This window comes from Tannerella forsythia, assembly GCF_003860135.1.
Classification (GTDB): Bacteria; Bacteroidota; Bacteroidia; order Bacteroidales; family Tannerellaceae; genus Tannerella; species Tannerella forsythia_A.
This window is the reverse complement of the sequence record NZ_RQYN01000042.1, coordinates 1-41,555: the sequence shown is the minus strand read 5'-3', so window position 1 is coordinate 41,555 and position 41,555 is coordinate 1. Positions and strand designations below refer to the sequence as shown.

At 47.1% G+C, this 41,555-nt stretch carries 37 protein-coding genes and 1 pseudogene; 4 read left to right on the top strand and 34 right to left on the bottom strand.

Annotation, left to right across the window (positions count from 1 at the left end):
* Positions 1-384: 384 nt before the first annotated feature.
* From EII41_RS10330 to EII41_RS10310, 5 genes and pseudogenes are all read right to left on the bottom strand, one after another.
* A pseudogene (locus tag EII41_RS10330) lies at positions 385-645 on the bottom strand (T9SS type A sorting domain-containing protein); the annotation flags it as partial.
* Between the two features lie 921 nt (positions 646-1,566).
* The gene (locus EII41_RS10325; RefSeq protein ID WP_124790534.1) at positions 1,567-1,773 is read right to left on the bottom strand and encodes a hypothetical protein; all 207 of its coding nucleotides are present in this window, start codon (positions 1,771-1,773) and stop codon (positions 1,567-1,569) included.
* Positions 1,774-1,778: 5 nt separating this feature from the next.
* On the bottom strand, positions 1,779-2,567 hold the full coding sequence (locus EII41_RS10320) for a hypothetical protein (protein WP_124790533.1): 789 nt from the start codon (positions 2,565-2,567) through the stop codon (positions 1,779-1,781).
* Entirely contained in the window at positions 2,564-3,163 is a 600-nt protein-coding gene (locus tag EII41_RS10315) for a hypothetical protein (RefSeq protein ID WP_124790532.1), read from the bottom strand. Before EII41_RS10315 ends, EII41_RS10320 begins: the two co-directional genes overlap by 4 nt.
* 797 nt (positions 3,164-3,960) lie before the next feature.
* On the bottom strand, positions 3,961-6,717 hold the full coding sequence (locus EII41_RS10310; protein WP_124790531.1) for a transglutaminase domain-containing protein: 2,757 nt from the start codon (positions 6,715-6,717) through the stop codon (positions 3,961-3,963).
* 355 nt (positions 6,718-7,072) lie between these two features.
* Here EII41_RS10310 and EII41_RS10305 point away from each other — a divergent pair, with 355 nt between their 5' ends.
* From EII41_RS10305 to EII41_RS10290, 4 genes are all read left to right on the top strand, one after another.
* Positions 7,073-8,290 (top strand): S-adenosylmethionine:tRNA ribosyltransferase-isomerase, encoded by a 1,218-nt coding sequence (locus tag EII41_RS10305; protein ID WP_411292598.1) that lies wholly within the window; start codon positions 7,073-7,075, stop codon positions 8,288-8,290.
* Positions 8,291-8,326: 36 nt separating this feature from the next.
* A complete protein-coding gene (locus tag EII41_RS10300; protein ID WP_124790537.1) occupies positions 8,327-10,318 on the top strand; it encodes an OmpA family protein in 1,992 nt (663 codons plus the stop codon).
* 257 nt (positions 10,319-10,575) lie between these two features.
* Complete coding sequence (locus EII41_RS10295) at positions 10,576-10,986, top strand: DoxX family protein (RefSeq protein ID WP_124751570.1); 411 nt, start codon at positions 10,576-10,578, stop codon at positions 10,984-10,986.
* Positions 10,987-11,217: 231 nt separating this feature from the next.
* Positions 11,218-15,165, top strand: a complete 3,948-nt coding sequence (locus EII41_RS10290; protein ID WP_260425555.1) for an ATP-binding protein — start codon at positions 11,218-11,220, stop codon at positions 15,163-15,165.
* Between the two features lie 83 nt (positions 15,166-15,248).
* Here the strand turns inward: EII41_RS10290 and EII41_RS10285 are convergent, their stop codons facing one another.
* The 29 genes from EII41_RS10285 to EII41_RS10145 form a co-directional block, all read right to left on the bottom strand.
* A complete protein-coding gene (locus EII41_RS10285) occupies positions 15,249-15,797 on the bottom strand; it encodes a hypothetical protein (RefSeq protein ID WP_124790528.1) in 549 nt (182 codons plus the stop codon).
* 386 nt (positions 15,798-16,183) lie between these two features.
* A complete protein-coding gene (locus EII41_RS10280) occupies positions 16,184-16,519 on the bottom strand; it encodes a TfoX/Sxy family protein (RefSeq protein ID WP_124790527.1) in 336 nt (111 codons plus the stop codon).
* A gap of 36 nt (positions 16,520-16,555) precedes the next feature.
* Positions 16,556-16,882: a nuclear transport factor 2 family protein gene (locus EII41_RS10275; RefSeq protein ID WP_124790526.1), complete on the bottom strand. Its 327-nt coding sequence runs from the start codon at positions 16,880-16,882 to the stop codon at positions 16,556-16,558.
* A 73-nt stretch (positions 16,883-16,955) separates the two neighbouring features.
* A complete protein-coding gene (locus EII41_RS10270; protein ID WP_124790525.1) occupies positions 16,956-17,534 on the bottom strand; it encodes a Crp/Fnr family transcriptional regulator in 579 nt (192 codons plus the stop codon).
* Positions 17,535-17,668: 134 nt separating this feature from the next.
* A complete protein-coding gene (locus tag EII41_RS10265; RefSeq protein WP_124790524.1) occupies positions 17,669-18,199 on the bottom strand; it encodes a VOC family protein in 531 nt (176 codons plus the stop codon).
* 71 nt (positions 18,200-18,270) lie between these two features.
* The gene (locus EII41_RS14765; protein WP_400089611.1) at positions 18,271-18,378 is read right to left on the bottom strand and encodes an AraC family transcriptional regulator; all 108 of its coding nucleotides are present in this window, start codon (positions 18,376-18,378) and stop codon (positions 18,271-18,273) included.
* Between the two features lie 102 nt (positions 18,379-18,480).
* Entirely contained in the window at positions 18,481-18,969 is a 489-nt protein-coding gene (locus EII41_RS10255; protein WP_124790523.1) for a VOC family protein, read from the bottom strand.
* A 152-nt stretch (positions 18,970-19,121) separates the two neighbouring features.
* Positions 19,122-19,892 carry a helix-turn-helix domain-containing protein gene (locus EII41_RS10250; protein ID WP_124790522.1) on the bottom strand — a complete coding sequence of 257 codons (771 nt, stop codon included), beginning with the start codon at positions 19,890-19,892 and terminating at the stop codon, positions 19,122-19,124.
* A 130-nt stretch (positions 19,893-20,022) separates the two neighbouring features.
* The gene (locus tag EII41_RS10245; RefSeq protein ID WP_124790521.1) at positions 20,023-20,403 is read right to left on the bottom strand and encodes a VOC family protein; all 381 of its coding nucleotides are present in this window, start codon (positions 20,401-20,403) and stop codon (positions 20,023-20,025) included.
* Positions 20,404-20,472: 69 nt separating this feature from the next.
* The gene (locus EII41_RS10240; protein WP_317615873.1) at positions 20,473-21,213 is read right to left on the bottom strand and encodes a helix-turn-helix domain-containing protein; all 741 of its coding nucleotides are present in this window, start codon (positions 21,211-21,213) and stop codon (positions 20,473-20,475) included.
* Between the two features lie 305 nt (positions 21,214-21,518).
* Positions 21,519-22,499 (bottom strand): alpha/beta hydrolase, encoded by a 981-nt coding sequence (locus EII41_RS10235; RefSeq protein ID WP_124790519.1) that lies wholly within the window; start codon positions 22,497-22,499, stop codon positions 21,519-21,521.
* A gap of 39 nt (positions 22,500-22,538) precedes the next feature.
* The gene (locus EII41_RS10230; protein ID WP_124790518.1) at positions 22,539-23,369 is read right to left on the bottom strand and encodes a CPBP family intramembrane glutamic endopeptidase; all 831 of its coding nucleotides are present in this window, start codon (positions 23,367-23,369) and stop codon (positions 22,539-22,541) included.
* 1 nt (position 23,370) lies between these two features.
* A complete protein-coding gene (locus EII41_RS10225; protein WP_124790517.1) occupies positions 23,371-24,189 on the bottom strand; it encodes an alpha/beta fold hydrolase in 819 nt (272 codons plus the stop codon).
* A gap of 11 nt (positions 24,190-24,200) precedes the next feature.
* Complete coding sequence (locus EII41_RS10220; RefSeq protein WP_124790516.1) at positions 24,201-24,728, bottom strand: TetR/AcrR family transcriptional regulator; 528 nt, start codon at positions 24,726-24,728, stop codon at positions 24,201-24,203.
* Positions 24,729-24,939: 211 nt separating this feature from the next.
* Entirely contained in the window at positions 24,940-25,143 is a 204-nt protein-coding gene (locus EII41_RS10215; protein ID WP_124790515.1) for a hypothetical protein, read from the bottom strand.
* Between the two features lie 142 nt (positions 25,144-25,285).
* Positions 25,286-25,588, bottom strand: coding sequence for a hypothetical protein (locus tag EII41_RS10210; protein ID WP_124790514.1), 303 nt, complete (start codon positions 25,586-25,588; stop codon positions 25,286-25,288).
* 11 nt (positions 25,589-25,599) lie between these two features.
* Complete coding sequence (locus EII41_RS10205) at positions 25,600-26,049, bottom strand: DUF2262 domain-containing protein (RefSeq protein WP_124790513.1); 450 nt, start codon at positions 26,047-26,049, stop codon at positions 25,600-25,602.
* Positions 26,050-26,302: 253 nt separating this feature from the next.
* On the bottom strand, positions 26,303-27,154 hold the full coding sequence (locus EII41_RS10200; protein WP_124790512.1) for a CbrC family protein: 852 nt from the start codon (positions 27,152-27,154) through the stop codon (positions 26,303-26,305).
* A gap of 21 nt (positions 27,155-27,175) precedes the next feature.
* Complete coding sequence (locus EII41_RS10195; protein ID WP_124790511.1) at positions 27,176-27,355, bottom strand: hypothetical protein; 180 nt, start codon at positions 27,353-27,355, stop codon at positions 27,176-27,178.
* Between the two features lie 3 nt (positions 27,356-27,358).
* The gene (locus EII41_RS10190) at positions 27,359-27,721 is read right to left on the bottom strand and encodes a hypothetical protein (RefSeq protein ID WP_124790510.1); all 363 of its coding nucleotides are present in this window, start codon (positions 27,719-27,721) and stop codon (positions 27,359-27,361) included.
* A gap of 24 nt (positions 27,722-27,745) precedes the next feature.
* Complete coding sequence (locus EII41_RS10185; RefSeq protein ID WP_221620719.1) at positions 27,746-28,168, bottom strand: hypothetical protein; 423 nt, start codon at positions 28,166-28,168, stop codon at positions 27,746-27,748.
* 14 nt (positions 28,169-28,182) lie between these two features.
* Positions 28,183-28,635: a DUF2004 domain-containing protein gene (locus EII41_RS10180; RefSeq protein WP_124790509.1), complete on the bottom strand. Its 453-nt coding sequence runs from the start codon at positions 28,633-28,635 to the stop codon at positions 28,183-28,185.
* Positions 28,636-28,794: 159 nt separating this feature from the next.
* On the bottom strand, positions 28,795-29,418 hold the full coding sequence (locus EII41_RS10175) for a hypothetical protein (RefSeq protein WP_124790508.1): 624 nt from the start codon (positions 29,416-29,418) through the stop codon (positions 28,795-28,797).
* Between the two features lie 451 nt (positions 29,419-29,869).
* Positions 29,870-31,801, bottom strand: a complete 1,932-nt coding sequence (locus EII41_RS10170) for an alpha-galactosidase (protein ID WP_221620718.1) — start codon at positions 31,799-31,801, stop codon at positions 29,870-29,872.
* Positions 31,802-31,803: 2 nt separating this feature from the next.
* Complete coding sequence (locus EII41_RS10165) at positions 31,804-33,063, bottom strand: purple acid phosphatase family protein (RefSeq protein ID WP_124790507.1); 1,260 nt, start codon at positions 33,061-33,063, stop codon at positions 31,804-31,806.
* Positions 33,064-33,135: 72 nt separating this feature from the next.
* Positions 33,136-34,683 (bottom strand): hypothetical protein, encoded by a 1,548-nt coding sequence (locus EII41_RS10160; RefSeq protein ID WP_124790506.1) that lies wholly within the window; start codon positions 34,681-34,683, stop codon positions 33,136-33,138.
* Positions 34,684-34,720: 37 nt separating this feature from the next.
* Positions 34,721-36,322 carry a hypothetical protein gene (locus tag EII41_RS10155; RefSeq protein ID WP_260425554.1) on the bottom strand — a complete coding sequence of 534 codons (1,602 nt, stop codon included), beginning with the start codon at positions 36,320-36,322 and terminating at the stop codon, positions 34,721-34,723.
* Positions 36,323-36,363: 41 nt separating this feature from the next.
* Positions 36,364-39,192: a TonB-dependent receptor gene (locus EII41_RS10150; protein ID WP_124790504.1), complete on the bottom strand. Its 2,829-nt coding sequence runs from the start codon at positions 39,190-39,192 to the stop codon at positions 36,364-36,366.
* Between the two features lie 227 nt (positions 39,193-39,419).
* The coding region (locus EII41_RS10145) for a glycoside hydrolase family 2 TIM barrel-domain containing protein (protein WP_124790503.1) at positions 39,420-41,555 on the bottom strand (2,136 nt) is incomplete at its 5' end.

Genomic DNA, 41,555 nt, shown 5'->3' with positions numbered 1-41,555 from the left:
ACCCGTTAAGTATTTCCGAAATACCTGCCGACAAGCTCGGAACTACTCACCGACGACCTCGGAACTACTTTTGGAGCATACTATCAACCGGTTAGCAATCAGTAGTCAGTGGTCAGCCATCAGATTTAACCACAAGTTGCACAAGTTATGACAAGTATGGTTTGTTAGCGTTCGGCAGTCAGCTTTCAGCGGTCAGTCCTTCGGACGTTGATTCGTTTAGGTGTTTGTTGTTTGGCGGTCAGTTGTCAGCTCAACAACTCCACAATTCAACACCCCGCAGGGCATCGTAATTTGTCATTCGTAATTGTTCTATTCAACATCTCAACGTCCGAAAGGCATCACTTTTCGTTTTTCACTCTTCACTTTTCGTTTTTCACTTTTCACTCACTTTTTAATCAACTTCTGCGTATACGTCTGTCCGTCTTTGATCACGCGCACGAAGTACAGTCCTGCCGGCAGTCCGGCCATCGGGATTTGGAATGTCGGCTCATCGGTCCGGAACGAGCGCAGCATCGTCATACCGCTCCAGAGCTGGATTTCGTAGGTACTTCTGTCGGTCGAGAGCACGCTTAATCCGCTGACCTCGTCCGTCTCCATCAACTGCAAGGTCACTACGTCCGTGGTAGGGTTGGGCGAGAGAGAGAAAGACCTCCGCATGTTGGCAATGATACATCCATTGGTTCCGGAAACAGACTGCGAATTTGGATTCCGGGGAGTAAAAAGAATCTTTAACTCCAGTTCTCCGGAAGAGATGAAATCAGGCGGATAATCCTGCAATGCCAGGTAAAAGTCTGAACGGATTTCGGACGAGCTCAAATCCACCGTCATCCCATTTTCGTAGCCGACCGCCGGATGTCCGTTTACCATGTAACGGTATTGTCCCGGAGGGCAAATATCATGAGATGCTCCGGAAATCGTTACATGTAATAATTGCGGATTTACGTAATTACCACTCATATAGGTTGCATTTACGGAGAATAAAATCTTTTCAGGCATCGTGGAGATGCTTTTGGTTAATTTAATCTCCGGTGTGCCCGGATATTCAATAGCAGCCTGAATCACTATGGGGGCACCATAGATGGCCGTTTGCACAGAAGCAGACAAAACGCCTTGAGGCGATATTGAAAATCCTCTGTTAAGCCCTTCTTTTATACTCCACCGTACCGTAGCTCCTGCCGGCAGATTGTTTATCGTATAGGCGGTCTGGTCGCAGACCGACGTGGGACCGGAGATAGAAGGTGTCCGAATATAATATTTCAAATTTGAATGATCATAAGGAGAATTATTCTTATAATGTTTTACTAAAGCACCACATCCCATTTTAGATATAAAAACATTGGGATCGGTAGTCGTAACAGCTGAATGATCATTTCCAAAATAGGTTGAACCATAAAAAACTTTTAAATTTGCAACTCCGGATAGAAAAGGAACTTCAAAATAGCTGTTATCCAACCAGTAATTGTCCACATTATGAGCTTCGTTATTCATATTATTAATCCAAACCTTATCACCTCCTTCGCTTACATGCCAAGCATAGGCATGACAGTTATAACTATCTGTTCCTCACTACAATACTTCTATAGCATATGTTCGTGATTGAATATCGGCCTGTTGTATTTCAAAGGGTGAGTGTCCTCCTCCTTCGCATGCCTTTACATTCGTACCATTAGGAGTTGGCCTATAAAAATCAAAACACTGTTGGGCTTGAATAACTACTTTACCGTTAAAAATCAGGAATAAAACTTGTAGTATAATTATATATATCTTTTTCATTTTCTTTAGCTGTTTAATTGTTTGTAAAACTTCATCATGCAATTTTCGATCAATCCGATTAATTCTTTGTCCAATGGAATAACCCCATCCATATACAGGCGGACTTTTTTATTCGATTGCATAAGTTCCATGAATGGCGGATATTCGTATTTGATCATGATATTTCCATGTCCAATCATTTCAAAGTCATAAGATGAAAGAGTTTGCCAGTTCGGATCCGTAAAAGACAATTCAGCGATCTCTGTTATTATCTGTGATACGGTATTGATATAATTCAATGTCTGAGATTTATTCATTTTTCCGATGACTTCCTTTTGTGCCGACAGCATCCGCAAACAAAGATAATGAAAATGACATTCGTTGTTCTTCACTTCTTTGATATTCACCTCTTGAAGTTTCCGGATAAAATAATCGGGTGTGTCATCCCGTTTGTATAACTCCTGCAACATGTTATATAGATCAATGATTCTACGGAATCCTTGTTGATTCGTATTAAACAAAAGAGCATCTTTAGCCATATCCATGTGAATAAACTGAACAAACAGCTCGTGCGTATTCATTTTCTTCAAAAAATCATCGGGTATCTGCCTTCTCCGAATCAGTTCGTTATGATCTGTTTTCTTCCATTCTTCCGCTGTGAATGGATTGAATGTATACAATGTTAGTCCTTTCGTACCGAAAGCCGCTGTGCAGTCTTTTTTCTCAATGTCAATTTTATCCTTATTGATTTCATCTTTATTGCACGAGAAGCAAAAGACAGACATTAAAAAGAATAGAATAACAGTCTTTTTCATCGTAATAAAAAGTTTTGGACAGATACAATGATTTCTCTATCCAATGAATTATTAATGAATCTTTCGTTATTTGTTAAGGATTTAACTTTCTCCGGATTCTTTCTTATCCCTTTGGGTTCGCTTGGAAGCACTCTATAAAGTGCCGACAATGACGAATTATAAGCAAATCCTACATACTCATCAGGATACTTTCTTTTTTCAAGATGTACATTCAGAATAATGCGCATCAGATTTTTCTTGTCAGAGATTGAAAGATTATCGATAAAAGATGTTTCCGCAACGACTTTTTCCAAAAAATATAATTGAAACCTTTCACTGTTTCGAATATTTTCATTTGTAATTTTAGCAATATCATCCAATGATTTTCTGGTATAGAATTTGCTAAATACGGCAAAAGCATCCTTTCTTGAAATAAATTCTTTCCAAACAGCCGAATTGTTAAAGACGTCTAAGAACCTTTCATTTGGATTATTGAAAAGCAATATATCCCTATTAAAAGGATATTCCAGACAGCAGTCAAGAAGTTCTTTTGTATTCATATTTTTCAGAATTTCACTTGAAGGCTGGGAACGTTGCACTTTTTCCTGATAATCCATCTTCTTCCACTCTTCCGTTCCCGGTTTAACGGGATAGTCCCATGTTTGTCCGAAAATACCTATCGGGCAAAATACCATCAACAATAAAATAATTTTCTTTTCATGTTTTTCTGTTTTTTTTAAGTTCGTAATTGTTTTTCGCGTTCCGGATATTTCTTTTACGCTGCGCCTCCGGTGCGGTTTGCGAGGCGCATCGGCTTGTGGGGTGGGGTATCGGTTGTTTTTTCATAGTCTTATATTTTTTTGTTATGGTACGACAAAGGTATAAATGTTTTTTTGATAAGATGCAACTATTTCGCCTGTTTTTTTGCGCCCTTTGCGTCATCCATTGCGAACTTGGTGGTAAAATAACGGCAAGGAACGCAAAAGTTACGGAAAGTACGCACGTTTGTTTAAGCAAAACATCTCAACGATTCAACAAATCGACATTTTATATCAGGCTTACAGCCCTCCGTGGGTATTCTTTTTCCCCAACGCTTCGCTTCGCTACACATGGGGCTGAATTAACGCACCCCTGCGGGGCTGTTTTTCAATGATTATTTTCCGGGTACATGGTTCGGCCTGTACCACGCTTTCCCCCTTTAAAGGGATGACATCCCCCTTCGCTCCGCTCTCCCCCCTTTGAAGGGGGGGGGGAGGGGGGGGTTCATATCCACGCCATCGCGGGCGAACACAAGGTTTGCCCGCTACGCGGCATACCGAACGCTGACTGCTGACTGACAACTCAACAATTAAACAACTCAACACCCGAAGGGGCTGACCGCTGACGGCTAAACAATAAAACGTCCGAAGCACTTTTACAATTGATGAATCACCTTCATCATCTGTTCGCCCAGCCCGATGGTATATCCCTGTGAGACGAAAACGACCCGTCCGAACGTATCGGCAATGATAAAGATCGGCAGGCTGTCCGGGTTCGACAGTTTCATCGCGTCGGTGATCATGCGCGAAATCTCACCGCTCTCATCGGTTCCGAGCGTGATCGTCGAAGGTAACTCGCCGAACTCATTCCGATCGAAGAGATTGAAATTCTGCTCATTCTTGAATAACAAGATCATGCTGCGGTTCCATTGTTCGAAATCGGCTTTGAGCTTCGCGATATCGCGCATGGCGTGATTCGTCGGCTCCTGGCGTGCACCAAGAATACCGATGACGAAGTAACCGCGTCCCGTGGTGTTGAGAATCGTTGTTTCTTCGCCCTTCTCGGTACGATACTTCGCTTCGGCGTTGATGTTTCCGATCACTTGGATATCGGCATCGTCGTGACGCATCACAAGGTCGACCGTCGTTTTCTTATCCGCTTCGACAGGGAAGAAGTTCAGACGCGCCAGCACCTTCCCGCTGGCCATACGCGTCCCGCTGACAAGCAGGTAATTTCCTTCGTCCAACCGCAACGAGCGAGGCGATTGCAACAGATCTTTCCACGTATCGCCCGCCCCCATGTCGGCTTCCGTTTCAAAATTGAGCGTCTGCAACCGGGCGTCGTCCTTCAGCCGGGCAATCGTGAAATGACTATAATACTTCGGATTGTCGAGTGCCTTGATCGGGCGGTAACCGGCCGAGAGTTCCCCTTGCGGGACATTCGCCTGACCGGTGGCCGTCTCGAAATCGACGTCGAACCACCCGCGACAGAAATATTGCACCTTACCGGTGACCGGTTCGATACGCGCGGGAATCCCCAGACTACGTGCCACAGCGACAAAGAAGATATCGCGCGAATGTGCATCGGCTATGCGCGCTTTCCAGACCCCCATCGGCATCATCGGGATACGTTGCGGGTTCAGATCGTTGCGCACGGTAATATGTTGCTTCACCCATTCGACTAACGCTTGCGGGTTTTCCTGTGCCGCCTTCGCCAACGACGCGTCAATCTGTTTGGCGAAGAATTTCTTGTAAGGGGTCAGATATTCATTCCATATACGCGGATTCATAACGAAGAAATAGAAGAGACTCTCAAGTTCCGACGGAGCCTTAGAGATAGTCTTCTCTATCTCGTAAAGATTCTCCGGAATCTTCGGCGTATTGTCTAAATGATCGAGCAGGACGTCGGCGGGAGTATCGCGTAAATCTTTCTCGGAAATTCTATGTAGCAGGAAGATCGCCTCAATCGGCACGCTTCCGGGTTCGGCTCCGGCCATCTCGGAATAGAGACCTTTGTGGTTAACCGACTCGCGGAGGAATCTCTCTATCTCTGCATAATTCCCGCGACTTTTCCGCATGATTTCCTTCAGTCCCTCGGGAGCCGAGAGTTCTTTCGCCAATGCAACAGCCATCGTGTCCGTAAAGAAAGTCGCAACATAGCGATTGCGAATCTCGTCTTCCTCGTGCATACGGCGGGCGTTTTCTTCTTTTTGCTGGTCGGTCACCTCGCTCTCGGGAGCGATCGTGCCTTCTACCGGCGGTACGATATCGAGTTCGACAGTTGCCGTGTCGCCCGGTGTCTTATCGAGCGTAATCGTCACCTCATCATCTTTCCCGAACGATACCTTATGATACCCAAACCGTCCGTCTTTCGTGGCCCATACAAGCATATCGCCTTTTCCGGCAGAGAGCGAGCATCGACCTTTCTCATCGGTCTTCTTGCGTGCCACGGAATAGAACTCGGCATAGTTATACAACTTAAATTCCACCAGCGCATCTTCCACCGGTTTACCATCGCTGTCCGTCACCGTCACAACCGTCTTACCGGTCGGAGCATAATGATCGATGACATTGATCTCCGTATAACAGGCCGTCTGCTCCATCACTTCTTCCGGCCCGTTATACGCCCCGAAAGCTTTGGTGTGCATCAGCATGCCGCGATATGCCGGAGCGTTGAACCATCCGAGGTTAAGCACAGGCTCCGGCTCGCAAGCACCGAGAAAGTACCATTTGCCGTCGACCCATGCCTCGACCCACGCGTGATTATCGTCCGTATGAGCCCAGCGAGGCGTATATACCTGACGGGCAGGTATGCCGACCGAACGCAGAGCAGCTACCGTAAACGTAGACTCTTCACCGCAACGGCCATACGCCGTACGTACTGACGCAAGCGGCGAGCTGGTGCGCGCATCCGACGGCGTGTAAACGACTTTCTCGTGGCACCAGTGATTGACCTCCAACACGGCATCGCGCAACGATAAGCCTTTCACACGATCTTTCAACTCTTCGTAAAACACCATCCTGCTCTCGTCCAAATTTTCGTTATTGACTCGCACGGGAAGCACGAAATGACGGAAAATCATTTCGGGAATATTTTTGCCCCAAGGCATCTCCTTGCGTGCAGCAAACGACGAACGAACGTTCTTCAGATAAAATTGGCCGTCGTAGTCGGCAATGTCGCCCATCGGCATATAGGCATACAGAAACTGCATGGCCTCGCGTTCGGGCACAGTCATCTCCGTATCAAAAACGGCAAACAGAGACGAGTCGGCAAATAACTCGGCCTTCGCATCGAAATCTTTCGACACTTGGTCTCGGTAGGCGGAATCAGTGATAAAATGTTCGGGCTTCTTACATCCGAAAGCCACACACATCATCATAATTGCTCCGGCAATCATTCGGTTTGTTTTCATAGTGAATAGTTATTTATTTATGCTCCGGCTACGCCGGAAACGTTATTAAATCGGACAAAGGTACGAATATTTTCAGCATAATGCCATAAATGTACCGATGATTCTCAGGGCAACCGCATTAAAGCGAGCCTATCTTCAGTATAATTATGAAAGCCCACACCTATACTCTCATCGTACGATCGGTTCGTCTGCTCTGTGTACGCGCAGTACAAAATACCTTTACCTGTCAGCGGAAAAATTTACAATCCGGAACGATATGATGAATTCTTGCCGGAATTCAAAAAGATTATTCAAACCATACGTTTCAAAAATAAATAAAGACGCAAAGAATTTCGTACTTTTGCCTCCCGGAATGATGACACCTCAACACATACATATCGACGACTATGCCTATCCGCTCCCCGACGAGCGGATTGCCCGATACCCGTTGCCGCAACGCGACCGGTCGAAATTACTCGTCTACCGCGGCGGACAGATCGGCGAAACGGCTTTCAACCGCTTACCTGACGAGCTGCCGCCCGATGCCCTGCTTGTCTTCAACAATACGCGTGTCATACGGGCAAGACTGCTCTTTCATAAAACGACAGGCGCACAGATCGAAATCTTTTGCCTCGAACCTGCCCAGCCGGCAGACTATGCGCAAATATTTCAACAAACGGAGCAGTGTAGCTGGCATTGCCTCATCGGGAATCTGAAGAAGTGGAAAGACGGTGTGCTGACTCACACGGTACACCTCGGCGAGGAGTCCGTCCAGCTGACGGCCGAGCGGAAAGAGACACACGGCACAAGTTACCTCGTGACGTTTCGGTGGGACGATTCGCGCTATACGTTTGCCGAAGTGCTCGAAGCGGCCGGTGTACTGCCCATCCCTCCCTACCTGCGGCGCGAAACGGAGCCGACTGACCTGCAAACATACCAGACGGTCTATTCGCGTATCAAAGGCTCGGTGGCGGCTCCTACGGCGGGACTTCATTTCACGCCCGAAGTGCTGGCCGAACTGGATGCTCGAGGCATCGGACGCGAAGAGGTCACGCTCCATGTAGGAGCCGGTACGTTCAAGCCCGTCAAGAGCGAGACGATCGGATCGCACGAGATGCACACGGAGCATTTCGCCGTCAGTCGCGAGACAATCGAACGACTCATGACCGTGTCAGGACCTGTCATTGCCGTCGGAACGACTTCGGTACGCACCCTCGAAAGCCTCTACTACCTCGGCGCCCGGCTCTCGACAGCAGGAGCGACCGACCAGGCCATCCTTCCGACCGTCGGACAATGGACTCCCTACACGGATGAGGTGCCCAGCCTCTCCGTCCGCGAAGCGCTACAACATCTTCTGGATCATCTTGATCGCCAGGGCGTCGACCGGCTCGTCGCCGCTACCCAGATTATCCTTGCGCCCGGCTATGAGTTTAAAATCGTGCGTGGTATGATTACGAATTTCCACCAGCCGCAAAGCACGTTGCTGCTGCTCGTCTCGGCCTTCGTCAAAGGAGACTGGAAAGCGATCTACGACTACGCGCTCGACCACGACTTCCGTTTCCTCAGCTATGGCGACAGTTCGCTACTGCTATAACACAATAAGATGCACGCTGATCCGTTACCCATTAAGATGATTTGCTTTTTCAGAAGATACAACGTACCGCTCGTGCTGAGCTGCCTGCTTCTCGGGCTGCTTGCCGGGTGCAAAACGGTCAAGCTCAAAGATGCCGAAGAGAAACAGCGCCTCGGCGAATATCACAGTGCAGCCGAAATGTATCGCAAACTCTACACGAAATCGAAGCCCGAACAGAAAGATTTGCGTGCCTACATCGCCTTCCGCATGGGATACTGCAATCAGCGCATCAGCAATACGGCACGCGCCATCAGCGCCTACCAGAACGCGCTGCGCTACGACTATCCGGACAGCATGCTCTTCCTTTACCTCGGACAAGTATATCAGAAAGAAGGACGATACAGCGATGCCATCAAATACTACCAAGAGTATTTGGCTCTCGACTCGTCCGACACACGCGCCGCCAACGGCATCGCAGGATGCGAAATGGCAATCGGATGGCGTGACCGACCGACACTCTATCAGGTGGCACGGATGGACATCTTCAACTCACGCCGCAGCGAATTCAGCCCGATGCTCTACGGCGAAAAGTACGATCAGCTTTATTTCTGTTCATCGCGCGGAATCGTACACAAAGACTCCATCAACGGCATCACCGGACTGAAGAACAACACCCTCTTCGTTTCGGGCAAGGACGAAAACGGCGCGTGGCAGAAACCCGTTGAGGTAACAGACCCCGTTACGACGGCGTACGACCAGGGTACGCCCTCGTTCTCGAAAGACGGATCGACGATGTACTATACCTACTGTGCCGAAGATGCCGTTGACCCGCGTACCTCCGAGATTTACGTCTCTTCGCGCAGCGGAGCGGCCTGGGGAAAGGGACAGCGCGCCAATATTGTCAAAGATTCGATCACGTTGCTGGCGCATCCGGCCGTCTCGCCCGACGGTAAATTCCTCTATTTCGTAGCCGACGCGGTGGGTGGATACGGAGGGAAAGATCTGTTTCGCACCCGGATCGTCGGAGAGAGCGACTTCGGCGGAATGGAAAACCTCGGCCCTGCCATCAATACCGAGGGCAACGAGCTATTCCCCTACGTGCGCGATTCGGCAACGATCTATTTCGCTTCCGACGGTCATCCCGGGATGGGCGGACTCGATCTGTTCAAGGCCACGCTCGACAGCGCAGGACAGTGGCATGTTGTCAATATGGGTGTCCCGGTCAACTCGGCGGCCGACGATTTCGGCATTACGTTCGAAGGAGAGAAAGAACGCGGATTCTTCTCCTCAAACCGGGGCGACGCGCGCGGATGGGATCATATCTACTCGTTCGAATATCCGACGATTACGATACAAATCGAGGGCTATGTATCCGATGTCGAAGAATACGCGATCGAGAACGCCATCGTGCGTATCGTGGGGAAAGACGGCCTGAATGTGAAGGTACCTGTCAAGCCCGACGGATCGTACAAAGTGGAGCTGGCACGCGACGTCAGCTACGTGATGATGGCCGAAGCGCCCAACTTCCTGAACCAGTACTTTGAACTCAAAACAAGCAACGAAGAGAAAGACGAAACGTATTACGTCGATTTCTTTCTCTCGCCGGTCGATAAGCCCGTCGTGGTCGAAAATATCTTTTACGACTTCGACAAAGCCACACTCCGTCCCGAGTCGAAAGAAGCACTCGACCAACTTATCAAGATCCTCAACGAAAATCCGAATGTCACGATTGAGTTGGGAGCCCATACCGACCGCAAAGGAACGGAGGCATACAACGAAAATCTGGCACAGCGCCGCGCCCAGTCCGTCGTGGATTATCTGATCGAATCAGGCGTTGACTCCGAGCGACTTACTGCCAAAGGATACGGCGAAACGGTACCCAAGATAATCACCGCAAAACTTGCGGAGAAATATCCCTTCTTCCCTGAAGGGACCGTGCTGGATGAGGCCTTTGTCAACACCCTCCCGCCGGAGCAGCAGGAAGTGGCCGATCAGCTGAACCGCCGCACCGAATTTCAAGTAACCGGACTCGATTACGAACTCCGATAGCCTCTTTATCTGCCTTTCGACTTTAATGTCGACAAATTGGAACATTCAAATGTTCGTAGCCTCCCGCGAGAGAATGTCAAAATCTTATATGCCTTTATGTTGGATTCTTGGCCTTGTCTGTGACTTCTCTTCCTACCTTTACAGCTTGTTCGGAGAGCAATAGCACCGACAGCGTAACAAACCGAATCTAAAAGTCACTTTGCTAAAACCAATAAATGTTGTATCTTTGAGACGAATTCATTTATTTATAATAAAACATGAAACTATTGAATAAGAACGTAGATGCAGGACTACTTGTCCTGAGATTAAGTCTGGGAATACTCATGCTCTTGCATGGTCTGGCCAAATTAACACATGGCGCAGAGGGAATCGGACAGATGTTATCTGCTGCCGGTTGGCCTTCATGGATAGCCTATGGTGTTTACATCGGCGAAATTGTAGCCCCGATCCTGATAATTCTTGGATATGCGACACGTATGGCGGCTTCCGTATTCCTTTTTAATATGGTGGTTGCTGTGGCGATGGTACATGCCGGCGACATCTTTGCATTAGGCAATACAGGTGGCTGGGCCATCGAGCTTCAGGGATTGTATCTTTTCGGTGCTCTTACCCTGATGTTTACCGGCGCAGGTAAATATGCGCTAAGCCAAAAAAACTGGTGGGATTAAGGTAAAACCTTCTGCTGCCCGGCTCTCATTGTACGAAGAGAAAAAGCCGGGCAGTCCTCTCTCCTCGTTGGGTTCCTTTCTTTTAGTTCGATCCCTATCCGGTTACTTATGCCATGTTTCTTTCCTCAATCTGTTTCTAAGAGCCTTTTTTTCGTCGCTCTGCTGCTTTCGACGGGTCTTCTAACAGCTCAGAGAAGCATTCCCGTACAGCTGCTTGGGCCGGAGAAGGGATTGAGTCAACGTTCCGTTTTAACGATCCATCAGGATAGTCTCGGGTTTATCTGGATTGGTACGCGCGACGGGCTGAACGAATACGACGGGAATCGTGTGAAAATCTATCGGCACGTTTTGGGCGACACGTGCAGCATCGCCGGCAACCACATCAACGACATCGAGAACGGAGAAGGCGGCAATCTCTGGATCGCGCACAACAATGGTGTGAGCCTTCTCGACCGCAAGAAAGGCGTTTTCAGGAATTACAGGATGGGCGGCTCGTCGAATCATGAGATCCGTTCGCTATCGGTGATCGACGGGCGTGTCTGGGCGAGTGGCTGGAGCGGGATTTATCTCTACGACAAGCAAAACGATCTCTTTTCGAAGCCCCGGAATTTGACGGAAGACGCTCGCGTGTTCGACACCTCTGTCTCGAAAATCGTGACATCGCCCCGGAGCAACGAGTATTGGATTGCGACGACTGCCCGCGCCTTTTTTCGCTACGATGCTTCGGGCAATCGGACGATGCGCTATTCCTGCGCCTCCGGAGCGCCTGTGCTGTTGAGCGAGAACGAACGAATAGAGGATATTCTTTTTCATCCGAACGGAAAAGTCTATCTGGCCGCGTATAGAAGCGGCATCTATGAATGTACGCTTTTGGGGGAGCCGCTGCGTCGTTGGTCTTCTTCGGAAAAAGGGTCCGGCTATTCGCCTTTCGACAATGTCCGTTCGTTGGCCCTCGCACCCGACGGGAACATTTGGATCGGGAGTTTTCAAGGGGTCGGACGGCTCGATCCGAACGCAGGTACGGTTACCGAAATCAACCTTCTGAACGGTTTGGACAAGGTGGAAAACGCCTCCATCCGCTCCCTGCTGTTCGATAAAAACGGTTCTTTATGGATCGGCACGTATCACGACGGCCTATACCTCTACGACAACTACCTGTCGCGTTTCCAAACGCATCCTATTCCTGCGGACGGTACTCAGATCGTAAGTGCTTTTGCTGATAAAAACGGTTCTCTGGTTGTGGGTACCGAAAGCGGTTGTCTGCTGGAATATAATAACGCAGGCGATCTTGTGGAACGCGCCGAGCTGAAAGACCTTCGGGGAAATCCGATTGTTATCAAATCGTTGTATTACGACGGGGAAAACGATGTGTTGTGGATCGGTACATTGAGGGACGGGCTCTATAAGATGAAGGGCGGCCGGGTGGTATCGGCCGGGTTGGAAGCGTTGGGAGTTATCAACGGCATCGGGAAAGCCTCCGGCCACGGCTTATGGCTGCTTTCGGACCGGGGAGGCGGGTTGAACCGATACAACACGGTCGATGGTCGGACGGAATCGTTTCCTATTCGGGAGAAACTGCGTGCCATCATCGGACGAAGCAAGTGCAGGCACTTGCTGGCTATCGACTCCGTAAGCTACCTGCTTGCTACAACCGGCTCGGGACTGCTTGCCTTTGAGGACAGACCCGGAGGTAAGGTCGAAAAAGTGCTTCCCGGCATCCGGGAGGTGAACCATACGCTGCTATTGAACGATACGTTCTACGTGAGTACGAACGGAAACGGGCTTCTCGTCTTAGACAGGGAGTTGAGAGTCGTCCGGCATTTTACCGAACAAGAGGGGTTGCAGAACAACATGGTTTTCGGTACGATCTCTTTCGACAACCGTGTATGGGCCAACTGCATCAACGGCATCTCCCAATTAACAGCCGACGGAGGTTGTATCAACTATCATCTCCGAAACGGATTTCCTCTGTCCGAAATAAACGAAGGCGCTTATTTGCGAACGAGCCGGCCGGCTTCTCCCTTCGTTATCGGCGGTAAGGACGCATGGGTTTCGTTTCATCCGAAGAACGTCTATAAGAACCTTTATAAGCCTTCGGTCTATCTCTCGGCCGTTAAGATCAACAATACTCCGATAGCCGAGCTGTCCGATTTCAGCGGCATCGATATGCTCAAGCCCAAAGAGATGCGGCTGAAATACGATCAGACAACCGTTACGTTCGAATTTGCGGGATTGAACTATCTGATGCCGGAAAACAACGGCTATAAATTCATGCTTGAAGGCTTCGACGACGATTGGCGATATACCGGGCCGGAAGGACGGGCAGAGTATGGAAAGATTCCTGCCGGGAACTATACGCTCAGGGTTCACGCGGGGAATAACGACGGCATTTGGAGCGATCCGTTGACGGTTCCGATTATCGTATCTTCTCCCCGGTGGCTTTCGGGCGAAGCCATCGTTTTGTATTTTGTTCTGTTCTTCGTCGCTGTCTGGCTTGTTGTGGGCAACGCACTGCGGAGAGCGGAGCTGAAACACCGTATTCGTCTGAAAGAGCTCGAACGGGAGCAGATCGAGCAGATGCACAACATGAAAGTGAGATACTTCAACGATATCAGTCATGAAATACGCACGCCGCTGATGCTGATTCTGAATCCGGTGGAAGAATTGCTGGAGGAGCCGTCGCTGACTTCGGACAACCGGGGAAAGGTATCTACCATCCGGTATTACGGCCGGAGGCTTCTGCAATTGGTCAATCAGTTGTTGGACATCAACCGCATCGAGTTGGAGAAAGAGCATCTGGATGAAACGCCGCTGATGCTGAAGAACTTTCTGGAGAATGTGGATGCCGCGTTTCAGTCGGTGGCTGTGAAGAACGGGGTTGTCTGGAAGACAGACTTGTCCGTAACGACCGACAAGCCGCTGTGGATAGATAAGGATAAAATCGAAAAGGTGCTGCTGAATCTGTTGTCCAATGCCTTCAAGTATACGCCGAGAGGGGGATGCGTGTGGCTTCGGGTGCAGGCATCGCCCGAAGACGGGGAGCATTGCGGCCTGTTGATCGAAGTATCGGATACGGGCAGCGGTATTTCGCCCGAAGAGCTGCCTCATATTTTCGACCGTTTCTTCAAAGGGAAGAAAGCGCACAGCGCCGGGAGCGGCATCGGGCTTTCGCTGGTGAAGAGAATCGTAGAGGATCTGATGAAGGGAGAGATCGACGTTCGCAGCGTAGCGGGCGAGGGCAGTACGTTTACGGTCAGGCTGCGGGGTATCAGGCTGAGCGAAGACCTGCCGTGCGCTATGTCGGAAAGTTTCGTGCTACCGGTGGAGGTACTGTCGGAGCTGGAGAAAGAGGAAGACGAGGTTGTTTCGACCGATACGTCGAATAAGAAAAGATATAATGTGCTGCTGGTGGAAGATAATGTGGCGTTGCTGAATACGCTTTCGCGCGAACTGAACCGGTCATTCAACGTGTTTAACGTGGTTTCGGCCGAGGAGGCGCTCGAGATTCTGAAGGAGACGGACATCGATGTGGTGGTGTCGGACATCATGCTGCCGGGCAAGACGGGAAAGGAGCTTTGCGCCGAAATCAAATCGAATATCCTCACGAGCCATATCGCGGTGATTCTGCTCACGGCCGTTCAGCAGCAGGAGATTAAAATGGAGAGTCTGGAACAGGGGGCGGACGGATATCTGACGAAACCGTTCCCGTATAGAGAGCTGCATCTGCGTATTCATAACATCTTGCTTCGGCAGAAGCATTTGCACGAACTCTATAAGAGAAACGCGCTGCCCGAGAAAGAGGAAACCCGCCTGAATCCATACGACCGGGAGCTGATGAGGCGCATCGACGAGCAGATTGAGAAGAACCTGTCGAACGAGATGTACTCGATTGAGCATCTGAGTGAAGATGTGGGGCTCAGTCGTGTGCATCTGTATCGGAAGGTGAAGAAGTTGTTGGGTGTTTCTCCGTCGGTATATTTGCGCGATTACCGGCTCAGGAAGGCGGCGGCGATTTTATCGGTGGAGGAGGTTCGTGTCAACGAACTGGCGTATCGGGTAGGGTTTCAGGATGCAAATTATTTTCTCAAATGCTTCAAGGAGAAGTTCGGTATTTCTCCTAAAAAATATTCCTCCCCGCCGGCTTCTTCTCCGGAAGAGAAGAGGAAGAGGGGAGGATAATGCCATTTTGTCAGCCCAATGGCTGTTCGATACGTCTTCGTTTCGTCTTCGTTTCGTCTTCGTTCAAGAGACGAAAAAAAAACTTAGAGGAGCTGTGAAAATTCCGCCAGATTGTCAGGGAGGTCGGTTGCACGAACTACGATCTTGTCGCCGGCGAGTTCGGTGTTGATCGCGGTGGCGGTATAGACCCAGTCGATGCCTTCGAGAATGGCTTCGCCTTCTTCAAGCAGGGTGCCGTTGGAGTTGTAGATTTGCACGGATACCTGTTTGACCTTGAAATCGTCGTAGACGCGGATGCGAATGGTGTCGCCTACTTGTCCGCCGTAGTTGCTGAGGTCGATCCGGTCGATTTTCGGGGCTTTGAGCATGTCGGCCACGGCTACGTTGTAGGCTCTTCGTCCGGTGCTTTCGTAAAGGGCTTTTTGCGCGGGGTCGGCAAGGACGGATTTTCCGTAGAGCACGGCTTGCTGGAAGCGGGCTTGCTGCTCTTTTTGCTTGTCGGAGCTTTCGCCCGTGCGTTTGCGCGGAGCTTTGGATACGATGGTTTTACCGTCGCGTTGGCTGAATACGATGATGTCGCCGATTTTTCCACTTAATCCGTGGGTTACGATGTTGTTTTTTGATTGAGCCATAATTGTAGAATTTTAATGATTATACGTTTTATTAGACTGCAAAAGTATTCTATGGTTTAAACGTATGATAACGTTTTTTATTGTGCAGGGAGTTAAAAATTATGAATTACGAGTTGGAAATTACGAATTACGAGATACGGGTTACGAATTACGAGTTAGGGGGTTATGAATTACGAGTTACGAATTATAGATTACGAGGTATGAGGTTATGAATTACGAATTACGGATTACGAATTACGGGTTAAAGGGTTATTGGTTGTGTGTGTAGAGACGCAATTCATTGTGTCTCTACAGGGGGGGAAGATGATTATACTGTTTTTTTTTATTTTAGCTATGGAAGACAATGTTATTTTTCGATTGAGCCATAATTGCACGATTTTAAATGATTACTTTTTCTTTATTTTTTCATTGAAATCCAAGCAGAGATTAAGCCAAAAAGCAAAATCTTTTGCTGATTTGTAACCTATTTCTTCCACATAACAATAGCCTTTCAACTGCTTATTTTTCATTATGCAAGGTAGATATCCGTGTCTTTCCGCGATTTCGTCAGTGTGTTGGGGATCAAAACGACACATTAGATGGTCATCACTAATATTAACACACATCTTATCGTTTACCAAAAAAGCTAATCCTCCAAACATTTTCTTCTCTTTAACCTCAATTTCAGGAATTTCTGCTAAAAATTCACGCACTCGGTTGGCTAAAGCTTCATTGTAAGCCATTTTTATACTATATCGATTATCATTAAAGCCTGTTTTCTACTTATGAAAATAGATTTTCAGCTCTTTCAAAAGCTCGTTTTCGGCTTTCCATATCTCGGCAACATTACCACTTTGTATAGTTCCGTCGGGCAAAATCCAATCGTAGTTTCCCAGTACAAACGCATTATCTCCTTCTATTATCGTTTGGTTTACTCGCATTGTTTGATAGCTTTTGGAAAAATTTCTGTACATTTCTACATAAGCCTGTTTTCCCAAAAGAGGCTCTCCATCGTTCATTATAAAAACGAAATCTTCGTCTAAAGTTTGCTCCCAGTTTGCTTTCTGCGCAAAACCTTTGTAATAAGTTGCTAAAAGTTCTTTCATTTTATTCTGATTTTTGGGACAAAAGTAGTGTCTTTAAAATAAAAAAATGTTGCCTTATGGCAACATTTCCAACTTATAGTGAAACTTCTTTCCTAATCCGGCTTAAGGAAGTATGTGTAATTCCTAAATAACTGGCAATTTGCCTTAAAGGTACATTCTGAATCACTTGTGGTTTATCTTTTAGAAATTGTAAATAACGGTCTTTGGCAGGAAGTGTAATCATTTCAAGCGAGCGTTTTTTTATTTGAAATAACTTTTGGGTCATAAAAAGTCTCCCCCACTCAGCATAGCCTGGAAGAGAATGATACAACTTCTGAAACTCCTTAAAATCAATTCTCCAAGCCACACAATCGGTTAAAGCGACAATACTTTCAGCACTTGGCAGATGGTTGAATAATGATAGCTCTTGCACTATAATTTCATTTGCACAAAAGAAATCGGTCGTAATTTTATTTCCGTTGTAATCATACACAAAACTTTGAACAATACCACTTTCCAAAATCATATAATCCCGAGCCGTTTGTCCCTCTCGTAAGATGTATTCTCCTTTTTTGATTTCAATCCTATAATGAGCCTGTGTAATCTTTTTAAGGTCATTTCCAGAAATCAATGGATGTGCATATATTTTAGGAAAATCAAGTGCGTTTAACATTGTCAGTATTTTTCCACAAAAGTACAATGTTTTTTATGTTTTAAAAAATTGCTGGGAACAAATAAGTTATAAAGACATATTTGTAGATTACAATATTAATTTTTCGATTGTGCCGTTTTTATATGGATTCAAGGTTATTGAAAATCATTGAGTTTTTTCATTGCTTCTACAAGTGAATCGTGTATGTAAGTCATATCCGAATCAGGTTCTAATGTCCATACAGCATCGGTTTCTTCGGTTGTTTCCTCGGAAATCCAGTCCGATTCATCGTACTCCAACAGTTCAAAAAGCCACCATAAATTGCCTTGCGGGTCGATGAAGCGAGCTAATTTCCCACCGTAGAAATCGGTAGGCTGGGTAACAACAATGGCTCCGAGCGATTTGGCGGTTGCGAGTTTTCTATATATATCATTCACATAGACTTGAAGTAGTGAAGGCGTATGTTTCCAACCTTCTTTTCGGTCGAAAATAATCATCGTAGTATCGCCAATGGTTACACTGCTATTGAAAATCTTTCCGTCGGATTGGCTGATTGCCAAAGCGTTTTTATCTTCTTGGGCATCAAAGACTTTCTCCAAAAACGAAATTAAAGCACGCGTATCTTGCGTAGCAATGAGAGCATTTACGGTGTGGCTTCCTTGCGGTATATTTACTTTTTCAGTCATTTTTCTACAAATTAAAAATTGAGGCAAAACTACCCTGAATTTATGTGCTGAAATTGTACCGAAACGACTTTTTAGATTTTCTGAAATAATTGCAAAGGCGAAAGGTTCGTAAACTCTTTAAAAGCTCGATTGAAATAAGTCCGATCATAATAATCATATTGTAAGGCAAATTGAGTCAGATTGTCGCTTGTTATTGTTTTAACGAAAAATTGATACGAAAGGAGGGCTTCTCATTCCTTTGAGATTCTTGCTGGCTATACCGCATATAGCGGCTCGCTGTTTTATTTTAGATTCTTCATCGCATTCATTAATGTCGTATAGATATCGCTTGGCTTACTATTATGCCAATCAGTATTAGATTTATTCTCAGAAGGTTTATTTGCAACTTTTTCATATAGCCACCAAATGTTACCAAATGGGTCTTTTAATCTCGCTAATTTTAGCCCATTGTAAAAGTCGCTCAATTCTGTAATAATTTCTGCTTTTTCTGTTTTGGCTTTTTCGAGAATTTGTTGTGCATTATCAACATAAATTTGCAGAAATGCAGGTGTAAAAGGCCAGTCTTCTTTTGAGTCAGCCAATAGAATCATTGAATCTCCAATTTGGATTTCTGCGTGAATCAGTGTCCCATCTCTATCAGGAGTTCTTACTTGTTTATTCTCCTTCCCATCAAATACCTTTTCAACAAAGTATATAAACTTGGCAGCACCTCCTTTTATAATTACGAAAGGATTTACCTTGTTGTAATGAGGAATTTCTTTTCTTTCCATAATTGAAATTATCTATTTTGTTATTTAATTTTAGTGATGTCGATTTTCTTACAACAGCTTCTAAAATAAGAATATACGAAAACTAATTATATTTTTATTTTTTTGCAAAATTGCATATTATCTGCAAAATTGGATTGTACCGAAACGACTTTTTAGATTTTCTGAAATAATTGCAAAGGCGAAAGGTTCGTAAACTCCTTGAAATTTCGATTGAAATGCGCCTGGTCGTAGTAGCCGAATCGGTAGGCGATTTCGGTGAGGTTTTCTTTATTTTTAGTATGTTGTAAATATCGAAATACTTGTTCAAATCGTTTGATTTTGATATATTTCCGCAAAGAGAAACCTGTAAACTCCTTAAAATTTCGTTCAAATTGCCGTTGAGAAAGGCAAATATCTTTAGTAGAAATATCGGGGCTTAGGAAATTGGTTTTTGATAACCATTTTTCGATAGATTGATATTTCATAGGCAAGTCCGTTGCTTTTTGCATCAAAAAGTTTGAAAAAAGGCTTACAGCTTCAGTCAATGTTTTGGAATTGAGCATTTTTTCTGTAAGTAGTTTGCCCTCATAACTGAACAAATCCTGCAAAGAGATGCGTTGCCCACTCAATACTGTTGCAGGGATGTTGTGAGTCAACAGAAAAACAGATGGACGCACCCGAACTCCAAAAAGTTTGGCTTTGGGAAAAACAGCCTCATAATTATCAAATACAGTTTTTTGACCGAAAATCATTCCACTTTCGGATAATTCTTCCCGATTTTGAGTGTTTTTCACTGTCCCTTCACAAAAGAAAACCAAATCGGTAAGCGTGGACGCAGGCGAAATGTACCGGAAATATTCCTCGGTCTCCGCCGCCCAAAAATGCTCTATATATTTCCGTAAAAATGCGTTGGGTTTAATAATTTGGTATTTTGTAGCCGCCATTTAAGATGCTTTTCGCAAAGTTAGAAATTTCTCTATGTTTTTCGAGATTTCACAGAAAAAAGGAACAAATTACTTTGCTCCTTATTTATCTATCGTAGGCAGTGATGCTGTTTTTGGGCAGCAGTATTGATTATTTTTCAGGCTCCGTGTAGGTTACTATATCAATACCAATCCCATTGGGGTCTTTGATGGCGAAATGGCGGTCGCCCCAAGGTTCATTTCGCAGCTCGATCTCTATAAGTATATTTTTAGCTTTTAGTTGCTTATAAACATCATCCACATTCTCGACTTCAAGGGTTAAATAGACGCCTTGGTTTTGGAAGGGTTGTTGAAAAAGAGGTTGTTGGCTTGGATGGTTCGGAAGTAAAAAACTGATTTCTGCTTCTCGGTTGGGTGTGTGAAGCAAAAGATAAAATTCGTTCTCGAAAGTTACACCAAAGTTTAAAACTTCGGTATAAAAGGCTTTGGTTTCTACCAATTTTTCGGTGATAATTCCTGCGTTAAGTTTCATTTCGTCTAAGTTTAATTTTCTGCAAAATTATGGCGAGAAGTGAGACTAAAATAGGAAAAAAGGGACAAATCACTTCACGGATGCCTTATATGGCGTTATGCCATAAAACGTTTTAAATTCTTTGATAAAGTGCGATTGGTCGTAATAGCCCATATCATAAAATAATTTGTTTTTTTGAAGGGCTTGCAGTGAGGGGGCTGTATTTAAAAAAGACTGAAAACGGACTACTTGACTAAAAGTTTTTGCGGTATCGCCGATGTAAAACTCAAATAATCGACGTAGGTGACGGGGGCTAATTCCTGTGTCTAAATCCGTTAAAATCTGTACATGACCCTGTGATTTTAGAATAATTTCAAGTGCTTTGGAAAATCGGTTATCCAGACTAAGATTAGCTTTTTCTAAATATTTGATTAAAAGTATATCCAGTTTGTTTTTGATTTGTTGGAAGCTTTGCAAATTGTTGAATTTATGAGAAATAGATGTCGCTAAATCAGATAAAACCAAATTCAAGCGTATATCGATATTACTCAGCTCTCCGGCATTTTGTCTGAAAAACAACGGAAAGGCAGAAGGTAAAAAGCGTATTCCTACATAGTTAAATTGTTTACCCAAAGGGAATTCCATATAGCTTTTACAAAACCCCATCACATAACTTTCTTCGGGATTATTCAACTCAAAAAAGGCATCGATACAACCGTCGGAAATTACTCTATAAAGATAGGAATCAGCAAGCCGCATTCTCGTTTTGAGTTGCCAATAACAGTAAATAAAAGGCAATAAACTTATGTCAGGAGCTCCTTCCGTATACAAAACATTCTCAGCCGATTGAGTAATCGTTGGCTGAAGAGGTTTATAGTATTTTCGTATGTTCAAAAGCGGATGCAAGAAGCAAAATTTTAGGGCAAAGTTACAAACTTTTCCATGTTTTTCGAGATTTCACAAATATGGGACAATGTATTTTGTTCCTTTTTTAATTGTGGGCGACGATGTTGTTTTTCGATTGTGTAGAGGAATTGAAATTACGGATTACAGGTTGTGTGTGTAGATACGCAATAAATTGCGTATCTACAGGGGGGGAAGGTTACGGGCTTATGTTTTTTATGATTTTTGGACTGCTATAAATTCTCCTTAAAGAACGTTTCCAGCTTATCAAAGGGAATCATACCTGCCTGATTGTCGTAAAAGTCCGTGTGGCGGGCATTGGGAATGATGAGCAGTTCCTTCTTTTCGCTCCCTACGGATTGGTAAGCATCTTCGCTCATATAGCGGGAATGGGCGTTTTCTCCGGCAACGATAAGGGTCGGGACATCGATTTCGTGGACATACGACAGCAATGGAAAATTTAGGAACGAAAGCAGCGTAGTAGCTGTCCAAACCTGATTGGAAACCGAACGCTCGTGGAAACCTCTCGGAGTTTTGTAAAACTCGATATAGTCGTTCAGGAATTGAGGAACTTTCTCGGAAGGAGCGTCCGGCATCGGATAGCCCGGAGCGGGTGTTCCGGTTTCGGCATCCGTCCAACGAAGCGCATTGAGCGAGCGCTTCATTTTCAGACGCATTTCGGGTGTGTTGCCGTCGAAATATCCTTTGCTGAAGACGCGGGACATATCGTACATTACCATCGTCGCTACCGCCTTTATTCGCGTGTCGATAGCCGTAGCGTTCAGGGCAAATCCGCCCCAACCGCAGATGCCGATAAGTCCTATTTTTTCTCTGTCGACAAAGGGTTGAAGCCCCAAGCAATCGACCGCAGCCGAAAAGTCTTCGGTGTTGATGTCGGGCGAGGCCACATTGCGAGGTTCGCCACCGCTTTCGCCCGTATAGGAAGGGTCGAAAGCCAAGGTTACAAAGCCTCTTTCCGCCATCGTCTGGGCGTAAAATCCGGAGGCTTGCTCCTTTACAGCTCCGAATCCACCGCACACGGCAAGAGCTGCAAGTTTCGTGTCTTCGCTGTTTTTCGGAAAATACAAATCGCCGACAAGTGAGATGCCGTAGCGGTTTCTGAACGTTACTTTTTTATGTTCTACTTTATCGCTTTTCGGGAAAATTTTGTCCCAGCAGGTAGCATCTGCGGGCACCTTTTTGTTTGTGTTCATATTGTTGAAATTTTAGTTTTACAATCAATTTATTTGAAATTAATTATTCTTACTTTTCCGTATTTTTCTTAAATATAAGCCTATCGCCAGATACATCAGCAGAGGGATGAGTCCGAAAGTTGGCGAAATGAGTAGCGTTTTGTTGGGCGAAACAACGGCAAAACCTTCGGCAATGAGCGGATTGAGGGCGTCTTCCATCGTGTGCATCAAAACGACTAACCAAAGCGAGCGCGAAAGGAAAAAGACTTCGGTGTACATTATCGTCCAAATCCCGACTACCACAAAACCATAAACGAAAAGCCAAAGTCCGCTGTAAGGGAAGAACTGCGACAAGTAGCCGTCTTCCAAAAACACTAAATAATAAGGAGCGTGCCAAGCTTGCCACACGAGTGCCACCACCAGATAAATCAACCATTCGTTTTGGGTAAGTTGCTCCATTTTTACAGTAAGATAGCCTCGCCAAACCGATTCTTCGAAGATGTTTTTGATAAATTCGGGCAAGAAAGCGGTGGCGAAAACAGGCAAATACGCTGCAAAACTAAACTTGCCCACCTCCACCCAACCCAACGACTTTCCAACAAACAGCGTTATACCAATTACCACCGGATAAACCGCAAAGGCAAACAGATACCAAAGGGTATTTTGTTTGAAATTCGGTTTCAGCGAAAGGTCTTTCCAGCCGTCGCCACCGAAAAGGCGAAGCAAAAGCATACACAAAAGTGGTGTGGCGATAAAAATCAACGCCCCGAGCGATTCTAAATTCGAGGGCTCACCAAGCAATTTATCCACCCCGACGCCCACCCAACCGCAAGCGATAGCCACCAAGCTAAACAGGGCGACATTTCTGAAAGTTTTTGATTTGGTGTTCATTTTATTGATTCTTGGAGTTACTGTTTATTGTCTTTCCGGCTATAAAACTCTCGATTATATTGTTAAATTCCTTGGAATTATCCATATTAGCACAATGCCCTGCGTTTTTAATTATGACAAGATTAGAATTTTTCTGTTCGTTCTTGTACCACTCTTTAGCCGCTTTTATTGCTACTCCATTATCTTTCTCGCCTACCAAAATTAATACTGGAAAGCTCCTTTGAACACTCCTGTTAGCTATCAACTTGTTTAATCCCGACATAACAGAAAATGATCTTCTCGAAAAATGTTTCGCACTTTCATAAAATCGGATTTGCTCCGCCGGATTAATTGTAGAAACTTTCCCCACATATCTCCGAAACGCATCCATTGAAAAAATCATTTTGAACAGCCATTTAAAAATTTCTTTGCCCTGTGCTTTGGCAATTTCTTTCTGCTCCTTATTGATATTATAGCCGCCGAGAGCTGTTAGAGATAATATTTTATCAGGATATTTTAGTGCAAAATCTTGCGCAAGCAATGAGCCAAGGGAAACACCAATAATATGCAGCTTGTCTTTATTCTCGACTTTGAGAATTTCCGCAATATGCGTGGCAGTGGCAGTTAGCTTATCTTTCGATTTCCCTACACCCGTCAAACCGTGTCCTAACATATCAAGCGTGATTACCTGATAATCGCGGGAGAAAAAATCGATCTGTTTATCAAAACATCTGTGATCGCCAAAAGCAGGATGCAGAAAGACAATTGCTTCCCCGCTCTCTTTTCCACTCACGTAATAATGAACGATATTTCCATTATTTTCTATAGTCTTGTGTTCCATATCATTCCTGTCTATTTACTTATAATCTCCAAAATCTTCTCTTCATCGTACACAAACATTCCCGTAGCCACCAGCGAGGCGATGCCGTGTACCAACATCCACGCCTTGGCAATGCTGTTTTTTGCTTCCTCTTCGGATAGTTGTCGGTATTCTTCCGAGCTTTTCATCAATTCCACGATTTCCTGATTTTCGGGGAAAATATCGGCAAGTTTTACATTCGTGATATTGTCGATATAAATCGCTTTGAAGAGTGCCGGTTCGGTGTGAGCCATCCGTACATAACCCAAGCCTAAATCCAAAAAGACATTGCCCGTTTTTCGGTAACTGCACATACGGTTTTTTAGGTGTGCAAGGACTTTTTGGCAGACTTCGGCTTTTAGTTCGTCCATCGTCTTATAGCACCAATAAATGGGTTGCGTGGAACAACCGATTTGCTTGGCAATGTTTCGGGCAGAAAGCACCCCAAACCCTTCTTTTCGAACCATCTCGAAAGCGGTTTCGATGATCATTTCCTGCGTTATTACTGTTGATTTTGGCATAATTCTATTCTATAACGACCGTAATATAACATGTGTTATAGATGCAAAAGTAATATATTTTTGCGAACCGACCATGTTTTAAATCAGAAAAGGTGAAAAGGTAGCTTCAATCGATGGGTGCTACCTTTTTTATCCAGACTCACATAAAAAACACATCCTCATCACTCGAAATAGCCCCAGACGAAGCCGAACGGTTTGGGATAGTTCGCCTTTACGGTATGATTATCGGCGTGAGCGACTTCGCCTTCTCGGCGGGCGATACGTCGTACTTCCCTTCCGGCAGCGACGTGTGCTCCCGGAATAAAAGCACGTAGATCCGATGGTCGGAAGTGCTCATAAAGCCCGGAAAACCATATCCGTCAGGCTCCTCTCCTATCGGGCGGATAACGCCCTCCTGCATGCGCCCTCTTTCCAACCACCTTTGATGTGCTGTTCGAGGGCGGGAATATTTTCTTCCAACACGTCATTCAGTATTTGTGGCAGAGATTCAAATGTTCCGAGATCGCCGATTTTTATCATTATTCATTTCTTGTTATTATACATTAAAGGTATTCCCCCTATTTCTTGAATTTTTCCATCATATTCAGCAGGACATCTGCGGTGGTGATTTCGTCGTTCAAGAGGTCGTCGTGCTCGGCTTCCAGCTCCTCTGAGCGATCTGATATCCACTTCAAATGCTCCTTGGCAAGCTCATAGTTTTGATTGATGAAATAGTACTCTCCCAAAAAGCAGTGCGCTTCGGTCATCGCGACGGTGTCATCGTCCAATTCGAGCACTGTGTTCATACTTTCTACCGCTTTCTCAAATTCGCCCTTGGAAGACCAAAGGGCTGCTTTTTTTACGTATAATTCTGAGGTCATTTTTAAGCTCCTTATCCGTTAATTCCGCCACATTCTACTTCGTAATCGCTGCTAATTTCCATAAAAGCTAAATGCCCTAAGAGGTAATCAGGTTCGGCATCTAAATCAAGCGAGATCTCTGTTTCGTCGCCACTTTCTATGATGTTCAAATAGCGCACGAACAGGGCATTTGCATAATCTTCTTCTGTTATTGGTTTATCCGCTTTGAACTCACCGCTTTCTATCATTTTATTTATCACATCGACGTAATGGTCATTATCTTTCATAAAAGCGGAAATGACGGCATCGCGATTTTCGTTCAGCCAATTGATTCTTTCAATGATATTGTTCTCGTAGTCATCTTCTAATTCCGTTTCTATCCACACCTCGGTTTCTCTGCCCCAGATGCTTATCTTACCTTGATACTCTTCATCGTCATTGAGAGTGAATTTTTTGCCTAAAATAGTTATTGTCTTTTTCATTGTTTATTCCTTTGTTATTAATTTATTATTTCAACTTTATAGGCGATTACAAAGATATTAGATTATTTTTGGATCGGTCGCTATTTCGTCTCATCAGTTTTTATCAAAAGTCAACTCTCGGGTGTGTTTTCATCTTCTAAAATATCCGCTACTATGTTATAAGTATCATAAGCGCTGTCGCTATCAATTATTGAAACACCATCAATTGCCATCGTTTTTCCTTTGCTATATTTGACTTATCTCGTGAATTTGGCTAATCGGCATCTACCCATAAATGGTGTTTTCCGCAGTGCAGGCAACGGAACAAATATCCGCACAAATTTCCATCTTTTACTAAGTAATCGGCTACGTCGGGATACTCGTTTCGCGCTTCATATTCAGCCAAGACTTCCTCTGCTATGTCCATAGCTTTCAGTTCTTGAGTGCCAACTGAGCCAAGGTATTCGCAGTAATCGTTGCAGCAAGACAGCCAATATTCCCCCTGCCAACTAATATAGCCGGGAGTTCGGTGGAATAATTCATCTTCTTTCTCTCTGTCTGGTTCGCCATTCCAATCAGCATCTTGTATAAATAAAGCATTGTACTTCTCAGCAGCTTTCCCGTTGGAAATGCACTCCGGACAGAGATTATCCACATTTTCTATGCAGTATGGTCTTGTGCTGTAGTAAATAGTGCTTTGCTTTCCGCAACAAGGACAGGTTTTGGCTTCGCCCTCTTCAAAAGCCTCTGTTGCAAAGGGATCGGGATGATAGCGGAATTTAGGTATTTTTGCTAATTTAGCTTCTCTTTCTTTAAGTTCGAGTTCGGTAAGTGGCTTAGGCAGAGGATATCTATCTCCCTGGCTATCAGAAAACTTCTTCAGAGTAAGGTATTTAGTATGCTGCTTGCGGTCGTTCAAATCAGCAAAGCCGGAGAACAACTGAAACGCACTTTTCATCAAGCCCAAGATGCGATAGACATCGACCAGCACTTCCTTTGCTTCCTGTTCAGAGCATTTTGCTAGCTTATCAGCAAATTCATATAGAGCGACGACACTTGCTTTATTTCCGTCGCACTCTTCGAAGTTCTTCTTTAGCTTTATGTATTCTTGTAGATATTGATTCATTTTTCTTTCCTTTAAATGGTCTTAATTTCCATTTATTACCTTCTCTATCAATTTCTTATAATACTTCTTCCCGCCTTCATTATTTGCAGCTTGCTTATAAGGCTCTTTCACGCCGGATAGATCTACCTCTTGAGTAGCTTTTCCATCTTCTCCGGTCAGCAGATGTTGCCAAGTCTTAGTTTTGTATTCTTTCACCATCATCACCTACTTTTTCCAAGCCAAATTCAAGTTTCCTGGATAATCTAAACTTGCATCAAGCCCGAATAGCTTAAAAATTTCTTCCTTATCCTTGGTATTTTTCGGATTCCTTAAATCACAGCTATTCTTAGCAAAATACGGCAGATTTGACCCCGCTTTTATGCAGTCCTCTAAATCGGAATAGGAATATCCCCAAGTTTCACTGTAATTATGCGTAATCATTTTGCGAATAATATCACCATCGAAGTATAGTGTATTATCATTTATCCGCATTGTTTCCCAGTTCTCGCCAATCGGAGTTAGCCCCAGGTATTTTCTATCTTCATTACTAAGATTTAGTTGTTCCATCTGATGTTTCTCTGCTGTCATTTTTCACTAATAATTATTATTCCATTATTCTTTCTTCCATTCTAAGGAGCTAATATCTTTTATTCTAAGGCTTTTACCGGTGAAATCATTCTCAAGTATTATCTCTTTTTTCTTGATTAATGTGCGATGATACCATTCCTGCAAGTCAATGTATTCCCCTGTGAGAAGGTTAATCACAACGTTATTAATGGGATCCCAAGTTCCTATCTTTACAGCTTCAGCAATCAAATAGCGATTATCTAAAAACATCAAATTGCGTCCATAGATCCAGAAAGGAAGCGCAAGCCCTAAGTTAGAGATTTTGATGAAGTATATTTCATCTCCGTGCGGTGGAACGGTTTCGAAGTTCAGTTCTATTTCGCAATCTTGATAAGAAATTACTGCTCTATTATCGCATATACTTATTGGAACTGCTGTTTCTGCTGTATAAAGACATTTTTTATTCATAATTTTCTCGATCCTCAGCTTTCCCAAGCAATATCAATGTTCCCATCTTCGCCGAACTTTGCGCATAGTATCTCGTCGCTTACCTCCGGATCAATCATAAAATCCATTGTGATATGCGGAGTATTACTATCTGTCCATAAGCCTATATTCGTTACGCTCATTTGATCTGCGAAGTCTGTAGCATCGCTTGGTAAGGCATCTAACTCCAACTCTTCGAGATGAAAGTCTATATAGTACCTATCATTGTTTAAGTATTCGATGATAGCACGGCGAGCTTCCTTGATTTTTTCATCTAAATGGTCAAGAAATTGTGCATAGCTATCGAGCAAAGCCTCCGGTATTTCTCCGTTATTACCATACCACAGCCAAACCGGAATGCCATTAATTTCTTTCTCCCAAATTACAGCTACATTATCATCGATTTCAAGGTTTAAAGTACCGAAATACTTATGTTGAATTGCTTTCATATTTATTTCTATATATGTTAATAATTAAAGTTATATGGACATACAAATGCTCGAAGTTAGTGCTTTCTTCTCGTTTATTAAAGCTGATATAATCATACTACTTGCAGATAATCTTCTATTCTCTCACATATTATTTTGTTCATAAATTCTCCTTATAAGCTATTCCCTCGGCACATTAAATTTATAGGTATCTTCCTGATTATCGCATTTTGTGATATTCTCATTCACGGCTTCCTCGTTCTTCCTGAACACAAAAGCATAGCCATAGTTTGTGCTTTCCCTATCCGTTTTCTCTATTTTTTCCAAGCCAATAAGGTCGAATTCATACTTGCCCTTAGGTATATCGAAACCTAATCGAAAATTGTAAGGCTCAAGCACTTCATCCGCACCCGTTTTGATGTGCTCTGTTCTGTCCGTGATGTTCTTCTTTATATTTTCAAAATCATAGTCTAAGTCATTAAAGCTAGAGAAGCAGATTCTATTTAAATCGCCCACTTCCATATATAGCTTTTCAAATCTGCACACCTCCTTAAAGCCCGCAGGAATATCCGTTTCCTCATCTATAGATGCAAAAATATGATACTCAAAAGCATTAATACGGTAAAACGGCACCAACTTACCCTTTTCTACAAGTTCCAGAAAAAGCTCGAAGTTCTTCTGCAGATAGCTCAGCAGTTTCTTTGCTCGGCACTTTTTAAAAGCCAGATATTCCGCGAGCAAATCAGTTGGAACAATCGCCATTCCATAGCCGTCTGTTGTTAATTCACCGATATAGTAGTACATTATACCTCCTTATATTAATTACGCCAAATCCACACATACTGCATAAACCGTATCTTCATTAAAAGCAATAGCATATATAATGTATCTTTAATCACAACGTAAATTCAATTAGCAAATGCAACTATTAGGAATAGGTAAGAATTGATTTTATCGGACAAAGGAAGAGAAAAAAATCTCTATCCTTTTTCCGAAGGGATAAAATCTCTATCTTGGCCTTCGTCCAAAAAAGTTGCAATATGAGACATTTAACCTGGGAACAAAGGTACACAATTTCTGCCATGTATAAGCAGGGTTGTACACAGAAAATGATTGCACCTGTTTTTCAAACTGTGGTTTCAACTGATGGATACTACCTTTTTTTCACAGACTCACATAAAAAACACATCCTCATCACTCGAAATAGCCCCAGACGAAGGAGAACGGTTTGGGATAGTTCACCTTTACGGTATGGTTATCGACGTGAATCGGCGGGCGATACGTCGTACTTCCCTTCCGGCAGCGACGTGTGCTCCCGGAATAAAAGCACGTAGATCCGATGGCCGGAGGTGCTCATAAAGCCCGGGAAACTATATCCGTCAGGCTCCTCTCCTACCGGGCGGATAACGCCCTCCTGCATGCGCCCTCTTTCCGACTGCCAGAGACGAATCAGTCGAGAGATCTCAAAGGCTTCGGCGGGCAGACCGGTCGCTTCCATCCAAGCAAGCGGTTGCCCCATCATGGCGATGGCAAAGAGATAGTCGAAGGGTACCTCCATGGGCTTCAGAGGATCGTCCGACGGATACCGGTTCGCGTTGCGCCATTTATTGAGCCATTCCACCTGAATCCGTTGCACGGGAACATACTTAGCCAAAGACCAGATGTTTCGCAGGGTCAAGTGGGGATAATAGTTTCCCCAGTCGGTATACCGGTTTTCGAGAAAGATGTTTCCGAAGCGATGAAAGTAGAAGAAGCCACCCCGCTTTCCCGCCGTTACATCCATATTGAACTGCAAACGATTGGCGCTCTCCTCCTGAGCTTCGCGCAGCATTCGAAGCACACGGCTCTCCGACAGGCGGTCTCCGATTTCCACCCCGTCGATTTTTATCCAGGATATTCCGTGCTTGCGATGCAAGTCGAGCAGGATATTGCGGTCGCGCTCCCACGCGGCATACCGGTCGTTCTTGGAAGGGTTGAACCAGAGTCCGAGCGATATGCCCAACGAGTCGGCTTTCTCTTTCACCCTGCTCAGTCCATGCGGAAAGCGCATGCTGTTTACCTCCCAGTCCGACGCCTGCCAGTCGTCCCATAGAAGGTTGTTTTTTTCGGCCGAGTTTTTTGACAGGCCTTGTTGCCATCCGTCGTCGATCTGATAGTGGGTAATACCCAGAGCGGCAGCCGCCTCCAATTCGTTGAGGATAAACGATTCGTTGATGCGACTATCCTTATTGCGGTCGCCCCAAGTGTTCATGGTCAACGTATTGTCGCGATGAGGGAGGTATTTGTGAACCGCCAACTCGTATTTTTTGTACCTATCGAGCGCTTCCTCTTCGCTGGTCGCATACATCACTGAGAACAAGGGATATGCCTCTTGCCGGCAGGTGTCGCACCCGTCGGAAAAGTCGAAGCCGGGCGAATGCACCTTGAAGCCGGTGAAATCGGTGCTGAAATCGAAGCCGGCGTAAGCGGACTGCGCCTCCTGCAACGGCGCCATCTTTACGGCCAGATGCACCTCATCGCTTCGCCCGTTGCGGTTAGCGAGCAGAATTGATCCTCTGTAATATTGAGGTTTGCGGTAGGGAAGCTCTCTGCTCGACCGGACGATGTTGGTATGGTGGTCGGTCGCTTCGCGGAAAGCGACGACTCGGACGCTGAAATGCGGCACGGAGAATGGCGTGAAAAAGTAGTGCGGACGGTCGCCTTGCAATCGTTCGGGATTCTCGACCGGATCGGAATCGGCCGAAGAAGCAACAGGGAACAAGCTGTTTTTCCCTTTCAAGGAGAGGCGCCATTCAATACCCGGAGCATCGTCGTAGACGCACAGGCTGCGTGTCAGTTCGCACTCCTTGAAAACGGCGCGCAGGTCTATCCGCGTACAGGCCGAACGCCTTTCGGTGGCCTCCGACCGGATGATCTCCCACGATGTAGCGACGGGGCTTTCGCCGTCGCCGCTCCTGTCGGAGGAAGTCGCGGGAAACAGGTCGCTTGTTGCCCGCGACAAGGGTCTTGCCCGTAAAAGCCGCAGTGTTCCTTTCTCCCAGAGATAGACCTGCTCGCTTACGCCGTCGGTTACACAAAGGGTCTTTTCATCGAGCCACCTAAAAGGGCGATCGGGTTGCGCCGTGAGGGTTAAAGGCAGAACGATGCAACAGACGACGAACGCGAGAAGATGCTTTCCGCCCCACATACTCATTTCCGGATTTCAAATTCGTCCAACAGATGATCGGTCTCGCTGTATGCTTTGTAAACGATTTTATCTTTTGTGATTTCGATGTATTGATACGAGCTGACGTTGGGAACGGCCACGTCCATCCACGGCTGCGTTTCCAAATCGTAGTATTTATTTCCGGTTACCGTAACGGTAAATACGGGATGCGACGGATGGGTCCGGCTTTTGTTCCGTTCGGGCAACCCGCCCCGCGCATAGGTATGGTCGTGCCCTTGCAAGACCAGCCCGATCTTATCGCGGTACTTCTCAATCACCGGCAGCCAGTTCTCTTGCAATCCCTTGTTGTTGCGCTTCCGTGCTCCCGAAAATACGGGATGATGCCACACGAGTACCGTCCAGTCCTGCGTGGTCTCGCTCAACACCGAGTCGAGCCATCGCCCCTGCTCGTCGAGCTTCTCGTTCGAGTTTAACACGATAAAGCGGACAAAGCCGAAATCGAGGTAGAACGGGCCTGCGTCCCACGTATAGGAGAATGGGAAAGTAGAAGTCCAATAGGCGGAGAGCTGTACTTTCCGACCGTTCAAGTCTTTCAGATATTCGTGGTTGCCCGGTGTGGCGATCACCGGCATGGAGGTGTTCACATCGTCGGCCGCCGCATGCCATTCGGTCCATTCGTAATCGTTGTTGGCATGGTTGATGAGGTCGCCGATATATACCGCGAGCTTTGCCCGGTCGAATTTTCGGATGGCCTGTTTGTAAATCTTTGCCGCATGATTGTAGATACCGTTTTGCGTATCGCCGAAATAGAGCAAGCCTATCGTATCGGTGAAATGTTGGTGTTTGTAAGTATGCCAGGCGCTCCACTGCGGGGAGTTTCCCACTCTGTATTTATAGATGTTGCCGGGGATCAGGTTGCGGAGAACCGCCTTGTGGTAGTGCATCGGATAGTCTTTGTATCGAACAACGCTGACCGTGCTCTCTATCCGTTCGCGGCGATCTTTGGGAAAGGAGATCGAGTCGCCGGGGATGATTTCTATCGTTCCGCTTTTTACGGTGGTATCGGTTCTCCACGTAACGGCGATCTCCTTCGCCTCGGCCGACAAAGGAACGAGCGTGATCCGGTCGGGCAACGACGACGGAGCATAGCGCAACAGAGGCGTCTTAGGTTCGGAACTTTCCTTATCCCATTTGGCCTGCAATTCGGGCGATACCTCTTGTGCCGTCAACCGGCAGCTTCCCGCCAGAAGTAAGAGGATAAAAAAGAGATGATTTGTTTTCATTTTTTTTTGTCTTTCATCCGGCAAACACCTGTTCTTTTGCCAAGAAACAAGTATCTGCCGGACGTTGTTCTTCTATCTGATCGTTCCATCGGGATTTTTCACCCAACCTTTTGTCCAGTCTTCCGCGGCGCTCTTCACAGCTCCCGCAAATTCGGCGGCGGAAAAGAACGCATCTAACGAAGCGGGATTGAACGTACTCTTCGGCTCGGCATCGGGGACAAAGTCTTTGACGCCGATCCCTCCGATGGGTTTAAGCGTATAGTTTCCTCCTTCCAGCTTGGTCGCGTTATTGTGGAACGGATTGGAGGCAACGGTTCCGTCGGCATTAAAGGTACCTGCAAACGCTTTGGCCAGGTCGCGGAACGGGTCTTTGGGCACGTTGAACACATAGGAGTAGGCAAATACCGCCGAGCCGTTCAGATCGGTTATTTTTACTTCTTCGACGGCTCTGATGCCTCTTCGAGGGAATTCGGCAATAATCGAGTTGTATACTTTCGGGGCGGAAGTGCCTCTCATCCGCATGCCGTGGGTATTCTTTTTCGTTTCGGCACCGGGGCCCAACAACGTAACGTTCGATACGACGGGCGAAGCCTCTTCACGAATCGTGAAATCGTCGTTCTCGTCGAAATATTCGGAATTGACGGAGATGAGGAACTGCATCTTTCCGGCGTATTTGTCTCCCAGACGGAAGGAACCGCCTTCGCAGTCAGTGGCTACGATGTATTTCAACCGGGCTTTTCCGTCGGTAATCATGACGCCTTCACCGGACGACCGGTACACCTGCACATGGTCGATTTGAGTCGCTTCGTTTACGTTTTCGAGTCGGAAAGCACGTTTGCCGGCATACTCTATCCGCACATAGCTCACTTTTCCGTTCGAAGACGCGGAACCGGATCCGCTCAACCGGAATTCCGACCAGTCTCCGCTTTTGGCCGGCTCTGCGGGTGTCAACGCTTTGGAACTGGTGAATACGACGGGATCCGAAGCCGTACCGACGATATCCGCTTCGCCCTGAATATCGATCTTGACCTCCGATGCCGCTTTCGCATTCATGTAGACGTGTACGCCTTCTTCGATTTTCAACTTCGCTCCGGGTTCGAAAGTAAGCGCATGAGGAACAAAGTAGTTCCGTTTTTTGATCAGGGTAATTTCGCTGCCCGAAGGTACGATGCCGTCGGTTCCGACATTCAAGCTGTACAGTTCGGTTTCACCAACCTTAATTTTGGGGTAAAGAGCCGTTTTGATTACGAACGGAATCTCTTTGCTGTCGACGTCGTTGGTGTTGCTGAGGATAAAGCCGTATCGGAGCGTTTCTCCTTCTTTCAGGCCATTGGGCAACGCCTCCGTAGTATATACAAATTGCGTTGCCGTAGGATGTACCGGGAACTCCTTGAGGAATCCTCCGTTCTTCGTAACAACCACCGATTTGGCTCCTCCGTCTCCTTCCAGAGCGAGAGAGATTTTCACCGTTTCTCCCGGTGCCAGATCGATAGAATCGGCGCCTGTTATCGCTATCTTGGGGGTAGCGAACTGAGGCTTGTCGTCTTTGCAGGATGTGCCGCCGATAATCGCCGCCAGAAACAGTGCAGCCATTATCCATTCATGTCTTTTTGGTCTCATTGTACGTGCTGTTTAATCGTTAATAAATTCATATCGGTTATCTGAAGGAACCGTCCTTATTCCTGAACCACGACCCGCCGGCCGTCCAGTCGTTCTCCGGGTCTACCGCGCCGATATAGGAGGCGCTCGTAAACCAGCTGCTCATGGCCGTAGGGTTGTAGGGACTAAGTTCGACTCCCGTAAAATCGTCGATGGAGATGCCGCCGACGGGCGTCTCTTTCAGATTGTAGCGATTGCTTTTAAAGAAATAGTCTTTTGCCTCCTGCTCCCAGTTGGCCAAGTTGTCGTAAGAGCGCATGTTGTCGATAAGCATGCTGCTCCCCAGCGTCTCGATCGGGAGGTCTTCCACACGCACGGCGTCGCTCGGGAATTGCGTAACGATGGCGTTATGCAGAAGGCCTTGCGCTCCCGTTCTGATTCTTATGCCGCGCCGCGTGCCGTGATCGGTGCCTTCGGCGTATCCGTTGCCGATCAGCGTAAGGTTGCTGAGCTTAAACGTGGTGCGCGGCTCTTTTTCGTAGAACGAATCGTCGTTCCGGAATTCGATGCTGCGCGCCTGATTCCAGTAATTGACGGGGATAAGCGTGGCCTTGATGCCGGTTTGGAACAGCCAGAACTGACCGTTGCCCTGCCAGCCTTCGTCGGCCCAGATGCCGTAACCGCCGTGTTGAATGCCGGAGATGTATTTTAGAGAGACTCTTCCGCCCCGTATCCGGAACGCGTTGTTATAACATTCGAACACCTGAACGTATTCGAGTTTCGTGCCGCTGCCCACTCCGAACAGTTGCAAGGCGTGATACTGTTTCTTTCCCGCGTATTCGATCCGGACGAAGCGCAAACGCCCCGAGTTGTCCGAAACGTGGGTGCCTCCGTACCTGAATCCGTCGCGCAGCACCGTCTTCCCGGCGTTCGTAGGAGCATTCCCGTGAATCGATACGCCTCCCCAGTCTCCACGGACAGGATTTCCCGAAAGCGTTTTATCGCTTGTGAAAACAATCGGTTCGGTGCGTGTGCCTTCGGCCACGATCTTGCCTCCCCGCATCACGGAAAGCAGGCTGAGCTTATCGTTATTCGAGAACGTACGGAAATAAACCTTCGTGCCCGGCTCGATCGTGAGCGTCGCCCCCTGATCCACGCTCACAATGCTGTCGATCAGCCATTTTTCTTTCTTCGTGAGGATAAGGTCTTTGTTGATTCTTCCGTAAATTTTCCGAAACGTATGTCCGCCCCGGACAAAATCGACGATCCTGAACGGCTCGTCCACTCGTATGATTACCGCGGGAGAAGAAACGGTTCGTCCTCTCCGGTCTTCCATTCTGAAAACGAGCCTGACTTCATCGCCCGTTTGAGCGTCCTTCGCCACACGGTAGGTGTAGCCGTATCGGTGCGTGAACAGTTCCTCGGTCTCCAACGTCTCTATAACCGACTCGTTGGCGAGCACTTCGAGCTTCTTTACTCCGGCCAACGACTGGGAGACGACGCTTAGTTCCACCTCGCCCCCAGGCTCCTGAACCATCGCGTTTCCGTCGTAATTTTCAACGACTACCGTTGCTTCGGGAAGCTCGATCTCCTGCTCCCTCTCGCATCCTGCAAGCATCAGCCCAATCATCGAAAAAAAGAATAGCAATTTGAATTTCATGTTCTCTGTTTTTTTATGTTTTTCTTTTGCAACCATAGGGATTAAAGTCTGTAAGTGATGCCGAACCGCGTCCACCAGCCGAAATAGGCCAAGCGCGAGATCTGACGGTTGTTTCCCTGATACTGACGGGCGGGCGAGTTCGTGATGTTCACAAATTCGGCATAGAGGCTGATCTTCTTCGTAAGCTGCTGCGAGAGATTCAGATCCAGTTGAAACCGGTCGTCCTGAATAATATCGTCGTTCTCGTTGCTGGCCACCGAATGGATGTACGAGCCGTTGTAATTGAGGCTGGCCTTGCTGCTGAACCCTTTATAGTCCCACGAGAGCGAGGCGTTTCCGGTATGCATGGCCTGTCCCGGCAGCCGCATGTTGCTCCGGTCCTGCGTGCTGGCATCGCTTCCGGTGAAGGTATAATTGAGGTAGGCGCTCAAACCTTTCATCGCTCCGGGGAGGAAATTGAGCTTGCGCATAAAATTAAACTCGAAACCGTAGACCGTAGCTCTTTCGCCGTTCTGCTCCTGACGGAACTCGAAGCCGGCCGTTTGAGGGAAGCCGGGATAGTCTTCGATGAGCGAAGGAATGATTCTCGTGAACTGAAAACGGTTCATGTTCTTGTAGAACAGTCCGGCGGAAACGACTCCGCCGCTGCGGTTGTACTTCTCGAACATCAGGTCGATGTTGTTCGACAGCGAAGGTTTCAGGTTGGTGTTCCCGATAAACAGTCGCGCCGCATCGGCGTCGTAATTGATAAACGGCACGATATCCACGAAGTTGGGCTTGGCGTAAGAATGGGTATAGGCGAACCGGAAATTGGTGAGCTCATCGAGGCTGTACTTGACGTGCACGCTCGGCAACAGAAAACCGTAGTTCGTTCCGCCGCTGATGGGAGTCGCTACGATCTTCGTTCCCGACCGCTTCACATCGAACGCACTGTAATTTACATCGTTGTACTCGTACCGCACTCCGGTAATCAACAGAATCTTTTTTATCTGAATGCGGTTGATGAGATAGGCGGCGTATACGTTCTCCTTGGCGTTGTAGGTATCGTTCTTCGACAGCCGCTCGGCATCCCACGAGTCGTCCGACTCGGTAAGCAATCGCCGGTGCGCAGCCATATAACGGGTAAACTTTTCTTTATCCACTCTGGGGCCGAACGCATACCTTCCGTTCAGAAACTCCTTCGGTTCGGTATTTCCGGCAACATGCGCAAAAGCTTCGGCAAGATTTACCTCCTGATTCGGATCGAAGAAAGAAAGAACCCGGTTGTTCCGGTACTTATCGTTCGTTACACTCCTCACCTTTCCTCCGAATTTGAAGACCCCCGCGTAATCTTTCAGCATGTAGTTTTTCTGAAGATTGAATTTCCCCACGAGGTTCGAGGCGTCGGTCGTTCCCATATCTTCTTCGTACCTCCTGAAATTATCGAACAACAGCGGATTTTTGATATTCAACGGAACGATCGGCCTGAACTGAGGCACCTCGGCCAATACACCCCGCGGATTGTCGGCTACGATGGTTACATCGTTGCGCGCGAAATCGCCCCGGGTACTGGTATGGTCTCGCTTCGAAACGGTATAGAACGTACCCCAATCGAGCGTCCAGCGGCCAAACCGGTGGGTCCCTTCGAGGTTGAAGTTGTGGTTCGACTTGATCTCTTTCCAAAGATTTATGTCGCGGCGGATTCTTCCGCGTCTCAGGCTGTCGTGCGTAATCCATTCCGACCCGCTTCTGTTGAAATCGAATCGCAGGCGGTTGCGCACGTCGTCGTCTTTCCGGTAATTGTACATGTAGTTGAAGACGATTTCGTGATGTTTCACCTTGTAGTCGAGCGTAACGGTCGTGCCCACACGTGTACGTTTGTTCTCCGTCTTCCGGAACTGAAAATCTTCCGGCATGATGAGGCGTTCGTTCACCATCTCGACCGGTTTCTTGATGCCCGACCAGGAAGCATCCATCCGGTCTTCGGAGTTGTTGTTCCCGTAATAACTTCCGCTGACCAGCACGCCGAAACGTCCCTGCGAGGTGTTCGCGTCGGGGAAGAAGCGCCGGCTGAGTTGCAGTTTGCCGATGTAGTTCAGTTTCCCGGAGAGGTCGTTGAATCCCATCCCGAGGTCTCCCTTGACGCGGAGCTTGTCCGATCGCGCGGTCGGGGTTCTCAGGTTGATGTTTCCGCCCACCGCATCGCCGTCCATATCGGCCGTCAATGCTTTGGTGATCTCGATGGAACCGAGCTGGTCTGCCGGAATCAGATCGAGCGATTCGGTTCTCGTCCCGCTCTGCTGTACCGACGCGAGCTGCTCGCCGTTGATGCTGATGTTGGTGAAATGCTGCGGCGTACCGCGTATGGAGACGGTAGAACCCTCGCCTTTGTCGCGGGCGATGTTGATCCCGGGCAGTCGCTGCAATGCCTCCGCCACGTTCTTGTCGGGAAACTTTCTGATGAGGTCGGCCGAAACGACGTTCTTGATGTTGTCCGCAGCCCGTTGCTGGTTGAGCGCCCGCTGCTGGCCTTCGAAGCTGCCCACGACCACCACTTCGGCCAGCACCTTGTCTGCCGGCGACAAACGAATCGTCATCGCCTGATGGTGGTCGGCAGGCATGTTCACGGTTTTTTCTTCGGTCTTGTATCCGAGATAGGAAAAGGTAAGCACGGTTTTTCCGCTTTTCAGACCGGTCAAACGGAAATGCCCTTCCAGATCGGTGGCCGTGCCGTTGTAATTGGCCTGATCGTACACCGCTGCTCCGGGAAGAGGTTCCTGTGTATCAGCATCGACAATTGTACCCTGTATCTCATAGGTTTGAGCTTGTACCGGCATCCCTGCGACCAGAAAGCAGAGGGTCGTAACTGTAAGAAATAAGAGTCTTTTCATTCGTTCTGTTTTTCAATGATTGTCTTTTTTAGAAAATAAAAGTATCTAATTGTTTGTCATCTAACCATACTGTATGTTCATCCTAAAGCCGAATCCCAATCCAATCTACGCGCGCCTTCTCATGATTCGTTTTGCGAAGTTAATCTTAATTTATCAATATTCATCATTTATACGGTTACCAAAAAGAGGAATTATGTTACACAGCCCCCCTGTTACATCCATATCTGCTAAAATCCGACAGTCCGTATGCGAACGGCGCTCAATACGGGTTCTCCGTCAACGGGATGAAATTTGATCGACAGTCCGGCATTGTCTGTTGCCGTGTATCTGAAGGTGAGCCTGCACGGCACATTCAAACCGTAACTGCCGCCCAGATCGAGTTCGGGAAGAATCGACGTTCCGTTGACCGATATGCCGAAAACTCTCTGTTCCGGTTCGTAGGCAATCTCCTTGTCCTCGTCGGCAAAGCGCCGCGACTTTTTCACGTAGTCCACCATCAACAGCTCAATCTCATACGTTCCATTGGGCAGGTCGGCTCTGAATCCCTCCGGGTTTACACGCATCGTCTGGTAGAGAGGATCTTCTTCGTCCACGGCGAGGATGTCCTCCTTGGTGCCCACTTTGCCTCCCACGTAAAGCGGCTCTCCGCCCACGACGCCCCAGCTGCCCTTTTCGTACATCCGTTCGGGAAGCCAGTAGAGATCTGTGCGAGTGTCGATAAAAGCGTAATTGGCTCCGACATTCATTGCCAGCTCCGGCGTCTTTCCATCCGGACGGAACGGAATCAGCCGAGCCTCGATCTGCTTCTCCGGTGTGTCGGGACTGTTCGGCGCGAGAGACAACAGATGCTTCCCCGGAGCGAGCTTCATCTCCCACTCCGCCATCCCGTTTTTCACCTCCGCTTCTCCGAAGAGACGGTTGTTTACATATAGCGATACGCTCTTTTGATTCGAGAATGCGTGCATCCGCACAGGCACCAGCGTGTCGGAAGGCGAGGCCGCGGCGTGTATCCACCGGTTGCGGAAAGGATATCCCAATCGCGCTACCGGCTTTTCCGACAGCAACGCCTGCATCAGATAATAGGCGTCTTTGGGTTTTCTGTCGGCCGTTGCCAACCCTTTGTTGTTGATGTGGGAAGTGGCGTCCACCCTTCTTTCGGAACTGAAATCGATCAGATTCCACAGCGCACCTCCGGCAATATAAGGCCGGTCGAGGATTTGCGTAGTGATGGAACGGGTGAAACGGATCTGCTCTTCGATGGTGAAGTCGAACTTCTCCGGTTTTTCGGAATACAGCCGCACATCGGAGCCTGCCCCGTATTCGCTGATCAAATGAATGCGCTTCGGGTATTTGCGCCGCTGTTCGTCCATAAACGTCCCGAAATCTTCGTATTTGCCGTAATACCAACCATGATACAGGTTCCAGCCGGCAATCATCGGGATATCTCCCAGCCCGGCCTCCTCGTAGGCGGGATAATTGTGCATCGCCATGGCCGTATATCGATGCGGATCGAGTTCCCGTGCAACGTTTTCGAGATGCCGCGCCAGTTCGAACGTCGCCCGGTTCCTTCCGGCAATCTCCTCCTGCGGCTTAAACCGGTGCGCCCAGTAGATCTCGTTCATATAGGCCCAGATCACCACCGAAGGGTGGTTGTAATGCTGCTTGATCATCTCTTTGAGCATCACGGTCGCGTTCTCGGCATGTTGCGGACCGACGGTTACTTCGTTTACAAGAGGAATCTCTTCCCATACGGCAAAGCCCAGCCGGTCGGCCTGACCCAGCACTTCATCAGCCTGCGGATAATGCGCGTTGCGCAGAAAGTTGCCTCCCATCTCTTTGAGCAGGCGCAGATCCTGCCGGTGCATGTCGTTGCTCAACGCATTGCCGTAGGGTATCCTGTCCTGATGGCGGTTGGCGCCCATCAGCTTGATGTTTTTTCCATTGATGAAAAAGCCTTTTTCCGGATCGAAACGAAACCATCTGAATCCGAGGGGCTGCGACAGGTTGTCGATTCGTTTGCCCGATTGTTCCAGCAGGCTCTCCACGTAATACAAAGCCGGATGATCGGGGCTCCACAGATCGAAATTCCGCACGTCCGAACAGGTTACCGTTACAACCGTATCGCCGGAGGCGGGAATGGTTACCGCGGTGGTTTTCGTCGCCAAGACGGAGGCGACGTCTTTTCGGACAACGGTCTCGAGCGTCAGAGCTTGAGGCACGTCGCTGCGATTTTGCAGGTGGTACGCGATGGTTACGTCGGCGCTGTGAGGCGTTACCCGGGGAGTGGCGATATAGATTCCGGGGCCTCCGTAGTCCGACATGCTGAAATGCTGTTCGCCCGTGGTGATCAGATGTACCGGCCG

What these genes read in the sequence shown, in the direction of transcription:
- EII41_RS10255 (WP_124790523.1), bottom strand. Translation starts at nt 18,969, where the DNA reads ATGGAAAGAAAAGAAATTCCTCATTACAACAAGGTAAATCCTTTCGTA.
- EII41_RS10275 (WP_124790526.1), bottom strand. Translation starts at nt 16,882, where the DNA reads ATGAAAGAACTTTTAGCAACTTATTACAAAGGTTTTGCGCAGAAAGCA.
- EII41_RS10185 (WP_221620719.1), bottom strand. Translation starts at nt 28,168, where the DNA reads ATGAATAAAAAATGTCTTTATACAGCAGAAACAGCAGTTCCAATAAGT.
- EII41_RS10160 (WP_124790506.1), bottom strand. Translation starts at nt 34,683, where the DNA reads ATGAGACCAAAAAGACATGAATGGATAATGGCTGCACTGTTTCTGGCG.
- EII41_RS10170 (WP_221620718.1), bottom strand. Translation starts at nt 31,801, where the DNA reads ATGTGGGGCGGAAAGCATCTTCTCGCGTTCGTCGTCTGTTGCATCGTT.
- EII41_RS10295 (WP_124751570.1), top strand. Translation starts at nt 10,576, where the DNA reads ATGAAACTATTGAATAAGAACGTAGATGCAGGACTACTTGTCCTGAGA.
- EII41_RS10210 (WP_124790514.1), bottom strand. Translation starts at nt 25,588, where the DNA reads ATGACCTCAGAATTATACGTAAAAAAAGCAGCCCTTTGGTCTTCCAAG.
- EII41_RS10175 (WP_124790508.1), bottom strand. Translation starts at nt 29,418, where the DNA reads ATGTACTACTATATCGGTGAATTAACAACAGACGGCTATGGAATGGCG.
- EII41_RS10165 (WP_124790507.1), bottom strand. Translation starts at nt 33,063, where the DNA reads ATGAAAACAAATCATCTCTTTTTTATCCTCTTACTTCTGGCGGGAAGC.
- EII41_RS10245 (WP_124790521.1), bottom strand. Translation starts at nt 20,403, where the DNA reads ATGAAACTTAACGCAGGAATTATCACCGAAAAATTGGTAGAAACCAAA.
- EII41_RS10190 (WP_124790510.1), bottom strand. Translation starts at nt 27,721, where the DNA reads ATGACAGCAGAGAAACATCAGATGGAACAACTAAATCTTAGTAATGAA.
- EII41_RS10305 (WP_411292598.1), top strand. Translation starts at nt 7,073, where the DNA reads ATGACACCTCAACACATACATATCGACGACTATGCCTATCCGCTCCCC.
- EII41_RS10225 (WP_124790517.1), bottom strand. Translation starts at nt 24,189, where the DNA reads ATGGAACACAAGACTATAGAAAATAATGGAAATATCGTTCATTATTAC.
- EII41_RS10205 (WP_124790513.1), bottom strand. Translation starts at nt 26,049, where the DNA reads ATGAAAAAGACAATAACTATTTTAGGCAAAAAATTCACTCTCAATGAC.
- EII41_RS10315 (WP_124790532.1), bottom strand. Translation starts at nt 3,163, where the DNA reads ATGGATTATCAGGAAAAAGTGCAACGTTCCCAGCCTTCAAGTGAAATT.
- EII41_RS10180 (WP_124790509.1), bottom strand. Translation starts at nt 28,635, where the DNA reads ATGAAAGCAATTCAACATAAGTATTTCGGTACTTTAAACCTTGAAATC.
- EII41_RS10220 (WP_124790516.1), bottom strand. Translation starts at nt 24,728, where the DNA reads ATGCCAAAATCAACAGTAATAACGCAGGAAATGATCATCGAAACCGCT.
- EII41_RS10265 (WP_124790524.1), bottom strand. Translation starts at nt 18,199, where the DNA reads ATGACTGAAAAAGTAAATATACCGCAAGGAAGCCACACCGTAAATGCT.
- EII41_RS10150 (WP_124790504.1), bottom strand. Translation starts at nt 39,192, where the DNA reads ATGAAAAGACTCTTATTTCTTACAGTTACGACCCTCTGCTTTCTGGTC.
- EII41_RS10310 (WP_124790531.1), bottom strand. Translation starts at nt 6,717, where the DNA reads ATGAAAACAAACCGAATGATTGCCGGAGCAATTATGATGATGTGTGTG.
- EII41_RS10250 (WP_124790522.1), bottom strand. Translation starts at nt 19,892, where the DNA reads ATGGCGGCTACAAAATACCAAATTATTAAACCCAACGCATTTTTACGG.
- EII41_RS10300 (WP_124790537.1), top strand. Translation starts at nt 8,327, where the DNA reads ATGATTTGCTTTTTCAGAAGATACAACGTACCGCTCGTGCTGAGCTGC.
- EII41_RS10270 (WP_124790525.1), bottom strand. Translation starts at nt 17,534, where the DNA reads ATGTTAAACGCACTTGATTTTCCTAAAATATATGCACATCCATTGATT.
- EII41_RS10230 (WP_124790518.1), bottom strand. Translation starts at nt 23,369, where the DNA reads ATGAACACCAAATCAAAAACTTTCAGAAATGTCGCCCTGTTTAGCTTG.
- EII41_RS10285 (WP_124790528.1), bottom strand. Translation starts at nt 15,797, where the DNA reads ATGGCTCAATCAAAAAACAACATCGTAACCCACGGATTAAGTGGAAAA.
- EII41_RS10195 (WP_124790511.1), bottom strand. Translation starts at nt 27,355, where the DNA reads ATGATGGTGAAAGAATACAAAACTAAGACTTGGCAACATCTGCTGACC.
- EII41_RS10235 (WP_124790519.1), bottom strand. Translation starts at nt 22,499, where the DNA reads ATGAACACAAACAAAAAGGTGCCCGCAGATGCTACCTGCTGGGACAAA.
- EII41_RS10200 (WP_124790512.1), bottom strand. Translation starts at nt 27,154, where the DNA reads ATGAATCAATATCTACAAGAATACATAAAGCTAAAGAAGAACTTCGAA.
- EII41_RS10155 (WP_260425554.1), bottom strand. Translation starts at nt 36,322, where the DNA reads ATGAAATTCAAATTGCTATTCTTTTTTTCGATGATTGGGCTGATGCTT.
- EII41_RS10325 (WP_124790534.1), bottom strand. Translation starts at nt 1,773, where the DNA reads ATGAAAAAGATATATATAATTATACTACAAGTTTTATTCCTGATTTTT.
- EII41_RS10320 (WP_124790533.1), bottom strand. Translation starts at nt 2,567, where the DNA reads ATGAAAAAGACTGTTATTCTATTCTTTTTAATGTCTGTCTTTTGCTTC.
- EII41_RS10280 (WP_124790527.1), bottom strand. Translation starts at nt 16,519, where the DNA reads ATGGCTTACAATGAAGCTTTAGCCAACCGAGTGCGTGAATTTTTAGCA.